Annotated in this window: 56 protein-coding genes and 2 pseudogenes (2 of these 58 cut by a window edge); 27 read left to right on the top strand and 31 right to left on the bottom strand. The window is 61.4% G+C overall.

Going from position 1 to position 55,294, the window contains the following annotated elements:
• From HJC04_RS28400 to HJC04_RS28385, 4 genes are all read left to right on the top strand, one after another.
• On the top strand, nucleotides 1-948 hold the 3' portion of the coding sequence (locus HJC04_RS28400; protein ID WP_210631159.1) for a PLP-dependent aminotransferase family protein. The gene continues 471 nt to the left of window position 1, outside the view; only the last 948 of its 1,419 coding nucleotides appear in the window; its start codon lies beyond the left edge, outside the window; the stop codon is at nucleotides 946-948.
• 122 nt (nucleotides 949-1,070) lie between these two features.
• Nucleotides 1,071-1,649 carry an acyloxyacyl hydrolase gene (locus HJC04_RS28395; protein WP_221124332.1) on the top strand — a complete coding sequence of 193 codons (579 nt, stop codon included), beginning with the start codon at nucleotides 1,071-1,073 and terminating at the stop codon, nucleotides 1,647-1,649.
• Between the two features lie 121 nt (nucleotides 1,650-1,770).
• The gene (gene purL, locus HJC04_RS28390; RefSeq protein ID WP_210631157.1) at nucleotides 1,771-4,002 is read left to right on the top strand and encodes a phosphoribosylformylglycinamidine synthase subunit PurL; all 2,232 of its coding nucleotides are present in this window, start codon (nucleotides 1,771-1,773) and stop codon (nucleotides 4,000-4,002) included.
• An 18-nt stretch (nucleotides 4,003-4,020) separates the two neighbouring features.
• Complete coding sequence (locus HJC04_RS28385; RefSeq protein WP_210631156.1) at nucleotides 4,021-4,254, top strand: BolA/IbaG family iron-sulfur metabolism protein; 234 nt, start codon at nucleotides 4,021-4,023, stop codon at nucleotides 4,252-4,254.
• A gap of 237 nt (nucleotides 4,255-4,491) precedes the next feature.
• On the opposite strand, the gene HJC04_RS28380 is transcribed toward HJC04_RS28385, so the two are convergent.
• The 10 genes from HJC04_RS28380 to HJC04_RS28335 are packed head-to-tail and all read right to left on the bottom strand — an operon-like array spanning nucleotide 4,492 to nucleotide 11,858.
• Nucleotides 4,492-5,529 (bottom strand): Gfo/Idh/MocA family protein, encoded by a 1,038-nt coding sequence (locus tag HJC04_RS28380; protein WP_210631155.1) that lies wholly within the window; start codon nucleotides 5,527-5,529, stop codon nucleotides 4,492-4,494.
• A 3-nt stretch (nucleotides 5,530-5,532) separates the two neighbouring features.
• Complete coding sequence (aroQ, locus tag HJC04_RS28375) at nucleotides 5,533-5,982, bottom strand: type II 3-dehydroquinate dehydratase (RefSeq protein ID WP_210631154.1); 450 nt, start codon at nucleotides 5,980-5,982, stop codon at nucleotides 5,533-5,535.
• A gap of 32 nt (nucleotides 5,983-6,014) precedes the next feature.
• Entirely contained in the window at nucleotides 6,015-6,383 is a 369-nt protein-coding gene (locus HJC04_RS28370) for a 5-carboxymethyl-2-hydroxymuconate Delta-isomerase (protein ID WP_210631153.1), read from the bottom strand.
• Between the two features lie 15 nt (nucleotides 6,384-6,398).
• The gene (locus HJC04_RS28365; protein WP_210631152.1) at nucleotides 6,399-7,259 is read right to left on the bottom strand and encodes a shikimate dehydrogenase; all 861 of its coding nucleotides are present in this window, start codon (nucleotides 7,257-7,259) and stop codon (nucleotides 6,399-6,401) included.
• An 18-nt stretch (nucleotides 7,260-7,277) separates the two neighbouring features.
• On the bottom strand, nucleotides 7,278-8,051 hold the full coding sequence (locus HJC04_RS28360; RefSeq protein WP_282615049.1) for an amino acid ABC transporter ATP-binding protein: 774 nt from the start codon (nucleotides 8,049-8,051) through the stop codon (nucleotides 7,278-7,280).
• Nucleotides 8,052-8,058: 7 nt separating this feature from the next.
• The gene (locus HJC04_RS28355; protein WP_210631151.1) at nucleotides 8,059-8,883 is read right to left on the bottom strand and encodes a transporter substrate-binding domain-containing protein; all 825 of its coding nucleotides are present in this window, start codon (nucleotides 8,881-8,883) and stop codon (nucleotides 8,059-8,061) included.
• 42 nt (nucleotides 8,884-8,925) lie between these two features.
• Nucleotides 8,926-9,576 (bottom strand): amino acid ABC transporter permease, encoded by a 651-nt coding sequence (locus tag HJC04_RS28350; protein WP_210631150.1) that lies wholly within the window; start codon nucleotides 9,574-9,576, stop codon nucleotides 8,926-8,928.
• 9 nt (nucleotides 9,577-9,585) lie between these two features.
• Entirely contained in the window at nucleotides 9,586-10,254 is a 669-nt protein-coding gene (locus HJC04_RS28345) for an amino acid ABC transporter permease (protein ID WP_210631149.1), read from the bottom strand.
• Between the two features lie 48 nt (nucleotides 10,255-10,302).
• Nucleotides 10,303-11,124, bottom strand: a complete 822-nt coding sequence (locus tag HJC04_RS28340; protein ID WP_221147630.1) for a sugar phosphate isomerase/epimerase — start codon at nucleotides 11,122-11,124, stop codon at nucleotides 10,303-10,305.
• Nucleotides 11,124-11,858 carry a GntR family transcriptional regulator gene (locus HJC04_RS28335; RefSeq protein ID WP_210631147.1) on the bottom strand — a complete coding sequence of 245 codons (735 nt, stop codon included), beginning with the start codon at nucleotides 11,856-11,858 and terminating at the stop codon, nucleotides 11,124-11,126. Before HJC04_RS28335 ends, HJC04_RS28340 begins: the two co-directional genes overlap by 1 nt.
• A gap of 252 nt (nucleotides 11,859-12,110) precedes the next feature.
• On the opposite strand from HJC04_RS28335, the gene HJC04_RS28330 reads away from it, so the two are divergent.
• From HJC04_RS28330 to HJC04_RS28315, 4 genes are read left to right on the top strand one after another with little or no spacing between them, the layout of a single operon-like run.
• Complete coding sequence (locus HJC04_RS28330) at nucleotides 12,111-13,004, top strand: dioxygenase (protein WP_210631146.1); 894 nt, start codon at nucleotides 12,111-12,113, stop codon at nucleotides 13,002-13,004.
• A 20-nt stretch (nucleotides 13,005-13,024) separates the two neighbouring features.
• A complete protein-coding gene (hpaH, locus tag HJC04_RS28325) occupies nucleotides 13,025-13,807 on the top strand; it encodes a 2-oxo-hept-4-ene-1,7-dioate hydratase (RefSeq protein ID WP_210631145.1) in 783 nt (260 codons plus the stop codon).
• A gap of 7 nt (nucleotides 13,808-13,814) precedes the next feature.
• The gene (gene hpaI / locus HJC04_RS28320; RefSeq protein WP_210631144.1) at nucleotides 13,815-14,579 is read left to right on the top strand and encodes a 4-hydroxy-2-oxoheptanedioate aldolase; all 765 of its coding nucleotides are present in this window, start codon (nucleotides 13,815-13,817) and stop codon (nucleotides 14,577-14,579) included.
• A gap of 13 nt (nucleotides 14,580-14,592) precedes the next feature.
• Complete coding sequence (locus HJC04_RS28315; RefSeq protein WP_221147629.1) at nucleotides 14,593-15,309, top strand: transporter substrate-binding domain-containing protein; 717 nt, start codon at nucleotides 14,593-14,595, stop codon at nucleotides 15,307-15,309.
• Nucleotides 15,310-15,401: 92 nt separating this feature from the next.
• Here the strand turns inward: HJC04_RS28315 and HJC04_RS28310 are convergent, their stop codons facing one another.
• Nucleotides 15,402-16,592 carry a hypothetical protein gene (locus HJC04_RS28310; RefSeq protein WP_210631142.1) on the bottom strand — a complete coding sequence of 397 codons (1,191 nt, stop codon included), beginning with the start codon at nucleotides 16,590-16,592 and terminating at the stop codon, nucleotides 15,402-15,404.
• A gap of 164 nt (nucleotides 16,593-16,756) precedes the next feature.
• On the opposite strand from HJC04_RS28310, the gene HJC04_RS28305 reads away from it, so the two are divergent.
• From HJC04_RS28305 to HJC04_RS28285, 5 genes are all read left to right on the top strand, one after another.
• Nucleotides 16,757-16,987, top strand: a complete 231-nt coding sequence (locus HJC04_RS28305; RefSeq protein ID WP_221147628.1) for a hypothetical protein — start codon at nucleotides 16,757-16,759, stop codon at nucleotides 16,985-16,987.
• A gap of 169 nt (nucleotides 16,988-17,156) precedes the next feature.
• Nucleotides 17,157-17,492 (top strand): Grx4 family monothiol glutaredoxin, encoded by a 336-nt coding sequence (grxD, locus tag HJC04_RS28300; protein ID WP_210631140.1) that lies wholly within the window; start codon nucleotides 17,157-17,159, stop codon nucleotides 17,490-17,492.
• A 142-nt stretch (nucleotides 17,493-17,634) separates the two neighbouring features.
• On the top strand, nucleotides 17,635-18,840 hold the full coding sequence (locus HJC04_RS28295) for a multidrug effflux MFS transporter (protein WP_210631619.1): 1,206 nt from the start codon (nucleotides 17,635-17,637) through the stop codon (nucleotides 18,838-18,840).
• Between the two features lie 35 nt (nucleotides 18,841-18,875).
• Nucleotides 18,876-20,156: a multidrug effflux MFS transporter gene (locus HJC04_RS28290; RefSeq protein WP_221147627.1), complete on the top strand. Its 1,281-nt coding sequence runs from the start codon at nucleotides 18,876-18,878 to the stop codon at nucleotides 20,154-20,156.
• A 34-nt stretch (nucleotides 20,157-20,190) separates the two neighbouring features.
• A complete protein-coding gene (locus HJC04_RS28285) occupies nucleotides 20,191-20,664 on the top strand; it encodes a GNAT family N-acetyltransferase (protein ID WP_221147626.1) in 474 nt (157 codons plus the stop codon).
• 43 nt (nucleotides 20,665-20,707) lie between these two features.
• Here HJC04_RS28285 and HJC04_RS28280 read toward each other — a convergent pair whose 3' ends face one another.
• From HJC04_RS28280 to HJC04_RS28235, 10 genes are all read right to left on the bottom strand, one after another.
• Nucleotides 20,708-21,532 (bottom strand): inositol monophosphatase family protein, encoded by an 825-nt coding sequence (locus HJC04_RS28280; RefSeq protein WP_221123377.1) that lies wholly within the window; start codon nucleotides 21,530-21,532, stop codon nucleotides 20,708-20,710.
• Between the two features lie 33 nt (nucleotides 21,533-21,565).
• Nucleotides 21,566-22,393 (bottom strand): inositol monophosphatase family protein, encoded by an 828-nt coding sequence (locus tag HJC04_RS28275; protein ID WP_210631136.1) that lies wholly within the window; start codon nucleotides 22,391-22,393, stop codon nucleotides 21,566-21,568.
• A gap of 36 nt (nucleotides 22,394-22,429) precedes the next feature.
• A complete protein-coding gene (ttcA, locus tag HJC04_RS28270) occupies nucleotides 22,430-23,314 on the bottom strand; it encodes a tRNA 2-thiocytidine(32) synthetase TtcA (protein WP_221147625.1) in 885 nt (294 codons plus the stop codon).
• A gap of 58 nt (nucleotides 23,315-23,372) precedes the next feature.
• Entirely contained in the window at nucleotides 23,373-24,302 is a 930-nt protein-coding gene (locus tag HJC04_RS28265; protein WP_210631134.1) for a glutaminase, read from the bottom strand.
• 72 nt (nucleotides 24,303-24,374) lie between these two features.
• The gene (rpsD, locus tag HJC04_RS28260) at nucleotides 24,375-24,992 is read right to left on the bottom strand and encodes a 30S ribosomal protein S4 (RefSeq protein WP_064685423.1); all 618 of its coding nucleotides are present in this window, start codon (nucleotides 24,990-24,992) and stop codon (nucleotides 24,375-24,377) included.
• 225 nt (nucleotides 24,993-25,217) lie between these two features.
• Nucleotides 25,218-26,729 (bottom strand): ATP-binding protein, encoded by a 1,512-nt coding sequence (locus tag HJC04_RS28255; protein ID WP_221123378.1) that lies wholly within the window; start codon nucleotides 26,727-26,729, stop codon nucleotides 25,218-25,220.
• A 128-nt stretch (nucleotides 26,730-26,857) separates the two neighbouring features.
• Complete coding sequence (gene murI, locus HJC04_RS28250) at nucleotides 26,858-27,658, bottom strand: glutamate racemase (RefSeq protein ID WP_210631132.1); 801 nt, start codon at nucleotides 27,656-27,658, stop codon at nucleotides 26,858-26,860.
• On the bottom strand, nucleotides 27,639-28,469 hold the full coding sequence (locus HJC04_RS28245; protein WP_210631131.1) for an RNA methyltransferase: 831 nt from the start codon (nucleotides 28,467-28,469) through the stop codon (nucleotides 27,639-27,641). Before HJC04_RS28245 ends, murI begins: the two co-directional genes overlap by 20 nt.
• Before the next feature lie 4 nt (nucleotides 28,470-28,473).
• Entirely contained in the window at nucleotides 28,474-30,513 is a 2,040-nt protein-coding gene (locus tag HJC04_RS28240) for an FUSC family protein (protein WP_221123379.1), read from the bottom strand.
• Between the two features lie 88 nt (nucleotides 30,514-30,601).
• Nucleotides 30,602-31,144 carry a hypothetical protein gene (locus HJC04_RS28235; protein WP_221123380.1) on the bottom strand — a complete coding sequence of 181 codons (543 nt, stop codon included), beginning with the start codon at nucleotides 31,142-31,144 and terminating at the stop codon, nucleotides 30,602-30,604.
• A gap of 193 nt (nucleotides 31,145-31,337) precedes the next feature.
• Between HJC04_RS28235 and HJC04_RS28230 the strand changes: the two genes are divergently transcribed.
• The 3 genes from HJC04_RS28230 (at nucleotide 31,338) to HJC04_RS28220 (ending at nucleotide 33,780) form a co-directional block, all read left to right on the top strand.
• Nucleotides 31,338-32,549 (top strand): NADP-dependent isocitrate dehydrogenase, encoded by a 1,212-nt coding sequence (locus HJC04_RS28230; protein ID WP_088674229.1) that lies wholly within the window; start codon nucleotides 31,338-31,340, stop codon nucleotides 32,547-32,549.
• Nucleotides 32,550-32,618: 69 nt separating this feature from the next.
• Nucleotides 32,619-33,065: a GNAT family N-acetyltransferase gene (locus tag HJC04_RS28225; protein WP_210631127.1), complete on the top strand. Its 447-nt coding sequence runs from the start codon at nucleotides 32,619-32,621 to the stop codon at nucleotides 33,063-33,065.
• Between the two features lie 88 nt (nucleotides 33,066-33,153).
• Nucleotides 33,154-33,780 (top strand): glutathione S-transferase family protein, encoded by a 627-nt coding sequence (locus HJC04_RS28220; protein WP_210631126.1) that lies wholly within the window; start codon nucleotides 33,154-33,156, stop codon nucleotides 33,778-33,780.
• A 49-nt stretch (nucleotides 33,781-33,829) separates the two neighbouring features.
• Here the strand turns inward: HJC04_RS28220 and HJC04_RS28215 are convergent.
• Nucleotides 33,830-34,228 (bottom strand): annotated as a pseudogene (locus tag HJC04_RS28215) (GyrI-like domain-containing protein); the annotation flags it as partial.
• Between the two features lies 1 nt (nucleotide 34,229).
• On the opposite strand from HJC04_RS28215, the pseudogene HJC04_RS31995 reads away from it, so the two are divergent.
• A pseudogene (locus tag HJC04_RS31995) lies at nucleotides 34,230-34,340 on the top strand (LysE family translocator); the annotation flags it as partial.
• A 91-nt stretch (nucleotides 34,341-34,431) separates the two neighbouring features.
• On the opposite strand, the gene alaS reads toward HJC04_RS31995, so the two are convergent.
• Together alaS and recA are read right to left on the bottom strand one after the other, a co-directional pair.
• Entirely contained in the window at nucleotides 34,432-37,086 is a 2,655-nt protein-coding gene (alaS, locus tag HJC04_RS28210) for an alanine--tRNA ligase (protein WP_221123381.1), read from the bottom strand.
• Nucleotides 37,087-37,241: 155 nt separating this feature from the next.
• On the bottom strand, nucleotides 37,242-38,330 hold the full coding sequence (gene recA / locus HJC04_RS28205; RefSeq protein WP_011425583.1) for a recombinase RecA: 1,089 nt from the start codon (nucleotides 38,328-38,330) through the stop codon (nucleotides 37,242-37,244).
• Between the two features lie 230 nt (nucleotides 38,331-38,560).
• Here recA and HJC04_RS28200 point away from each other — a divergent pair, with 230 nt between their 5' ends.
• Together HJC04_RS28200 and HJC04_RS28195 are read left to right on the top strand one after the other, a co-directional pair.
• Nucleotides 38,561-39,505: a carbohydrate kinase family protein gene (locus HJC04_RS28200; protein WP_221147624.1), complete on the top strand. Its 945-nt coding sequence runs from the start codon at nucleotides 38,561-38,563 to the stop codon at nucleotides 39,503-39,505.
• Between the two features lie 89 nt (nucleotides 39,506-39,594).
• Nucleotides 39,595-40,521: a pseudouridine-5'-phosphate glycosidase gene (locus HJC04_RS28195; protein WP_064806159.1), complete on the top strand. Its 927-nt coding sequence runs from the start codon at nucleotides 39,595-39,597 to the stop codon at nucleotides 40,519-40,521.
• A 262-nt stretch (nucleotides 40,522-40,783) separates the two neighbouring features.
• Here HJC04_RS28195 and cckA read toward each other — a convergent pair whose 3' ends face one another.
• Nucleotides 40,784-43,384, bottom strand: coding sequence for a cell cycle histidine kinase CckA (cckA, locus tag HJC04_RS28190; RefSeq protein ID WP_221147623.1), 2,601 nt, complete (start codon nucleotides 43,382-43,384; stop codon nucleotides 40,784-40,786).
• 305 nt (nucleotides 43,385-43,689) lie between these two features.
• On the opposite strand from cckA, the gene HJC04_RS28185 reads away from it, so the two are divergent.
• Together HJC04_RS28185 and HJC04_RS28180 are read left to right on the top strand one after the other, a co-directional pair.
• On the top strand, nucleotides 43,690-44,718 hold the full coding sequence (locus tag HJC04_RS28185; protein WP_221123382.1) for a flagellar biosynthetic protein FliO: 1,029 nt from the start codon (nucleotides 43,690-43,692) through the stop codon (nucleotides 44,716-44,718).
• 396 nt (nucleotides 44,719-45,114) lie between these two features.
• Entirely contained in the window at nucleotides 45,115-45,750 is a 636-nt protein-coding gene (locus HJC04_RS28180; RefSeq protein WP_221147622.1) for a DUF1062 domain-containing protein, read from the top strand.
• Nucleotides 45,751-45,841: 91 nt separating this feature from the next.
• Here HJC04_RS28180 and dksA read toward each other — a convergent pair whose 3' ends face one another.
• A complete protein-coding gene (dksA, locus tag HJC04_RS28175; RefSeq protein ID WP_008525884.1) occupies nucleotides 45,842-46,261 on the bottom strand; it encodes an RNA polymerase-binding protein DksA in 420 nt (139 codons plus the stop codon).
• Between the two features lie 275 nt (nucleotides 46,262-46,536).
• On the opposite strand from dksA, the gene HJC04_RS28170 reads away from it, so the two are divergent.
• The 4 genes from HJC04_RS28170 (at nucleotide 46,537) to HJC04_RS28155 (ending at nucleotide 50,418) form a co-directional block, all read left to right on the top strand.
• Nucleotides 46,537-47,031 carry a histidine phosphatase family protein gene (locus HJC04_RS28170; protein ID WP_210631120.1) on the top strand — a complete coding sequence of 165 codons (495 nt, stop codon included), beginning with the start codon at nucleotides 46,537-46,539 and terminating at the stop codon, nucleotides 47,029-47,031.
• A 75-nt stretch (nucleotides 47,032-47,106) separates the two neighbouring features.
• A complete protein-coding gene (locus tag HJC04_RS28165) occupies nucleotides 47,107-48,582 on the top strand; it encodes a YcjX family protein (protein ID WP_210631119.1) in 1,476 nt (491 codons plus the stop codon).
• Entirely contained in the window at nucleotides 48,579-49,658 is a 1,080-nt protein-coding gene (locus HJC04_RS28160) for a YcjF family protein (RefSeq protein ID WP_210631118.1), read from the top strand. The genes HJC04_RS28165 and HJC04_RS28160 overlap by 4 nt, the downstream gene beginning before the upstream one ends.
• 208 nt (nucleotides 49,659-49,866) lie before the next feature.
• A complete protein-coding gene (locus tag HJC04_RS28155) occupies nucleotides 49,867-50,418 on the top strand; it encodes a hypothetical protein (protein ID WP_011425593.1) in 552 nt (183 codons plus the stop codon).
• 61 nt (nucleotides 50,419-50,479) lie between these two features.
• Here HJC04_RS28155 and folK read toward each other — a convergent pair whose 3' ends face one another.
• The 3 genes from folK to folP are packed head-to-tail and all read right to left on the bottom strand — an operon-like array spanning nucleotide 50,480 to nucleotide 52,222.
• Nucleotides 50,480-50,998: a 2-amino-4-hydroxy-6-hydroxymethyldihydropteridine diphosphokinase gene (gene folK, locus HJC04_RS28150; protein ID WP_221123393.1), complete on the bottom strand. Its 519-nt coding sequence runs from the start codon at nucleotides 50,996-50,998 to the stop codon at nucleotides 50,480-50,482.
• The gene (folB, locus tag HJC04_RS28145) at nucleotides 50,991-51,356 is read right to left on the bottom strand and encodes a dihydroneopterin aldolase (RefSeq protein WP_008525873.1); all 366 of its coding nucleotides are present in this window, start codon (nucleotides 51,354-51,356) and stop codon (nucleotides 50,991-50,993) included. The genes folK and folB overlap by 8 nt, the downstream gene beginning before the upstream one ends.
• Nucleotides 51,353-52,222 carry a dihydropteroate synthase gene (gene folP, locus HJC04_RS28140; protein WP_221147621.1) on the bottom strand — a complete coding sequence of 290 codons (870 nt, stop codon included), beginning with the start codon at nucleotides 52,220-52,222 and terminating at the stop codon, nucleotides 51,353-51,355. The genes folB and folP overlap by 4 nt, the downstream gene beginning before the upstream one ends.
• Nucleotides 52,223-52,324: 102 nt before the next feature.
• On the opposite strand from folP, the gene HJC04_RS28135 reads away from it, so the two are divergent.
• On the top strand, nucleotides 52,325-52,951 hold the full coding sequence (locus HJC04_RS28135) for a DUF922 domain-containing Zn-dependent protease (protein ID WP_210631116.1): 627 nt from the start codon (nucleotides 52,325-52,327) through the stop codon (nucleotides 52,949-52,951).
• A gap of 357 nt (nucleotides 52,952-53,308) precedes the next feature.
• On the opposite strand, the gene HJC04_RS28130 is transcribed toward HJC04_RS28135, so the two are convergent.
• Both HJC04_RS28130 and HJC04_RS28125 read right to left on the bottom strand, forming a co-directional pair.
• On the bottom strand, nucleotides 53,309-53,629 hold the full coding sequence (locus tag HJC04_RS28130) for a 2Fe-2S iron-sulfur cluster-binding protein (RefSeq protein WP_011425597.1): 321 nt from the start codon (nucleotides 53,627-53,629) through the stop codon (nucleotides 53,309-53,311).
• A 206-nt stretch (nucleotides 53,630-53,835) separates the two neighbouring features.
• Nucleotides 53,836-54,219 carry an Hpt domain-containing protein gene (locus tag HJC04_RS28125; protein ID WP_221147620.1) on the bottom strand — a complete coding sequence of 128 codons (384 nt, stop codon included), beginning with the start codon at nucleotides 54,217-54,219 and terminating at the stop codon, nucleotides 53,836-53,838.
• A gap of 463 nt (nucleotides 54,220-54,682) precedes the next feature.
• On the opposite strand from HJC04_RS28125, the gene HJC04_RS28120 reads away from it, so the two are divergent.
• Nucleotides 54,683-55,294, top strand: the start of a protein-coding gene (locus HJC04_RS28120; RefSeq protein WP_221147619.1) for a hypothetical protein. 6,495 nt of this gene lie beyond the right edge of the window; only the first 612 of its 7,107 coding nucleotides appear in the window; the start codon lies at nucleotides 54,683-54,685; the stop codon falls past the right edge of the window.

Here is a 55,294-nt window from a genome sequence, read left to right as displayed (position 1 = left end):
CGCTGGCTTGCCCGCAGCGGCTGGACGCCGGAAGTCGAAAACATCGTGCCGACGCTCGGCGCCCATGCCGCGGCGGTCGCCGTTATTGCCGCTGTCTCGGCGCCGGGCGACAAGATCGTTTTCGAAAATCTGACCTACACCCAGGTCAGCCGCAGCGCCCGCCTTCTCGGCCGCCGCACGGTAACGGTCGCATCCGACGAATTCGGCGTCATTCCCGATGATTTCGAACGGCTCTGCCAGCAGCAGCATCCGAAGATCGCCTTCCTGATGCCGACTGTCCACAATCCGACAGTGACGATCATGCCCCATGAGCGGCGCGCGGCAATTGCCGCAATCGCCCGAAAGCACAGCGTCTGGCTGATCGAGGACGACCTCTACGGCGGCATGGCCGACGATGAGACGCCGCTCATCGCCTCCCTTGCGCCCGACCGCACCTTTCTGGTCAACGGCCTGTCGAAATCAGTCGCCGCCGGTGTGCGCGGCGGCTGGGTCGCCTGCCCGCCGCATTTTGCCCAGCGCATCAAGGTGACGCACAGGATGGTCACTGGCGGCTTGCCTTTCATCCTGGCAGAGACCTGTGCCCGCCTGGTCGAAAGCGGCCGGGCGCACGACATCCGCAAGGAGGTTATCGGGGAACTCTCCCGGCGCGCCCATCTCGCCCGCGAACATCTGCAGGGTTTCGACTTCGCGTCGCATCCGCATGCGCCTTTCCTCTGGCTGAAATTGCCGGAGCCCTGGATGTCCGGCACCTTCAAGAATGCCGCCTTTCGCGACGGCGTGCTGGTCGATGACGAAGACGAGTTCAAGGCGGCCCGCGGCGAGAAAACCTACTACCGCATTCGCATCGGTTTCTCCTCACCCAAAACAGGCCAGGAATTGACCGCAGGCCTGATGATCCTGCGCCGGCTGCTGGAAAATGGCGGTTCCGCCTATGACGGCGAAATATGATCTGTTGCAAATGCACGCCATAATTTCGAAAAAGCGCACACGCCTGACGAGAGCGCTTTACCGCCTCGCCCCCCGTGCTACCTCTTTGTTATTCCCGCTTGGTGCGAATCAAAGGACGGCAGATGAGGGTCGAGTTCGGAAGGATCGCGTTACGCTTCTTGGGGCTGGCATCCGTGGCAGTCGTAGCCGCCGCCTCGATGGTGGATTCGGCCAATGCCAGCGAGCAGATATTCGATGAATTGCGTTTCGGGGCTTCCGCCTCGGTGCAATCGGGTCGGGCCGGGGAAGATGGCGTCTTTCCGGAGATTACCGCTCTCTTCGATCCTTTCGGATATGAGGGGGCTGTCGGCTGGCAACAACAGCTGCTGCATCCCCGCGTCCATCTTGGGACCTCCATCGGCACCTCGGGTGAAGCAACGCAATTCTTCACAGGCTTCACCTGGACGGTCGATCTCAACGAAAAGCTCTTTGCCGAAACCGGATTCGGCGGCGTCATCCACACCGGCGAGCTGGACGACAATGATGACGGCCCGGAACTCGGCTGTCGCGTTCTGTTCCACGAATATGTCGGCGCCGGTTACCGTTTCACCCGCAATTGGAACGTGATGGCCCAGATCGCCCACTCCTCTCATGCCAATCTCTGCGACGGCCCGAACGACGGCATGACGCGCGCCGGCATCCAGATCGGCTACAAGTTCTGAGCGATTGCCGCCTTTACGAGAAAAGCCTGCCCGCCCTCTGTTGACGGTGGGCTTTTTTCTGTCGCGCGTCGCCGCTACATAAGCTAAAGACAGCGCAAAACGCGCCAGGGACTTTCCGCTCATGACCATTCCAAACACCATCCCGATCACGCCGGACCTCATTGCAAACCACGGCCTGAAGCCGGATGAGTATCAGCGCATTCTGGATCTGATCGGCCGCGAGCCGACCTTCACCGAACTCGGCATCTTCTCGGCCATGTGGAACGAGCACTGCTCCTACAAATCCTCGAAGAAATGGCTGCGGACACTGCCGACCAAGGGGCCGCGCGTCATCCAGGGGCCCGGCGAGAATGCCGGCGTCGTCGATATCGATGACGGCGATTGCGTGGTTTTCAAGATGGAGAGCCACAATCACCCCTCCTACATCGAACCGTATCAGGGTGCTGCGACCGGCGTCGGCGGCATCCTTCGCGACGTCTTCACCATGGGCGCGCGGCCGATCGCCGCGATGAACGCGCTGCGCTTCGGTGAGCCGGATCATCCCAAGACCCGCCATCTCGTCTCCGGTGTCGTCTCCGGCGTCGGCGGCTACGGTAATTCCTTCGGCGTTCCCACCGTCGGCGGCGAAGTCGAGTTCGATGCGCGTTATAACGGCAACATCTTGGTCAACGCCTTTGCCGCCGGCATCGCGAAATCGAATGCCATCTTCCTGTCTGAAGCCAAGGGCGTCGGCCTTCCGGTCGTCTATCTCGGCGCCAAGACCGGCCGCGACGGCGTCGGCGGCGCGACGATGGCCTCGGCTGAATTTGACGAATCGATCGAGGAGAAGCGCCCGACGGTTCAGGTCGGCGATCCCTTCACCGAAAAATGCCTGCTCGAAGCCTGCCTCGAACTGATGAAGACCGGCGCCGTCATCGCTATCCAGGATATGGGTGCGGCCGGCCTCACCTGCTCGGCCGTCGAAATGGGCGCCAAGGGCGATCTGGGTATTCTTCTGGAACTCGACAAGGTGCCGGTCCGTGAAGAGCGGATGACCGCCTACGAGATGATGCTGTCGGAAAGCCAGGAGCGCATGCTCATGGTGCTGCAGCCGGAGAAGGAAGAGCAAGCCAAGGCGATCTTCGTCAAATGGGGCCTCGATTTCGCCATCGTCGGCAGGACCACCGACGACCTGCGCTTCCGCGTCATGCACCAGGGCGAAGAAGTCGCCAACCTGCCGATCAAGGATCTCGGCGACCAGGCGCCGGAATATGATCGCCCCTGGCGCGAATCCGGCAAGCCTGCGCCCCTGCCCGCCAATCTCGTCGCCGCCCCCAAGGATTACGGCCAGGCGCTGCTCCAGCTCGTCGGCTCCGCCAATCAGTCGAGCCGCCGCTGGGTTTACGAACAGTATGACACGCTGATCCAGGGCAATTCGCTGCAGCTCCCCGGCGGCGACGCCGGCGTCGTGCGCGTCGATGGCCACAAGAGCAAGGCGCTCGCCTTCTCCTCCGACGTGACGCCGCGTTATGTCGAGGCCGATCCGTTCGAGGGAGGCAAGCAGGCGGTCGCCGAATGCTGGCGCAACATCACCGCGACGGGCGCCGAGCCGCTTGCCGCCACCGACAATCTCAACTTCGGCAACCCCGAAAAGCCTGAGATCATGGGCCAGTTCGTTCAGGCGGTGAAGGGCATCGGCGAAGCATGCCGGGCGCTCGATTTCCCGATCGTCTCCGGCAACGTCTCGCTCTACAACGAGACCAATGGCGTCGCCATCCTGCCGACCCCGACGATTGCAGGCGTCGGCCTGCTGCCGGACTGGCGCAAGATGGTCCGCATCGGCAGCGCCAATGACGGCGACAAGGTGATCATGATCGGCGTGGACGGCAGCCATCTCGGTCAGTCCGTCTATCTCAGGGACCTGCTCTCCAGCCGTGAAGGGCCGGCGCCGGAAGTCGATCTCTTCGCCGAGCGCCGCAACGGCGATTTCGTCCGCTCCGTCATCCGCAACGGCCAGGCGACCGCCTGCCACGACATTTCCTCGGGCGGCCTGGCCGTCGCGCTCGCCGAAATGGCCATGGCCTCGAACAAGGGCATGAAGATCGATCTGGGCGAAGGCAAGGGTGCTGCGCATGCGCTGCTCTTCGGCGAAGACCAGGCCCGTTACGTGCTGGCTGTGCCGGCCGATGTTGCCGATTTCGTCTGCGTCAATGCGGAAGGTGCCGGCGTTCCCTTTCGTCGCCTCGGCACGGTCGGTGGAGATGCACTTGATGTCGGCGATCTTATTTCACTGCCGATTCAGCAATTGCGCGATGCCCATGAATCGTGGTTCCCTGATTTCATGGAAGGCCGCGGCGAACTTGCCGCGGAATGATGCGCAAGGAGTAACATCATGGCCATGAAACCCGGCGATATCGAAGACATGATCAAGGCTGGGATTCCCGGTGCCAGGGTGACGATCCGCGATCTCGCGGGCGACGGCGATCACTACGCCGCCGAAGTCGTCGCCGAAGCCTTCCGCGGCAAGAGCCGCGTGCAGCAGCACCAGATGGTCTACGAGGCGCTGAAGGGCAACATGGGCGGCCTATTGCACGCTCTCGCTCTGCAGACATCCGCGCCGGATTGACATACCGGCTTCGGCCGGTTGAAGCTTTGAAATAAAGAGACCCGGATGGAAGGATTCCTTCCTGCCGGGTCTTTAGTTCTCTGCAAAGCGGTTCTGGATGACAAAGGTGTCCGACCTCGTTGTGCGCCGTACTTCAACCTCCCTCATTCCTGTCCTCGGGCCTGACTCGAGGGATGTCCCAGGGATGCCGCCACCGCGCGTAACGCTCCCGACCGCCGTGAGCTGGCACGCAACCATTTAGGTCAGGCTGATTCGCTTGCCCGCTGCGGCGGATCGCTTCACGGCGTCGATAACCTTTAAGGTTTCTAGTCCCTCACGTCCGCTGACCAGCGGCGCTTCTTCCCCTCTAATGACCCTGCAAAGCTGGCGTATCTGCAGGACCAGCGGATCCTGGTTTTCGATTTTGGCGCGATGACATTCGAACGGTTCCGTCCAGCCCCTGCTGCCGGGATTGCTCCACATGTTTAGTGACGGCACCGACAGCGACCCGTGCGTGCCGCCGATCATGTAGCAGGCCTCCTCAGTTTTAGGATAGGCGGGGTTTTCGCCGGTCGTCATCTCCCAACTCCATGGCGCGACGACGGAATCCGAAACGGAAGCAGTGCCGAGAATTCCGTTTTTGAACTCGATCAGGATCACTGCGGTCTCCTCAACGGCGTTTCCGCGAACTGCGTTGGATTCGAGCGCCTGGACCGCCGTGATATCCCCGAATAAATAGCGGAGGTTGTCGATGTCGTGGATCAGATTGAGAAAGACTGGTCCCGCGCCGCGTTCGCGCCGCCAGGAAGTGTCGAAGTATTCCTCCGGTTTGAATAGCCAGAACATGGCATTCACGATCAGTATTCGCCCGAGCTTTCCGCTTTCGATAACCTGTTTAGCTTTTTGCATCATCGGATTATGTCGGCGATGATGCCCGGTCAGCAGCGGAACCCCTTTGGCCTCGGCCATCTCAACGAGCCTCTCGCCAGCGGCAATATCGTCGACGATTGGCTTCTCGATCAATGCCGGGATGCCGGCTTCTACGGCTTCAAAACCGTTTCTGACGTGGATCTGGTTGGGTGTCGCAATGATGACGCCGTCAGGGCGCGCTGCGGCGACCATCTCAGCGAAGGTCGAAAACCATTTGGCGCCGACCTCGCTGGCGATCGCCTCTCCAACCGGGCTCGGGTCGACGATAGCGACAAGCTCCGCCATCGGTTCGTCCAGCACGTGTTTGATGTGGCGCTTCCCGATAAGCCCCGCGCCGAGGACCGCCAGTTTGACCGGAGGAGTCATTTGTCAGTCCTTCGTCGTTGCCGTGAGCATCGTCGCGACGCGCCGGATTCCGAGCTGATAGCCCTCCGTACCAAGACCGGTGATGATGCCGTCGGCGCGGTGGGAAACGAAGGAATGATGACGGAAGCTTTCGCGCTTATACATGTTGGAGATATGGATCTCGATGACTGGACCTTCGAACGTGTTCAAGGCATCGAGTATCGCAAGCGACGTGTGGGTGAATGCGGCCGGATTGATGACGATACCGGCTCCGTCTTCGCGCGCTTCGTGGATCCAGTCGATGATTTCGTATTCACGGTTGCTCTGGTGGAAACGGATCTCGTGGCCGAGTTCCGAGGCCAGTTTCCGGCAGTCTGCCTCGACACCGGCCAGCGTCTCGTGACCATAGATGTGAGGCTGACGTTTGCCGAGCAAATTGAGGTTTGGGCCATTAAGAACGTAGATCAGGCTCATTGCGATTTTCCTTGTGTAAGGCGTTGCCAAGCTCAGGCGAACGCTATTTCCTGGAATGCGAAATTCGGATCGGATTCGTAAAGATCGGCCCGCAGCCCCAGCCGGCCTGCTTGCAGCGCGGGAGCTGCGACAGCGCGCGCAGCTTCGAGGACCGACTTCAACAATTCCCGCTTGGTTTCTGCCGGCCGGCCAGGCGCCATGCGCACGATTATCTGGATGAAGTGATTTTCCGGATGCTCGTCGCCGACGCAGGAGAAGGTCGCCTCCCTGGCGAAGGTCCGCACGGCAGTGGGCTTCACCAGGCCTCCGTCTCGCACCCGGTGGTGGACCGCTCTGGTCAATTCATCGATCGCCACCCGTTCGGCAGCACCCTGGCTATAGTCGATAATGATGTGCGGCAAGGCGTGTCCTCCCGGTCAGGCTGTAGCTCTACACAATTCTTCGAAGTGGCGCGACATGCGCTCCGCATCCGGTTTTACACCCGTGAACAGTTCAAAGGCCGCCGCCGCCTGGAACACCGTCATGCCGCCTCCCGGCAAGGTCCTGCACCCCTTCTTCTCTGCCAGAGCCAGAAGTTCGGTCACAAGTGGCATGTAGACGATATCGGCGACCCAGTGACGTGGGTGAAGCCATTCCGGTTCGATCGGGAGACCCGGATGACTTCGCATGCCCGTCGGCGTAGCGTGAATCAGCCCGTCGGCCGAAGCGAGCACCGCACCGACGTCTCTGATCGGTTGGGCGCAGGTTCTTGAAAAGCGTCGGTTGAGCTGATCGGCAAGTGTGGCGGCGCGATGTGCGTCCTGGTCGAAGATCGAGAGCATCCCGATGCCGAGCTTGATTGCCGCATGCGCGACGGCGACCCCTGCGCCGCCTGCCCCGAGCAGGATGGCGTGAGTTTTGGCGACACCAGCCATACCGCGCTCGAAATTCTTGTAGAATCCATACCAGTCCGTATTGTGCCCGATCCGCTCTCCGTCCCGAAGCACGACCGTGTTGACTGCTCCGAGCATCTCGGCGTCCTCGGATAGGCTTGTGAGATGAGCGATGACCGTCTGCTTGCACGGGTGCGTGATGTTGCTTCCAGCGAAGCCGCGGTCCTCAAGTTCGGCGAGCAATTCAGGCAGCGCAGAAGCGGTTAGACCGCGTTCGGCGAAATCGAAGAGTTCGTAATGGTAATCCAGCCCCAGGTGCCGCGCCTCGGTTTCGTGCAGTGCGGGAGACTTCGACATTTGGATGTCGGCCCCGATGAGACCGACGAGAAATTTTTTGTTATTCATTTCAATAACCCAATCACCTCAGTGATGTGCGAGGATCTCGCCAAGGAAAGCCTTGGTGCGCTCATGCTTCGGAGACTTGAAGAAGACCTCGGGCTCGGCCTCCTCTACGATCTCGCCGGAAGCCATGAAGATGACCCTGTCTGCAACCTGGCGGGCGAAGCCCATTTCATGGGTGACGCAGATCATGGTCATGCCGTCGCGTGCCAGTCCGATCATCGTGTCCAGCACTTCCTTGACCATTTCCGGATCGAGCGCAGATGTCGGTTCGTCGAACAGCATCGCCTTGGGTTCCATGCAAAGGGCCCTGGCAATAGCGACACGCTGCTGCTGCCCTCCGCTGAGCTGCGCGGGATACTTCTCCGCCTGATCAAGGATTCGAACCCGTTCGAGGTATTTTCTCGCCAGTCGCTCGGCGTCAGCGCGGCTCGTTCCGCGGACCCTCATGGGCGCGAGCGCGCAGTTCTGCAGAACGGTCATGTGCGGGAACAAATTGAAGTTCTGGAACACCATCCCGACTTCGCGCCGAATGGCATCAACCGCCTTGCTGGTGCCGTCGAGCAACTGCCCCTCGACGACGATCCTGCCCTCCTGAATTAGCTCGAGGGCGTTGATGCAGCGGATCAACGTCGACTTGCCGGAACCCGAAGGCCCGCAGAGGACGATCTTCTCGCCTTTGCGAACCGACAGGCTGATGTTTTTCAGCGCATGGAAGGAGCCGTACCACTTCTCCACTTTTTCAAGCGATATCAATGTCGGCTGGTCGTTAGCGGAACTGAGCACGGCGCCCTCCATTTATGCTTTACTTGACGGTGAACGGGATGTTGGGAATGGATTCCGGGAACGTCGGCAGATCGATCTTCATCCACTTCTTGGTGATGGCTGCAAGTTCGCCATTAGCCTTGATCTTGTCGAGGAAGGCATTGACGGCCTCGTTCCAGTCCTTCTCGCCCAGTCGCGTTCCGACGCCATTGTAAGTCGTCAGGAAGTCGATCTTCCGCTCGTAGGTGCCTGGGCTGGCGGCATCCAGCCGCTGTCCGTAGAACATGTTGCCTCCGACGGCCTTGACCTGTCCGGAGACCAGCGCCTGAATGGTTGAAGCGTCGTCGTCGAAGCGGCGGACGGTCGCCGTCGATCCCACAGCGTCGGTAATGGCCTTGTCCTGCGAGCTGGACTTCGGCACGCCGATTTCCCACCCAGCAACATCGGCAGGCGTTTTCGCGGTGTCGGCCTTTGCCGCATAAAGCGAGATCGTGTTCGCCGCGTATGGCTTGCTGTACTGGATCGATTTTGCGCGCTCTTCCGTCATTGCCATCGTGGCGAACAGGATGTCGACCTTGCCGGTGGTCAGGGCCGGAATGCGGTTGGCGACGGCAAGCGGTTGGAACTGGACTTTAACTCCGAGTTCCCTGGCGAAAAGTGTCGCGACATCGGCATCGAACCCGTCCTGCTTGCCGCTCGTGTTGACGAAGCCCCATGGCGCGTTGTCGCCCTGAATGCCGACGACGATCGTGCCCTTGGCCTTTATCTCCTCGACGGTCGCCGCGGAAGCCGCAGCTGCGCCCACCGTGACGAAGGCGGCCGTAGCCAGGGCCATTCCAAGAAATTGTCTGCGATTGCTATGCATTACGTTCTCCTCCTCTGTGGTCTTGCTTCGGGCGAAGCAAGGTTACCGGGCAGCTTTCGCCATCCGTTTTTCGAGGCCGCTCCCGATGTGGGAAAGAGGCCAACAAATAATGAAGTAGACCATTCCGACGATCCCAAAGACGAGCAGTGGACGGTAGGTCTGGTTTGAAATGATCTGTCCGGCACGGGTAAGCTCGATAAAGCCGACGATTGCTGCGAGCGATGTGCCCTTGATCAGCTGAACGAGAAATCCGATGGTTGCAGGCATCGAAATCTTCAGCGCCTGCGGCAGGACAACGTCCTTCATCCGGGAGACGTAATGCAGCCCCAGTGCGTTCGCGGCTTCGGTCTGGCCCTTCGGAACGGCCTCGATCGAGCCGCGCCAGATCTCGCCAAGGAAGGCGCTTGCATGGAGGGTGAACGCGATGGCCACAGCGATCCATGCATTGACGTCGACGCCCAATAGCGCGACGCCGTAGTAGACGACGAAGAGCTGCATCAGGAGCGGCGTGCCCTGGAAGAGCGCTATGTAGCCCGACGATGCGTAGCGTGCGACAGGGTTCTGCGACGTGCGCACCAGAGCGATCAGGATTCCAAATACACCTCCTCCGACAAACCCGATGATGGCCAGCAGCACAGTCCACTTCAGACCCTGCAAGAGAAAGAACAGCTCGTTTTCACCGATGGGACCCATGAACGCCTCCTATCGGGTCGGGTAGTTGAAGTAGGAACGGGAGATAAGGGCGAAGATGCCCATCATCAGGCTCGAGATGAGCAGATAGATTGCGGTCACGCTGAAATAGACCTCGAAACTCCGGAAAGTGTCGGATTCGATTCGCTGCGCCGCCGAGGTCAGCTCGTAGGCGGCGATCGAAGTGCAGACCGAAGTCGTCAAGGTCAGCATCACGAACTGGCTGGTCAGGGACGGATAGATCGCCCGGAGAGCCGGCTTCAGAACGATCAGCCGGAACACATCGGTTTTATGCAGGCCTAACGCAAAGCCCGCCTCGACCTGCCCCTTGCTCACGCTTTCCACGCCGCCTCGTATGATCTCAATCGCATAGGCGCCCCCGTTGATCCCCAGCGCGATGATGGCGGTAGCGGTGGGGTTGAGACGGATACCCATGAGCGGAAGCGCGAAGTAGATGAAGAATATCTGCACCAGAAACGGTGTGTTTCGGACAATCTCGACAAAGGCAATCACCGGAGCCCGAACGAGTTTGTTCTTGGACGTTCTCGCAGCGACGCCGACAATACCGATCGCGAGCGCAAGGATCATTCCGACAACCGCCAGACCGAGCGTTCCAAGCGAACCCCACAGCAATTCCGGGGCGCGGTCGAAGACCGCACCAAAATCGAACGTATAACCCATATGTTGACTTCCTCCCTCCGACGCGGCTCACGCCTCGCCGGCGCCGGATCAGCGATCCGGCCCGAATAATCCTTCGGCGTTGTCGTACAGATGTTTCAAATGCGTCTCAGGCGGGACAGACCCTGCGAGTGGGACTTCCACCGAGATCGCCGCGGAGCTATCGACCGTTGCGACGAGTTCCTTCAACGGCAATTCGCCCTCCCCCGGTGCGAGCCGCCCACCTCTAGCTTCAGCGACCATCTCCTCTGCTGTCACCGGCGCCGGTCCAGCGACATCGCACAACTGAACGTGCTTTACCCAGCCGATCTCGGTTCGGAGCGAGGCGAGTGTGCCGCCATTCCTGAAGAAATGGACTCCGTCGACGAGGACACCGGCATTGCGGGCACCGCTCGCCTTCGCAAGATTGACGCTGTCCTGAAAGGTTTTAATCACCCGCCAACCCATGTTCTCGATGTCGACAGCTAAGCCGTACTGACCCGCGAGGCCGCAGAAATCCGAGAAGTTCGATACCAATCTGGCTTGGTCAGCATCGTCGCCGCAGACACTGAGACGGCGCGCTCCAATGTTTGCAGCCGCAGCGATGGTGGCCTCAACCGACGAGGCCTTGAATGAGGGGTCGATTACGAAGAATTCGATATCGAAAACCTCGACGCCTTCGCCGGCAAGCACGGATTTCAGATCGCCTGCAGCCGAACCACCGACAGGCAGCTCGTAGTAAGGCGCACCAGGGAACGCCGGATTCAGCCTGAGCCCGATCCTGGAGAACCCTGCGCGGGCGGCGACCTTCGCAAATTGCACGGGAGGCAGCAATATCGATGAGAAATGCGCAACGCCAATCAGGGGCGCCGATTTCGATGTCGCGGCGGCCATCATGCGATCCCTTTCGTCGCGAGATGGTTGCGGAGATTGGTGCCGGTGCGATGGATGTGCTGGCGGAGCTTCTCACAGGCATAGTCGACATCACGCGCGACCGCTCCCTGGGCAATCTCGCTGTGCTCCTGCCCTACATTGCGGTCTCCCGATGTACGGATCAGGAAAACGCGGCGATATCGGTCATTGAGATTCAGCAGAAGACTGCAGAAGTGAAATAGCAGAGGTTTGCCACAGCCAGAGATCAAGGTGAGGTGGAATTCGCGATGAAGCGCTTCCCAGTGCTCTAGCGTTTCGGGACGCGCGGCGTCGCGCTCCGTGCGGTTAAGACGATGAAGCGCACGCATGATGTTGCCCTCCCATTCGACGTCGCCAAGACGCATGGATTCACGCAGCGCGAAAACCTCGAGCTCCTCGCGCAGGCTCGTGACCTCTTCGAGATTAGCCAGCGAGATTGGCGCGACGCGATAGCCTCTGTTGTCCTGAAACTCGACCAGGCCGTCTGAAATGAGCCGGGCTAAGCCCTCCCGCAACGGGCTTAGGCTGACGTTGAAAGTCTTCCGCGCCTTGTCGAGATTGATCTTGCTTCCCGCTTCCAGCTCACCGGAGATAATCGCCTCCCGAAGGCGCGATGCGAGTTGGCTGCCGATGGTGTTCTTGCCATCGTCGAGAAAGCCGATTGACGGCACATCTTCTGTCAACGGCCCAAGAGAGCTGTCGTCGGCCGTGTCCATTCTTCCTCCCAGCAATCCAGCGCAAGTTTCGATTATCGGTACAATAAACGATTATTCGTGTCAACCCGGACGCACCGAAAAGCATTGAGCTTCCGTGGCCGCGCCTTTAGAACGCCATTTTAATCATGATATTTCAGAGGTTTATTGCCATATTCAGGCGTATTTACATTAGCCGTCAGGATGGAATGTACAGTTACAGCTTGACAGATAATCGATTATTTTGATAGTCGAACCTCATTGGGAGGTAGCCTTATGACAATCAGAACGGAAAGCGAGTTGACGCCGGCCGTCCTCGCCGTGATGAACCGCACCGAAGATCCACGGTTGCGGGACATACTCGTCGCAATGGTGAAGCATCTCCACGCATTCGTGCGGGAAGTCAGGCTGTCGGAAGTCGAGTTTCGCGAAGCGACCGCCATCCTCAACGAAATCGGCCGGCTGCAGACCGACAGCCACAACGAATTCGTGCTCATGGCCGGATCGCTTGGCGTCTCCTCGCTTGTGTGCCTGCTCAACAACGGCGACAACGGGCAAACCGAGACTTCACAGTCGCTACTCGGGCCGTTCTGGCGGCTCAACTCTCCGCGGGTCGAAAACGGCGGAACCATCATCCGGTCGGAAACGCCGGGAACACCCTTGTTCGTCCACGCGAAGGTGGTTGATCGGGGTGGCAAGCCCATCCCGGGCGCCGAAATCGACGTATGGCACGCCTCTCCTGTCGGCCTTTACGAGAACCAGGATCCTGATCAGGCGGAAATGAACCTGCGCGGCAAGTTCACCACGGACGACGAGGGTCGGTTCTGGTTTAGAACGGTCAAGATGGTGGGCTATCCCATCCCTGTCGACGGGGTCGTAGGTCGGCTTCTCCAAGTGCAAGGCCGCCACCCTTACCGACCTGCGCATCTGCACGCCCTGATCTTCAAAGAGGGATACAAAACTCTCATCTCCCAGGTCTTCGACCCGAGCGATCCGAACATTGATTCCGATGTGCAGTTCGGCGTCACCGCGGCTTTGACAGGCGACTTTGTCCGTCATGACGAGCCGCACCCGTCCAACGCGGACGTCACTGGCCCGTGGTTCTCGCTCGACTACACCTACGTCATGGAGCCGGGCGAGGCCATCCTGCCGCGTCCCCCGATCAAGTAAGCAACCAGCAGAGCTAAATAATGATCACCGAAAAGGAACGCCAGGCCGCAGCCGACGCGCTGCTGAGGGCAGAAACTGACCGCAGACCCATCGTCCAGCCAAGTAAGACATACCCGGATCTCGAACTTGAAGACGCATATAAGATCCAGGCGCTTTGGGCGCAGGCACGGATTGCAAAGGGCGCGCGGATCGCGGGTCATAAAATCGGGCTGACATCTCGGGCGATGCAGATGGCCTCGAAAATGACCGAGCCCGACTACGGCGTCATTCTCGACGACGCCCTCTATAACGACGGCGCGCAGATCAGGGCGGAGCTGTTTATCAAGCCTCGCTTGGAAGTCGAGCTCGCCTTCGTAATGGGAGAGGATCTCGAAGGACCGAGCGCTCGGATCTATGACGTCATGCGCGCGACTGAATTTGTCGTTCCCGCGCTTGAGATCATCGACTACCGAACCGAGGTGCCCAGAGCGATCACCGATACGATCGCCGACAACGCCGCGTTCGGAGCGATCGTCGTGGGCGGCCGCATCATCCGGCCGATGGATATCGACATCCGCTGGGTCGGCGCGACGCTTTCGAAAAACGGCATCATCGAGGAATCTGGTGTTTCCGCAGCTATAATGGGGCATCCGGCCGCGGGTGTCGCCTGGCTCGTGAACAAACTCCATGCCGTCGGAGGCGGCTTGAAGAAGGGCCAGATCGTGCTTGCCGGCTCGTTCACCCGCCCCGTGGACATCGTCAAGGGCGATGTCATCCAGGCCGACTACGGTCCGGTCGGCTCCATCGGCGTCTCGTTCGTGTGAGGCGCCGATGGAACTTCCCGTCAATCACTTCAAGCGGAAACTGAGAGCCGGTGAAAGCCAGATCGGTCTCTGGTGCGGCCTTCCCGGAAGCTACGCGGCAGAAATCGTCGCGCCGTCAGGCTTCGATTGGGTGCTGTTCGATACCGAGCACTCTCCAAGCGACGTCCTCACCGTCCTGCCGCAATTGCAGGCGGTCGCGCCTTACGACGTTTCCCCGGTCGTACGCCCGGCATTCAACGATCCGGTGCTGATCAAGCGCTTTCTGGATATCGGCGTCCAGACGCTCCTCGTTCCCTATGTGCAGAACGAAGAGGAAGCGAAGGCGGCGGTCGCCGCCATACGGTATCCGCCGCACGGGGTTCGCGGGGTCTCCGCCTTGACGCGCGCCACCCGCTTCGGGCGCGTGCCGAACTACGCGCGGATTGCCGAACAGGAGATCTGCCTGCTTCTGCAGATCGAGACCCGAGAGGCACTCGGTCGGCTGGAGGCCATCGCAGCGACCGAAGGCGTCGACGGCATCTTCATCGGCCCCGCCGACCTGGCGGCTAGCTTCGGCCATCCCGGCCAACCGGGGCATCCCGAGGTGATCGCGGCGATCGAGGACGCGATCGGACGTCTGAAAATTCTTGGAAAGCCGGCAGGCATCCTCACGCCGGACGAGTCGTTCGCAGCCCGTTGCATTTCGCTCGGGACGTTGTTCACCGCCGTTGGCGTAGACGTCGCCCTCCTTGCGAGAGGATCGGAAGCGCTCGCATCTCGGTTTGCATCTTAGGGAGTTCGCGCCGATGTCGACGCGGAAGAAGGTTCTGTCCGAGATAGCGCCCGCGGGCGTAATCCGGGCCGCCGTCAACATGTCGAATGCAGCATTGGTCCATTGGGACGATCAGGCCGGCGCCTTGGTCGGTCCAAGCGCTCGGATCGGCCACCAAATTGCCGAACAGCTGGATCGCAGAGTGTCGCTGATCCAGTACGGTTCGGCCGCCGACATCCTCGCGGCTGCGGATCGCGGCGAGTGGGACATTGCTTTCATTGCCTCGGATCCCTCGAGAGCCGACCGGTTTTCCTTTTCACCTCCCTACATCTCGGTCAGAGCGACCTATTTGGTGCCGGAGGACTCAGCGTTTCGAACGGTCGGAGACGTTGATGCTGAAGGAGTGCGGATAGCCTCCGCAAGAAGCGCCGCCTATACGAAGCAGCTCGAACGTATCCTTGAAGAAGCCACTGTCTCGCTTACTGACAGCCCGGCAGCTGCCATCGATCTCCTTGTCGGGTCGCAATGCGACGCGGCTGCGGGATTGACCGAATTCCTCGTTCGGACGTCGGAGCGGATTTCCGGCTTCCGACTGGTGGAGGGAGCGTTCTCCGAAATTCCCCAGACGATCGCCGTGCACCGAAGATCCATTTATGCCTCGGCCTTCTTTGCGGACTTCGTACGGCGTCTGGACGAAACTGCTGCGGGAGACGTTCACATGGCCGGCGACGGTGAAGAGAATCTCCCATGATGGCGGCATGCGGAAATGGGTCGAGCTCCTTCACGGAGCAATTCAACACAACCACGTCCCCCTCAGTCTACGCTGCCGACGGAACCCAGCCCTCAAGTCGGCAGCTTGTTCTGATCCGGAGATGCAAAGACCGACGCCGGCATCGGACCTGACGTCATCAGCGTGAAATCAAAGGGTGCCTTGAGATCTGGCCCCAGCACATATTGCCGGTGGACGCGCAGCTGGTCCTTGCGGATCTTCCGGTAGTGCTCGCCCGTCAGCATCTGCTTGACGCGGATAAGAAGGATCTTCGCCGGAGGCGCGTCCGCATGGCCTGCGACGGCAACGACCGGCACCTTGTAGAAATTGATCGAATCCGTCAGGCATTGAACGTCAAGCCAGGAGATCTCCGGGCAGCGGGCGATCAGGCCGACGCGGGCGCGAAGCAATGTTGCCGATGACAGCAGGGCGCATTGCAGAATGGCGCTGCCGAGCGTGGCAAACACGACGCGCCTGCCCTTGAAAATCTCCGGCTCCCTTTCAAGCAATATGCCGATGACATGGGCGGCGACGCTCGATCCCATGCTGTGCGAGGAGATCACGTACTCGTCCGCCTCCTCGGCGAGAGACTTGCGCACCGCAGTCGCCCGCTCTTCCAGCCAGTCGTTGAAGTCGGCCCGATCCATACGGCCGAGCGCCACTGCCATTTCCCAATCGGCAAAAAGGTGCAGCGTATGGAAGCGCTCGGAAAAAGGCAGGAAGGCGAAGATGAAGAAGCAGAGCGCCAGTGGCCCGCTCCAGAGCACGTGCCAGGCGGAGAAGCCGAGACAAAAGGGCAGGATAACCATCTCGGCGGTCAGCGCGATTGCCAGCGCCGTCAGCAGGAACGGAAAGAGGAAGAACAGGCCGAAACGCCACGCATGCCTGAAATATCCCCGCATGCCACCTTCAAGCATGATCTCGGCGCAGCTCCGAAAGCCTGCAATGATCCGGCTCAGCATGTTGCGCCCACGCAGCCTGCGCACGAGCATGTCGTGATCAACCATGTGGATCCGGCTCATCGTCCACCAGCCGGCGGAACCGGTCTCCGCGGCAGACGCCGTTTCGCGCGTTCCTGCGCTGCCCGTCGTGACCTCGAAGCTGAGAGGATCGCTTCCCGCCTCCGGCGCGCCGGTTTCGACGGAGTAGCCCCAGGCGGCCGCACTCTGTCTGGCGGAGCGTTCGTACCGCGCCCTATGGGCAAGACCGTCGAGCGGCTCGAAGCCCGGGAAATGCAGGACGACCCGCTTCTTTATCAATGTCATTCCGCTGTTCCGGCCGGGCAAATAGCCGGCATATTGCTGCAAACCACCTGCTGGCCGCCGATATAGCGAAAAAGCAGGTATGATTTCAAAGCCGTCTTGCTAACCGAACTCATCCGGAATTCAATAGCGAGCACGTCGTTTTTCAAAGCGAACGGAGGGGTTTTGTGGCCGATCTTGTAAAAGAACTGATATCGGGTGTCGTCGACAGCGTGCTGAAGGAAATCCTGAAGAAGACCACCGGTCGCGTCACGACGAAGCGCAGGAGGCGCAAGGCCCGCCCCCCCGCGACGACGACGGCTGGCCGGAAGACGGCCACGGCCAAGCGCAAGCGCGCCCGCAAACAGGTCAGCAAGCGCCGCACCGCCGCCGGCCGCAGCCGTCAGCGTGGCGTCTGAGGCGCGAAGCAGACTTCCGACCGTAACGCGACGGCAACAATCGCAAAGTGGTCTGACCGGATAGTCTTTTTTTGGCTGCGGCGGCTGGAATTCCTGCTGTCACATGCTATCTAAGGGAAACGATTGAAACGGCGGGCCTTTAACTCGCCTGTTGAAAGGATCAAGTCCCATGAGCGGCATTCACGAATTCATCGACAACGAAATCAAGAGCAACGACGTCGTCCTCTTCATGAAGGGCACGCCGCAGTTTCCGCAGTGCGGGTTCTCCGGCCAGGTCGTGCAGATTCTCGATTACATCGGAGTCGACTACAAGGGCATCAATGTGCTCGCCGATTCGGAAATCCGCCAGGGCATCAAGGATTATTCCAACTGGCCGACGATCCCGCAGCTCTACATAAAGGGCGAGTTCGTCGGTGGCTGCGACATCGTCCGGGAAATGTTCCAGGCTGGCGAGCTGCAGCAGCATCTCCAGGAAAATGGCATCACCGTGCGCGGCGCCGCCTGACCTGACCGGTCACCGGGCGTCCGCCCGGTTTCCAAATCTGTTTCTCGAGTCCGAGGCGCTGCGGTGAGCAGCGCCTTGGCCTGTTTATGGGAATTTCATTGTGACAGATTCATTACAAGCCGTGTCCGCGGGCCGCCTGCCCATGGGCAAGCGTGAGTTCATCGCGCTTGCCGCCTTCCTGATGGCCATCAACTCGCTTGCCATCGACATCATGCTCCCGGCCCTGCAGCAGATCGGCGCGAGCCTCGGCGTCGAAAGCGAGAATCACCGGCAGTTCGTCGTCTCGTCCTATCTGCTCGGTTTCGGCTGCGCCCAGCTGTTCTACGGTCCGCTCTCCGACCGTTTCGGCCGTCGCACACCGCTGCTGATCGGTCTCGTCGTCTATATCGTGTCCGCCATCGGAATCGTTTTCGTTCCCTCCTTCGCCGGGCTGCTGGTGCTGCGCTTCATCCAGGGCGTCGGCTCGGCCGCCACCCGCGTCATCACCATCTCCATCGTCCGCGACATCTATGGCGGCCGGCAGATGGCGGAAGTCATGTCGCTCATCATGATGGTCTTCATGATCGTGCCGGTCATTGCGCCGGGTACCGGCCAGGTCGTCATGTTCTTCGGCAACTGGCACCTGATCTTCCTCTTCATCGCAACAATGGCAACGGCGATCGGCGTCTGGGCCTATGTCCGCCTGCCGGAAACCCTGCATCCGCAGAATGTCCGCCCCTTCACCGCCCGCGCGATCTTCGGCGCCTTCAAGCTGGTGCTGACCAACCGCGTGGCGCTCTGCTACACCATCGCCAGCACCTTCATCTTCGGCGCGCTATTCGGCTTCATCAACTCCGCCCAGCAGATCTATGTCGGCATCTACGGCCTCGGCGTCTATTTCCCGTTCGCCTTTGCCGGCGTGGCGATCTTCATGTCGCTGTCGTCCTTCTTCAATTCCCGTTTTGTCGGCAAGCTCGGCATGCGCCGCCTGTCACACGGCTCACTCCTCGGCTTCATCGCCATCAACACCATCTGGCTGATCGTCCAGACGGCAAGCTCCGAGCCGATGCCGTTTGCGCTGTTTATCTCCTTCTTTGGCCTCGCCATGTTCCAGTTCGGCTGGATCGGCTCGAACTTCAATTCGCTTGCCATGGAGCCGCTCGGGCACGTCGCCGGCACCGCCTCCTCCGTTCTCGGCTTCATGAGCACGGTCGGCGGCTCCCTTATCGGCGCCGGCATCGGCCAGGCCTTCGACGGCACGGCGCTGCCGATGGTGGCCGGTTATTTTGCCGTATCGATCGTCGGGCTCGTCTTCGTGCTGATTGCTGAAAAGGGCCGCCTCTTCCATCAGCACAACCCGGCCGTTTGAATGGCCGGTCCCTTCCGCATCCAGGATTTCACCACATGACGCCGCCGCATAAACCGCACCAGGAAAACCAGGGTTCCCGCCGCATCGGCATGGGCTTCGGCGAATTCGTCGTCACCATCGCCATCATGACCGCCAGCATTGCCATGGCAATCGACAGCATGCTGCCGGCATTGCCCAGTATCGGCCATTCCCTCGGCGTTACCAACACCAACGATGCCCAGCTCATCATCGGCGTGTTCTTCCTCGGCTTCGGCGTCTCGCAGATATTCTTCGGCAGCCTTTCCGACACATTCGGCCGCCGCAATATCCTGCTCGGTGGCCTCGCCTGCTATGTGGTCGCGATGTTTGCCGCTGCCGCAACAGCGAGCTTCGAAATGCTGCTCCTCATGCGCTTCGTTCAGGGCGTGGGCGGCGCGGCCGTGCGCATCACCACCATGGCCATCGTCCGCGACTGCTTCGGCGGCCGCGAAATGGCCCGCGTCATGTCCTATGTCATGATCGTCTTCATGATCGTGCCGATCGTCGCCCCTTCGGTCGGCCAGCTCATCATTCTCTATGCCAACTGGCACTGGATCTTCATCCTGCTCGGCGCCGTCGCCAGCATCCTGTTCGTCTGGGCTCTTCTGCGGCTGAAGGAATCGCTTCCTCCGGCAGAACGCCTGCCGCTGTCGGTCGGCTCGGTCGCGGACGGCCTCAGGACCGTGCTGACCAACCGCATCACCTGCGGCTACATGATCGGTCTGACCATGTTCACCGGCGTCATCAGCGCCTATGTGATTTCCGTGCAGCAGGTGTTCGGCGAGGTCTATGGCCTCGGTGACTGGCTGCCGATCGCCTTTGCGGCGACCGCCGGCGGCATTGCCGTCGCCAATTTCGCCAACGGCTTCTTCGTCCGCAAATTCGGCATGCGCCGGATCTCGCATGCCGCCCTGCTGATCTTCACGGCACTGTCGGCTCTCGGCTTCGTCATCGCCTTGGCGGGCACGCCGGATTTCACCACCGCCTATAGCATCTTCACTATCGTTCTGATGATGTTTGCGGTGATCGCCACCAATTTCACCGCCATCAGCCTCGAACCGATGGGCAATCTCGCCGGCACGGCGACCGCCATCACCGGCTTCGTCTCGACGACCTTCGGCGCTATTCTCGGCGGTCTGGTCGGCCAGATGTTCAACGGCACGGTGCAGCCGCTCTTCGGCGGATTCGCGCTGTTCGGTCTGGTGACGATCGCAGCCACGCTGTGGGCTGAGAACGGCAAGCTCTTCACCCATCCCGGCGACAGTCCGCAGCTCGATCCGGGCGCCGCCCATTTCTGAGGCAGGTGAACCGGATCAATTCAAGGCGGTCTTGATGGACGAGCGAATTCTGATCAGGCCTTATGCGCCGGGTGACGTGGACGCCACAATCGAGATTTTTCTGCGCTCCATCCGGGAAGTCTCGTCGAAAGACTATTCCGCCGCCGAGATCGAAGCTTGGGCGAAGGTGGAAGATCGCAGCCTATGGGCAAAGCGAAGGATGAGCAGACCGGCCTGGATGGCAGAGATCGCCGGAAACCCTGTGGGTTTTTCAGATCTCACCAGCGATGGGTGCGTCGACATGATGTTCGTGCACCCTGGCTATCAAGGGGTCGGCGCAGCAACCCGCCTATTGGGCCGGGTCGAAGAAGAGGCTCTCAGGCTGGGGTTTCGCCGAATACATACGGAAGCAAGCAGAACTGCTCGCTCGTTCTTTGAACGCAAAGGATTTCGCGTGATAACCCGGCAAATCGTCGAGAAGCGCGGACAGGGCCTGGAAAACTTCCTGATGGAAAAATTCTACGCCTGAATTGTCATTTGCGACCGGCTTTGCGACGGCCGGTCGCATAGATTTAGATGGTAACGACCTCACGCCGTAGCGTATCCCACGATGCCTTGTCGGGCGCAATCAGCAGTCCACCGTCGAGATGCTGCGGCAGGTAGGGCGAGCCGTCGAAGCGGGCGGCATACGCGCCGGCCTCCTGCGAGATCAGCGTGCCGGCAAGATGATCCCAAGGCATCAGCTTGTTGTACATCAGGTAATGGACGTGCCCGCCGGCAAGGGTGCGGTATTCGTGGGCAGCACAGCGGTAGTTGGTGAGGAAACGCACCTTGGCGAGATTGCCAAGGACCTCGGCACGCTTCGCCACCGGCAGGTAGCCGGTCGAAGCCATGCCAACCATCTGGTCGAGCGCGACAGGGTCGGCGACCTGCAGCCGCTGCGCCTCGCCATCCGGCCTGCGCAGCCAGGCACCACCGCCCTTCTCCGCCATCACCCAGTCGTCGCCCATCGGATCGTAGATAATGCCGGCAATGGTCTCGCCGCCTGAAATGACCGAGGCCATGACGCCGAAGGCCGGGATGCCGGCGGCGAAGTTGAACGTTCCGTCGACCGGATCGACTACGATCGCGAGATCGGCATCGGCAAGCCTGCCAAGCAGGGTCGGATCGGCCGCGACCGACTCTTCCCCGAGGAACAGCGCGTCCGGCCAGCGCCGTTGCGCTTCCGCTTTGATCATCCGCTCGGCCTGCTCGTCGGCCTCGGTGACAAGATCGGTTGCCTCGCTCTTGGCGCGCACTTCATCCCGACCGAGCCGGCGGAAGCGCGGCAGGATCTCGGCCTTCGCCGCGCGGCGCAAGAGATCGGCAAGAGCGGTCACGTCAACGCTTGTTGTCATATCAAATCCTCTCACTTCGGCCGAGGCCTTATATCAGATGCCGACGATCTCGCGCCTGATCAGCTGCCAGCTTTCCTTGTCAGGCGCAGAGATGATGCCGCCGACCGTCTCGCCCGGACGATAGGGCGTGCCATCGAATTTCGCCGTGTGGCCGCCCGCCTCCTGATGCGCGAGCACGCCCGCCAGGTGATCCCAGGGCATCAGCTTCGCGTGCCCGATGAAATGCATCTTGCCAGACGCGACCATCCAATATTCATAGGCCGAGCAGTTGAAAGCGAAGGTCATACGCGCCTTTGCCATGTTGGCGCAGATGCGCGAGCGATCGGGCTCTTCCATATGGCCCCACGACATGCCGCCGACCATCTGGTTCAAGGCGGCAGGCTCAGCCACCGTCAACCTGCTCGATTGCCCGTCCTGGCGCGTCAGAAAGGCGCCCGCCCCCTTGATCGCCGTCACCGTGTCGCCGAGAGCGGGATCGTGAATGATGCCGGCGACGGTCTCGCCCCTGACGGTAACCGCAAGCATCGTTCCGAAAACGGGAAGTCCGGCGGCAAAATTGAACGTGCCGTCGACAGGATCGATGACAAAGGCAAGCTCGGCATCGGCAAGCGCCGGCACCACCGATTTATCGGCGTCATAGGCTTCTTCGCCGACGACGAGTGCAGAGGAAAAGCGCTCTTTCAGGGCCGCGGTGATCCGGTGTTCGGCAAGCAGATCCGCCTGCGTCACCAGATCGGTTGCCGAGGTTTTTTCCGAAACATCCGTGTCGCCGAGGTTGCGAAAACGCGGCATGATCTCCGCACGCGCCGCCTCCTTTACGCATTCGCCGAGAAAGAGAATATCCTGATCTGAAATAGTCATGCGAATTGCTGTCCTTCATGCAAAGAGCCAGCCTGCTTAGCCGCCCTTTGATGAAGGATCGGTGACGCCAAGGCTGGAAAAGTCGAAGAGCTTCGGATCGAGCAGATGCGACGGGTTCACATGCGAAAGCGCCCGCAGCATCGTGTCCTTGCGTCCAGGCATGCGCCGTTCGATATCGGCGAGCGTGTCCTTCATCGCATTGCGCTGCAACCCGTCCTGGGAGCCGCAGAGATCGCAGGGGATGATCGGGAACTGCATGGCGACGGCGAACCTGGCAAGATCGTCCTCGGCGGCATAGGCGAGCGGCCGAAGCACCATCAGGTCGCCCTCGTCGTTCAGAAGCTTTGCCGGCATGGAGGCAAGTCGCCCGCCATGAAAGAAATTCATGAAGAAGGTTTCCAGAATATCCTCACGGTGATGGCCGAGCACCAGTGCGTCGCAGCCCTCCTCCCGCGCGATCCGGTAGAGATTGCCGCGCCGCAGCCGCGAACAGAGCGAGCAATAGGTGGCGCCTTCGGGCACCTTTTCCTTCACGATCGAATAGGTGTCGCGATATTCGATCCGATGCCGGACGCCGATCTTCGTCAGATAATCCGGCAGCACATGCTTTGGAAAGTTCGGCTGTCCCTGGTCGAGATTGCAGGCGATAAGCTCGACGGGCAGCAGCCCGCGCCATTTGAGATCGAGCAGCAGCGCCATGAGACCGTAGGAATCCTTGCCGCCGGAAAGGCCGACCAGCCAGCGTTTCTGCCCCTTCAGCATGTCAAAGTCATCGAAAGCCTCACGTATTTGCCTGAGCAGGCGCTTGCGCAGCTTGTTGAAGGAGACCGAACGTGGCGCATCGGCAAAGAGTGCCGGGCCGGCGCCATCGTCGATTTCGCCAGTTTCCGGATCATCAGCGATGTTGGCTGCGATATTCATTGCTCCGTCCTATCGAAGGTCTGCCTGCCTTAGCAGAAAGTCATCCGGCAACACAGCCTCAATCGCCGAAAACCGACCAGCCGGTGCGGGCCGCAAGCATCTCAAGCGCCACGGCGCCAAGCTGCGAATTGCCAACCTTGTTCAGCCCCGGCGACCAGACCGCGATCGAGGCAATGCCGGGCGCTACCGCAAAAATGCCGCCGCCGACGCCGCTCTTGCCGGGCAGGCCGACATGATAGGCAAAGTCGCCCGAACCGTCATAATGGCCGCAGGTCAGCATCAATGCATTGATGCGCCGCGCCCGCTTCGGCGAGACCACGGAATGACCGGTCATCGGATTGCTGCCCCGCGCCGCCAGGAACAGCCCGGCGCGGGCCAACTGCTCGCAGCTCATCGCGAGCGCGCACTGATGGAAATAGACTCCGAGCACGTGATCGACGGGATGATCGAGATTGCGATAGGCGCGCATGAAATTGGCAAGCGCAACATTGCGGTAGCCGGTCTGCGTTTCCGACCGCGCCACCCTGTCGTCGATGGTGATCGACTCGTCATCGGCGAGATAACGCACGAAACGCAGCAGCTCGCCGATCGCCTCGCGCGGCGCATGGCCGGCCATGACAACGTCGGTGACGGCGATCGCGCCGGCATTGATGAAGGGATTGCGGGGAATGCCGCTCTCGTGTTCGAGTTGCACAATCGAATTGAAGGCCGATCCCGAAGGTTCGCGTCCGACGCGTTTCCACAGTCCCTCGCCGACCTTGCCGAGGGCCAAGGTCAGCGTAAAGACCTTGGATATGCTCTGGATCGAAAAGGCGATATCCGCATCGCCGACACGAAAGACCTGACCGTCGACGGTGACGATCGCCATGCCGAACTGCCGCGGGTCCACCTTGGCAAGCTCGGGAATATAGTCGGCGACCTTGCCCTCGCCGATACGCGGCAGGATATCGCTGTAAATGCTATCGAGGGTCGCCTGCAAATCCGCCATCGCTTCTCTCCGAATAACAAAAAAGCCGCCCGGAAGAGCGGCTTTTCCATATGCGAAAACGCCTGGTTTTTGTTAACGCGAATAGAATTCGACGACCAGATGCGGTTCCATGACGACCGGGAACGGAACGTCGCTGAGGGTCGGAACGCGGCCGTAGGTGGCGACCATCTTGTTGTGATCGACTTCGATATAGTCGGGAACGTCGCGCTCGGCGAGGCTGACGGCTTCCAGAACAGTCACGAGCTGCTTCGACTTTTCGCGAACTTCGATGACGTCGCCGGCCTTGCAACGGTAGGAACCGATGTTGACGCGGACGCCGTTGACGGTGACGTGGCCATGGTTGACGAACTGACGGGCAGCAAAGACCGTCGGAACGAACTTGGCGCGATAGACGATCGCGTCGAGGCGCGATTCCAGCAGACCGATCAGGTTTTCCGAGGTGTCGCCCTTGCGGCGGGCGGCTTCTGCGAAGATCGCGCGGAACTGCTTCTCGCGCAGGTCACCGTAGTAACCCTTGAGCTTCTGCTTGGCGCGCAGCTGCACACCGAAGTCCGACAGCTTACCCTTGCGGCGCTGGCCGTGCTGGCCCGGGCCGTATTCGCGGCGGTTCACCGGGGACTTCGGACGACCCCAGATGTTTTCGCCCATACGGCGGTCAATTTTGTATTTGGACGATTCGCGCTTGCTCATCGTATTTCCTTTCAAATGTTTATGGCGGCTTGTTGCCAAACCGTGCGAAGGAAACACGCCCTCCTCTGACCTCTGCCGAGGCCTGACAGGATGTTCCGGTTACGCGAACAGGAACGATCCACGGGACATGTCAAATGAAACACCGGACATTGCTGCCCGGTGCTTGGCGCGGTCTTTAGAGGCCTGCTATGAAAATGTCAACTGAGCCAAAGCCCGAAAACGCCACTATTCCGCAGCCAGAGGCTGATCGCCCGTATCCGGCGCGTTGGCGTCGCCTGGAGCCGTCTGACAATTCATGTCGGGAAACGCCACAATGCGCTTGCCGGAGAAATCCGTATGCACGACGACGATACCCTGCTCCTCGAAATAGCCGAGCAGGCGCCGCGCGCGCCGCGCCGAATGTGTGCCATAGGCGCGGGCAATGCGCGCATCCGACGGGCACGCCTCAGCGCGGACGGCGGCCTTGGCCAGCATCAGGAAGACACCCTGCAAATCGTCGGTGACGCCCGCCGACAGCGACAGCGCCGTCGCCCACTCATCGCTTGCCGCTGTTGCCGCATCGACGCCAGAGCGCGAGATCGCCACGCGCCGGCGGAAATCCGGCAGCGCGATCGGCGGCCCCGGCACGCGGCGCATGCGCAGCCGGACAAGAAAGTCCTGATAGAGCACGGAATCGGTGCGGAAGGCGGATGCGGGATCGTCGAGTATTTCGGCAAGCACACCGGCAAGGCGCTCCTCCCGTTCCTCGGCGGAGATCTCCGCCTGGCTCGCCCTCGTCTCCACCGGCGCTGGGGATGTGGCTGGCGCTGAGCGCGAGAGTTCGGCCAGGATATCGGTCGTCGGTCTCGGCGCCGGCGGTGCGCGGCGCACGAGCGGGCGCTGAAACTCTTCCGGGTCGGGCGTGAAGATCAGGTCCTCGACATCCTGCGGCGCATCCGGCAGCGGCATCAGCTTCGGGCTCGATGAGCGCGCCGAGGTCTCCACCGCGCCGATCTGGATCGGCAGCGGCCGGCGCGACAGGGCCGGCCCGAGAGCGACGAAATTGCCGCGCTTCAGATCGCGGAACATTTCCGCCTGGCGCCGATCCATGCCGAGCAGGTCGGCGGCGCGCGCCATGTCGATATCGAGGAAGGTGCGGCCCATCAGGAAGTTCGAGGCTTCGGCCGCGACGTTCTTGGCGAGCTTCGCGAGCCGCTGCGTTGCGATCACCCCGGCAAGCCCGCGCTTGCGGCCGCGGCACATCAGGTTGGTCATCGCGCCGAGCGACATCTTGCGCGCATCCTCCGAAACGTCTCCGCCGACCGACGGCGCAAACATCTGCGCCTCGTCGACGACCACGAGGACAGGATACCAATATTCGCGATCGGCATCGAACATGCCGTTGAGAAAGGCGGCAGCCGCGCGCATCTGCTGCTCGATATCGAGGCCCTCGAGCGTCAGAACGCAGGAAACTCGATGCTGGCGGATGCGGTTGGCGATGCCTGCCAGTTCCGCCTCGGTGCGCTCGCCGTCGACGACCACATGGCCGAACCTGTCGCTAAGGGTGACGAAATCACCTTCGGGATCGATGATGACCTGTTGCACCCATTGGGCGGACTGCTCGAGCAGGCGGCGCAGGAGATGCGATTTGCCGGAGCCGGAATTGCCTTGCACGAGCAGACGGGTCGCCAGCAACTCCTCGATATCAAGTGTCGCCGGAGCGCCGGACGCCAATCCCATATCGATGCCAACCTGCAATGCTGATCCTCGCGGCGAAGAGACTCACATGAATGAAGCGCCATTCTTCCGAAACGGCAACGCTCCGTCTATCAAAGAATGGACAGTTTTTCAGGGCCGGATTTCGCCAACCCACAGGACAATTCCGCTCATGCCCTCAAGCCGAATCCCTGCATCAGCCGCCGCGTCGCAAAATCGGGATTGCCTGACATGAAGACTGCAAAGTCGAAATTATCAGGATGCACTGCATCGGCAACCAGCGGCACCAGCGTGCGGGCGCGCCGCGCGATTGCCTCGGCTGGATCGAGCCAGTCGACCGGCCAGGGCGCAAGGCGGCGGAAAAGATTGGCCATGAAAGGATAGTGTGTGCAGGCAAGCACCACGATATCTGTCTTCTGGCCGCCCTTCTCGACGAAGCACTGGTCGATCTCGGCAAGCACCGCCTCGTCGGAGACGGCGTCACCACGAATATAGGCTTCGGCCATGCGCGCAAGGTTTTCCGAGCCGACAAGCCGCACGTGGCATTGCTGCGCGAAGGACTGGATGAGGTCGCGCGTATAGGCGCGCTTGACCGTCCCCGGCGTCGCCAGCACCGAAACCAAACCTGAGCGCGTCCGCTCCGCCGCCGGCTTGATCGCCGGCACTGTGCCGACGAAGGTCATCTGGGGAAAGGCGGCCCGCAGGTCGGCGCCAACGAGCGTGAAGGCGGTGTTGCAGGCGATGATACAGACTTCTGGATCGTGCTCCTGAAGCAGCTTGCCGAAGAGCCCGATGATGCGCTCTTTCAGCGCCTGCTCTTCCCACCCCCCATAGGGAAAGCCCGCATCATCAGCGACATAGATGAAGCCGCGTTCCGGCATTAGCACACGCACCTCGCGCAGCACGGTCAGCCCGCCTATGCCTGAATCAAAGATGAGGACGGGTTTCAGCTCATTGGTCGGCGCTGTCATCGGTTGGCGCTTCCTTGCCGGATCTGGTGAAACCGCCTTTGCGCGGACTGTTTCGCGAAAAGCGATCGAGGGAGGAGATGACGCCGCGCAGCACGCTGATTTCCTGTTCCGTGAAGGCCCGGCGGGAGAGAACAGCGCGAAGGTTGTCCACCATTTTCGGCTTTTTCGAGGGCGGATGGAAATAGTTGCGCGAATCGAGCGCTTCTTCCAGCTGGTCGAACAGGCCGAAGAGCTGCTCCTTTGTGGAAGGCCGCTGCCCGAGCGCCTGGAACGGCACGGCTTCCAGATCTTCCATGCCGGACTTCATCCATTCATAGGACATCAGAAGCACGGCCTGAGCAATATTCAGCGACGCGAAGGCGGGATTGACCGGGAAGGTCACGATCTCGTCAGCCAGCGCCACTTCCTCATTGGTCAGACCCCAGCGCTCACGACCGAAGAGAATGCCCGTTGCCTCGCCTGCCCGGAACTTTGTGCGCAGCGTTTGCGCGGCAAAGACCGGGGAGCGCACCGGCTTATAGTTGTCGCGGCTGCGCGCCGTCGTTGCATAGACGAAATTGAGATCGGCGATTGCCTGCTCCAGAGTGGCGTAGACCTTCGTCGCTTCGATCACGTGATCGGCCTTGGAGGCGGTCGCCTGCGCTTTCTCGTTCGGCCAGCCGTCGCGCGGATTGACGAGACGCAGTTCGGCCAGGCCGAAATTCGCCATGGCGCGTGCCACCATGCCGATATTCTCGCCCATCTGGGGCTCGACCAGAATGATGGCCGGCCCTTCGGCCACAAGTTGACGCTCGCTGTTCGTGCCTGCCATAGTCTTATCCCTGTTTCGAGCGCGCAATAGCCTCGCCCGACGCAAACGGCAAGGTGTCTGCCTGCGGATAGAGCCTTTCCAGCGCCGAACCGATCATCTCGAGCCCCACCCGGGCGCCTTCTCGCGACACTGGCAAATGCCGCCCTGTCGTTCGCGACGCCTTGCGCCTGACGAAGAAACAAGCAGAGCCGCGCGGCGCCGCGTCAGCGATCAACGCGAGATCCGCCGCGATCAGCCTCTTCTGATCATTGTCGGCAGGCGGTGCTTCGTAGCTCCTCGCCAGGATGCGCGCCCAATAGGTGCAGGAAAGAAAGATCGCCAATGTCTGGCGGATCTGGCCGGGCCGCGTCACCACCGACCAGGAGGAGCCAAGCGGGCGAGCCGCCACCGTCACGTCGCGATAGCAGGCGTCGATCTTCTGCGACAATTCGATCAACTCGAAACCGCTCTTGCCCGCGCCGATTGCGCCTAGCAGCTCGCGCAGCGCCTGGAACCAACGGGCGAGCGCCGTATCGAGCGCGCCACGCGTGCGCGCCGGGAAAACGACGAAAGCGACTGCCGTTCCGGCCGCCGCGCCGATCATCGTCTCCCCGATGCGCAGTTTGAGCAGATCGAGCGTCAATACGCCGGTCATGCCGTAGACCAGACAGAGCACGATCGAAACGAAGAAGGTCATCGTCGCGTAGGAAACCTGCAGGAAATAGAAGGCGAGAAAGATGCCTATGGCCATGACCGGAATAGCGACACCGGGCACGCCCGAAATCAACGTCGCCAGGAGGAGGCCCATGGCGATGCCGAACACCGTGCCGAGCGAACGCGATAACGCTTTCATGGCTGTATCGCCGCGCGAATTGGTGTTGGTAAAGACAAGGAAAGAGGCAAGCACCGCCCAAAACCAGCGCTCGCGCGACAAGAGCAAACCAAAGCCCATGGCGATCGCCGAGGCGAGCGTGATCTGCAGCGCTGAACGCAACAGCGGATTGGCCAGCGAAAAATCGATCGCCTGAACTTGCGCGATATCCTTGGCCGCATCAATGCCGGAGAAACCGGATGCCCGTCCCTTGTTGATCGCCTCGACCAGTTGCCGCCGCGCTTCGCCCAGCCAGAGCAGCGCCCGTACGGTTTCGCCCTGCGGCTGATCCTTGATGGCCTCGGCCATTCCCTCATATCTTTTGAGTTCCGCCGCCTCAGCCTCGATCACCGCGTGAACGAGTGCAAAGGGCGGTGGACTCTGGAAGCTCAGCACGATAGCGCTTTCGGCGGCAAGATGCGCGTCGAAGAGCCGGATCGCCAGCTCCGCAGCGGGATCGGAAGCGCCGTCGAAGACGCCCGCTGATGGGCGCGGGATGAAGGTCTCGGCCATCAGCACCACTTCCTTCAGCCGGTCTTCCAGCTGGCGCAGTTCCTGCCGATCGGCATCGCCGATGTCGCCACTGGCGGCAAGGGCAGCGAGCTTGAAGAGGATCTGATTGATCCGCCCGCTGACACTTTCGAGCGAGCGCAGCAGATCGCGCCGCCAGTCATCAGGTAGAAGCACCACCCTTACCACATGGCCGACAAGCACGGAGACGACCGGCCCGATCGTCACCTCGGGCAGTTCGGCAAGCGGCGGCTGGAAATAGGCCCCCATGAAATAGGAGGTGAAGGCGAACATGCCGATCGCAAATCCGCGCGGCCCGAACACGCGGCCCGCCGATGCGAGCAGGATGATGACGAGAAAAACGAGGTCGGAGAGAACGCGTTGATCCTCGAGCCCTGCGGCAATGGCGACGACAGCAAGGCTTGCGGCGCAGCCGAACAGCCGCGTCACCAGCTGGCGCGCGTTGCCCTTATCGCGCACCGCCACCCCACCTTCGATCGACAGCACGATGCCGAGGCCAAAGGCCGCCGTCGGCAGCGGCAAGATGAAAGCTTTTATCGCAAGCAGGGTCAGGAACACGAGGACGATGGTCAGCGTCACCCGCGAGGCCATGCGCAGGCGCGAAAGCGCCGGATCATTGGCATGCAGCCAGTCGCGGAACTGAAAACGGGAAAACAAATGCATGAGCCCCTCATGCCATGAAGCATCGATAGATACCGCCGCCGGAGCGGAAATCAAACCGCTGACACCCAATGCCGATCGAATGTCGCGCTTACTCGCCCTTGGCGATCAGCACCATAGTTTCCTTGAGCGAGGTCGGCCCCTGCCCCTCTTCACCCTGAATCATGATGTCGTCGATGACGGATTTGCCGTTCTCCTCAATGACCTCGAAACGCACAGTCGTGAAGTCATCCTTGTTAGGTGCGCCTTCCATGCAGGTCGCCGCCTTGAATTTCACCGTCACCTCTGTCGTGCCGTTTGCCGGCTGACCGCGTTCGATGGAAAGGTCCTGCAGCGGACAGGCATCTTGGCCGTTGACGATGACGTCATAGTCGAAGGGCGAAATGCCATCCTCGTCGGCCGCCGGGTTCTGGGCGGCTGCCTTGTATTTGTCGCCGAAGTCCTTGCTGTAGAGCCGGCCGAGCACGCTTTCCTCGAAAATATCGATCCAGTCGCTGACATCGCTCGCCCAGTTTGTCTGCGTGTCCTTCATGATTTCCTTGACCGGCTCAGTCGCATCGGCCGCAAGCAAAAGGCCAGGTGCAACAGACACGGCGACAACGAGGCCGGCGAACAGAACGGCGATCTTCTTCATGGCAAAATGTCCGGGACTCGGTCGGGCTTATGCCGCGGAGGTTAGCCATTTTCCGGCCCTTGGCAATGGCGGCAAAAACGTCATGTCCCTGCCCGTTGCAGCTTTGCGTTCCCGGCTCACAATGCTATAGCGCTCCGGATTACATCACCCAGCCGGGGCAACCGCCCCATTCCAAGCTTAACGAGGCAGATACATGAAGAAGATCAAGGTCGCCAATCCCGTCGCCGATCTCGACGGCGATGAAATGACGCGCATCATCTGGCAGCTCATCAAGGATAAGCTGATCCATCCGTATCTCGACCTCGACATCGACTACTACGACCTCTCGGTCGAAAACCGCGACGCCACCAACGACCAGGTCACCGTCGACGCCGCCAACGCCATTAAAAAGTACGGCGTCGGCATCAAGTGCGCGACCATCACGCCCGATGAAGCCCGCGTCAAGGAATTCAACCTCAAGGAAATGTGGAAGAGCCCGAACGGCACGATCCGCAACATCCTCGGCGGCGTCATCTTCCGCGAGCCGATCATCTGCCGCAACGTGCCGCGCCTGGTTCCCGGCTGGACCCAGCCGATCGTCGTCGGCCGTCACGCTTTCGGCGACCAGTATCGCGCCACCGACTTCAAATTCCCCGGCAAGGGCAAGCTGACGATCAAGTTCGTCGGCGAAGACGGCACGGTCATCGAGAAGGAAGTCTTTAACGCTCCGGGCGCCGGCGTTGCCATGGCCATGTACAACCTCGATGAATCGATCCGCGAATTCGCCCGCGCTTCGATGATGTACGGCCTGATGCGCAAGTGGCCGGTCTACCTGTCGACCAAGAACACCATCCTCAAGGCCTATGACGGCCGCTTCAAGGACATTTTCGAAGAAGTCTACGAGACCGAATTCAAGGACCAGTTCAAGGAAGTCGGCATCACCTATGAACACCGCCTGATCGACGACATGGTCGCTTCGGCCCTGAAGTGGTCTGGCGGCTACGTCTGGGCCTGCAAAAACTATGACGGCGACGTCCAGTCCGACACGGTTGCGCAGGGCTTCGGCTCGCTCGGCCTGATGACCTCGGTTCTGCTGACGCCCGACGGCAAGACGGTTGAAGCCGAAGCCGCTCACGGCACGGTGACCCGCCATTACCGCCAGCACCAGAAGGGCCAGGAAACCTCGACGAACTCGATCGCCTCGATCTTCGCCTGGACCCGCGGCCTCGCGCACCGCGCCAAGCTCGACGACAATGCCGAACTCGCCAAGTTCGCCTCGACGCTGGAAAAGGTCTGCGTCGATACCGTCGAATCCGGCTTCATGACCAAGGACCTGGCGCTGCTCATCGGCCCCGACCAGCCGTGGCTCTCGACCACCGCCTTCCTCGACAAGATCGACCAGAACCTGCAGAAGGCCATGGCGTAATCAGGTCTTTTCGGAATAGCATTGACGGCGGGGATTTCCCCGCCGTTTTTCGTTTTGGGAGAATTGAAAATGACGGCGACCGTGCGCCCGCTCCAACCCTCTGACCGCGCCGCCTGGGAGCCCTTATGGGCGGCTTACCAGCGTTTCTACGAAGTAGTCATCCCGCCTGAAACCACGGACCTCACCTGGGGCCGCTTCCACGATCCCGACGAACCGATGCACGCGCTCGGCGCCTTCGACGAAGACGGCCGCCTCGTCGGCATCGCCCACGCGATCTTCCATCGCTCCTGCTGGCTGCCGCAATGGACCTGCTATCTGCAGGACCTTTATGTCGAGGACAGCCAACGCGGGCTCGGCAGCGGAGCCGCGCTGATCGAGGCTGTCGCCGGGCTGGCACGGCAAAACGGTGCCGGCCGGCTCTACTGGATGACCCATGAAGGCAATGTCACCGCCCGGCGCCTCTACGACAGGATCGCCGAACGCTCGGGGTTCATCCAGTACCGCAAGGCGCTTTGAACGCCGGGGGTTGCACAAGGATCTTGCCGCTCTATTGATTCTGCCGAGCGGGAAACGCCTGAAATAATCGCTACACGATGAGGATGTCATGACCGAAGAACTGGTATTCTATACCAACCCGATGTCGCGCGGACGCATCGCGCGCTGGATGCTGGAGGAGATCGGGCAGCCCTATCGCACCGAACTCCTGACCTTCGGTGAAACCATGAAGGCGCCGGAATATCTCAAGGTCAATCCGATGGGCAAGGTGCCGGCGATCCGTCACGGCAACACCATCGTCACCGAATGCGCAGCGATCTGCGCCTATCTTGCCGAAACCTTTCCGGAAAAGGGTCTGGCGCCGAGGCCGGAGGAGCGCGCCGCCTATTACCGCTGGTTGTTCTTTGCCGCCGGCCCTCTTGAATCGGCGGTAACGATGAAAGCGCTCGGCTTCGAAATTCCCGCCGAACGCCTGCGCATGGCCGGCTGCGGCGGTTTCGGCGACGTCATGAACACGCTCGAAATGGCCGTCTCCGGCTCGACCTATGTCACCGGCGAACGCTTCACCGCCGCCGACGTCTATGTCGGCGCCCATATCGGCTGGGGCCTCGGTTTCGGCAGCATTGAAAAGCGCCAGGCCTTCATCGATTATTTCGGCCGCATCAGCGAGCGGGAAGCCTACAAACGCGCCAATGACCTGGACGACGAGGCCGGCAAGACGATGCAGGCCGCCTGACGTTCAATCCGGCGCGACGGCCAAGCCGCCGCGTCGGGGATGTCCGCCGTCAGGCGAGCGGCATGTGAATATCCGTCATCAGTTCGGTCGGCGGCACCTCGCGCGGGTTGTTCAGATACTCCTCGAACATGATGCTGTCCTTCAGCTGCCGTCCTGACTTTGGCAGCCACTCCGCGTAGAGCCACTGATAGGCCTTATACATGTCGGCATAGGGACCTTTGTGGCGTAGCACGGCATAGTCGCCACCGTCGAAACTGCGCCGCTCGAACGGCGCCTCGGCTGGAACGTCCGAACAACTCGTGACGCAGGCGATCGAGCGCAGCTTCTCAGCCGGCACGATGTCCGGGTCATCGACATAGACGCCGATCATCCGCATAGCGGGTCTGCCAAGGCCGCGGGCGGAAAGTGTGCCGAACAACGTCTCGAAGGCTTTGCCGATCTGCATGTAGATCCGTTCACGGCTTGGCTCGATGCGCCGTTTCCCGAAACTGCCGCAATATATGCTCGCAACAGTCTTTACCGGGCTCGCGTGCCGTTTCGCACTGCAGACGAGAAACTGACCGCCGCCGCCGCGCAGCGAAAACAAAACCGGCTGCGAAATCCAAGATCTCGCAGCCGGCTGCTCTTTCAAACAGTTCTCACGCTCGACGATCAGCCTGCAAGTGCCGCTGCAACAGCCTCGAGCGCCTCATCAGCCTTGGCGCCGTTCGGACCGCCGGCCTGCGCCATGTCGGGACGTCCGCCGCCGCCTTTGCCGCCGAGGGCGGCCGAGGCGACACGCACCAGATCGACAGCACTGAAACGCTCAACGAGATCCGGCGTCACCGCAACGACGGCGCTCGCCTTGCCATCTTCGGATACACCGATCAGCGTCACGATGCCGGAACCGATGCTGGCCTTGCCGTCATCGGCAAGACCCTTCAGGTCCTTCGGATCGACGCCGGCCACGGCCTTACCGAGGAATTTCACTCCAGCGACCTCGCGCACCGCATCGGCAGAGCCGCCCTGCCCGCCGCCCATGGCGAGCTTGCGCTTGGCGTCGGCCAGTTCCTTTTCGAGCTTGCGGCGCTCGTCCATCAGCGCTTCGACGCGCGACAGAACTTCCGAAGGCTGCACCTTCAGCGAGGCAGCGAGCGTCTTCACGCGATCATCCTGCTCGGCGAGATATTCGCGCGCCGATTCACCGGTCACCGCTTCGATACGGCGAACACCGGCGCCGACGGCGCTTTCGCCGAGGATGCGCACGAGGCCGATCTGACCGGTCGCCGACACATGCGTGCCACCACAAAGTTCGACCGAGTAAGGCCTGTTGCTTTTTGCGCCGTGCAGACCCGTGCCCATCGAAACGACGCGCACCTCATCGCCGTATTTCTCGCCGAAGAGCGCCATCGCGCCTTCGGCGATCGCGTCGTCGACGCTCATCAGGCGGGTCGTGACGGGCGCATTCTGCAGCACGATCTCGTTTGCCATGTCCTCGACCACCTTCAACTCCTCGGCCGACATCGGCTTGGGATGCGAAACGTCGAAACGCAGGCGCTCGGGCGCAACCAGCGAGCCCTTCTGGGCAACGTGGGTTCCGAGCACTTCGCGCAGCGCCTCGTGCAGCAGGTGGGTTGCCGAATGGTTGGCGCGCAGACGCGAACGGCGTGCATGGTCGACAGTCAGAACGACAGCATCGCCGGTCTTGAAGGCACCTTGGACGACGGTGCCGGTATGCACGAAGAGGCCCTCGCCCTTCTTCTGCGTGTCCGATATCTCGATCTTGCCGTGGTCCGAGGAGATGACGCCGGTATCGCCCATCTGACCGCCGGATTCTCCATAGAACGGCGTCTGGTTGACGACGATCTGCACCTTGTCGCCGGCCTTGGCTTCGTCGGCAACGGCGCTGTCTTTGACGATCGCCTGCACCACGCCTTCAGCGCTCTCTGTGTCGTAACCGAGGAACTCGGTTGCGCCATGCTTTTCCTTAAGCTCAAACCAGACGGTTTCGGTTGCCTTCTCGCCGGAGCCGGCCCAATGCGAGCGGGCTTCGGCCTTCTGGCGCTCCATGGCATCGGTGAAGCCCGCGATGTCGACGCCGATCTCGCGAGCGCGCAGGGCGTCTTGCGTCAGGTCGAGCGGGAAGCCGTAGGTGTCGTAAAGCTTGAAGGCGGTCTCGCCATCCAGCATGTCGCCCTTGCCGAGATCTGTGGTCGCATCCGACAGCAGCGACAGGCCACGCTCCAGCGTCTTGCGGAAGCGGCCTTCTTCAAGCTTCAGCGTCTCTGAGATCAGCGCCTCGGCGCGCACGAGTTCCGGATAAGCGCGGCCCATCTCCTGCACCAGCGTCGGCAGCAGCTTGTACATCAGCGGCTCCTTGGCGCCGAGAAGCTGGGCGTGCCGCATGGCGCGACGCATGATACGGCGCAGCACATAGCCTCGGCCCTCATTCGACGGCAGCACGCCGTCGGCGATCAGGAAGGCCGAGGAGCGCAGATGGTCGGCGATGACGCGGTGGCTGGCACTGCCTTCCGCCTTGACTCCTATCGTGTCCTCGATGGTGCCGGTCAGCATGCGGAAAAGATCGGTATCGAAGACGCTCTGAACGCCCTGGAGGATGCAGGCCATGCGCTCCAGACCCATGCCGGTGTCGATCGACGGACGCGGCAGCGGATTGCGAACCCCCGGCTCGGTCTGCTCGAACTGCATGAAAACCAGGTTCCAGAATTCCAGGAACCGGTCACCGTCTTCCTCGGGCGAACCGGGAGGGCCGCCCCAGACATTCTCGCCCTGGTCAATGAAGATTTCCGAGCACGGGCCGCAGGGGCCGGTATCGCCCATCTGCCAGAAGTTGTCGGAGGTCGGGATGCGGATGATCTTGTCGTCGGAGAAACCGGCGATCTTCTTCCACAAAGCCGCAGCTTCCTCGTCTTCGGAATAGACGGTCACCAGCAGACGATGCTTCGGCAGGCCGAACCCTTCGGTCACCAGCTTCCAGGCAAGCTCGATCGCATTCTCCTTGAAATAGTCGCCGAAGGAGAAATTGCCGAGCATTTCGAAGAAGGTCAGGTGACGCGCGGTATAGCCGACATTGTCGAGGTCATTATGCTTGCCGCCGGCGCGCACGCACTTCTGCGAGGTTGTCGCCGTCGCATAAGGACGTTTTTCCAGGCCGGTGAAGACGTTCTTGAATTGCACCATGCCGGCATTGGTGAACATCAGCGTCGGGTCGTTGCGCGGCACGAGCGGACTGGACGGAACGATCTCGTGGCCGTTCTTCTTGAAATAGTCGAGGAAGGTCGACCGGATATCGTTCACGCCGCTCATTCTATGCCCTTCAATGCTGCCCGAGGCCGGTAAATACAAATCCATCGGCTTTTAACGTTCGCCTCCGCCACTGTCCAGCCGACAAACAAAACCGGCCGCATTCTGATAAGGGAATGCAGCCGGCTGAGATATCAGATCAAGTTCAAGCGCGAAAATTACATTTCCGCGGCGGCATCGCCGTCATCGGCATCCGGACCGCCATTCTGCAGGAAACGATCGGCGATCAGGCCGGCATTCTGGCGCAGCGCCAGCTCGATCTCCCGAGCGAGATCCGGATTGTCGCGCAGGAAGGTTTTGGCGTTTTCGCGGCCCTGGCCGAGACGCTGGCTGTTATAGGAGAACCAGGCGCCCGACTTCTCGACGATACCGGCCTTGACGCCGAGATCGACGAGTTCGCCTGTCTTCGACACGCCTTCGCCATACATGATGTCGAACTCGACCTGCTTGAAGGGAGGCGCCATCTTGTTCTTGACGACTTTGACGCGGGTCTGGTTGCCGACCACCTCTTCGCGCTCCTTGACCGAGCCGATGCGGCGAATGTCGAGGCGCACGGACGCATAGAATTTCAGCGCATTGCCGCCCGTCGTTGTCTCCGGCGAACCGAACATGACGCCGATCTTCATGCGGATCTGGTTGATGAAGATCACCATGCAGTTCGACTTGGAGATCGAAGCGGTCAGCTTGCGCAGCGCCTGGCTCATCAGGCGGGCTTGCATGCCCGGCAGGCTGTCGCCCATCTCGCCTTCGATTTCGGCGCGCGGCGTCAGCGCGGCGACCGAGTCGACGACGAGAACGTCGACGGCGCCGGAGCGCACCAGCGTGTCGGTGATTTCGAGCGCCTGCTCGCCGGTGTCTGGCTGCGAGATCAGAAGGTTCTGCAGATCGACGCCAAGCTTGCGGGCATAGACCGGGTCGAGCGCGTGTTCAGCATCGACGAAAGCGCAGATGCCGCCCTTCTTCTGCGATTCCGCAATGGTTTGCAGCGCAAGCGTTGTTTTGCCCGAGCTTTCCGGCCCATAGATTTCAATGATACGGCCCTTCGGCAGACCGCCGATGCCGAGGGCGATATCAAGACCAAGCGAGCCCGTCGAAACCGTCTCGATCTCGACAACGTTCTCGTTGGAACCGAGTTTCATAATCGAGCCCTTGCCGAACGACCGCTCAATCTGTGAGAGTGCCGCTTCAAGCGCCTTGCTTTTGTCCACCGATTTGTCCTCTACCAGCCGCAATGAATTCTGAGACATCCGATCCACCTTTAGGTTATTGAAGCCGCTCAAGCAATGTCGAGTTTGTACCCTATTTGTTCCATTCCCGCAATAGGCGTACAAACATTTGAAAGAAAAAGGTAAAACGGCCCGTGTTCTACATTTGTTTTATCAATGCAAAGCAACGGCTTAGGCCTTATGAGCCGGCTTTGTCGCAGCCAGGCGGACCGCTTCGATTCGCCTTTCCCGGGTTATGAGAAGCGGGTGAGTTGATGAAAAAGATTCTCGTTCTCGGCGGCGCCCATATCGACAGGCGTGGCCGCATCTCCGGCGAAACGGCGCCAGGGGCCAGCAACCCCGGCACCTGGATCGAGGAGCCGGGCGGCGGCGGTTTCAATGCGGCGCGCAACCTTGCAAGACTGGGCTTTCACGTGACGATGATCTCGCCGCGCGGCGGCGATCCCTTCGGCGAAATGGTCGGCGAAGCCGCCGATTTCGCCGGCATCGACGACCGGCCCTTCGTCTTCCTCGACCGCAAGACGCCGAGCTACACAGCGATCATCGAGAAGAACGGCGACCTCGTGATCGCCCTTGCCGACATGGATCTCTACCGCTTCTTCGTGCCGCGGCGCCTGTCCATCCGCTGGGTGCGCGAGGCCTTCGCCGCGCATGATTTCATTCTCGTCGACGCCAATCTGCCGGAAGAGACGATCGCGGCGATCGTCGCCAAGGCGAACTCCCTGGCCAAACCCGTCGCGGCCATCGCAATCTCGCCGGCCAAGGTGGTCCGGCTGAAACCCTGCATCGCGGATATCGACTATCTGTTCCTGAACGAGGCCGAAGCCGCTGCCGTTACCGGCGTGCAGCCGGAGGATTCGGGCGGTTGGCCGCCGCTCCTGAACGAGATCGGCATCAGAAACGCCGTGGTCACCCGCGGCCGGCGCGAGCTTGTTGCGATTTGCAAAGACCGCGCCGTGGCGCTGCAGCCGCCAATCGCCGACACCGTCGCCGATGTCACGGGCGCCGGCGATTCCCTTGCCGCCGGCACGCTCGCCGCCTTGATATTTGGCCTGCCGCTTGAGGAGGCCATTCGCCACGGCGCGGCGGCGGCAGCGCTCACGGTGCAGTCACGGCACGCCGTCAACGAAAATCTGACGCCGGATCTCTTGAACGAGGCACTTGCCCTTGTTCCCGAGGTCAGAATTCTACATTGAAGCGACTGAATTAAAGAGTTGAGCATGATGCCGTTCGAAAACCGCCCACGCTTTTCGGTTTCATGCTCCGCCGATCACAGGACAAGATCATGACCAAGCCCATCTCCCCTCTTCTGCCGATCGCCTATTCGAAGGAGGTCGCCAGCGCCAAGCAGCGCGGCGCACCGCTGGTGGCGCTGGAATCGACCATCATCACGCACGGCATGCCCTATCCCGGCAATATCGAAATGGCGCGCAGCGTCGAGACGATCATTCGCGAACAGGGCGCCGTGCCGGCAACGATCGCGGTCATCCACGGCACGCTGCATATCGGCCTTGAAGCTGCGCAACTGGAGCAGCTTGCCAAGGCAACTGAGGTGATGAAGGTGTCGCGGGCCGATCTCGCCTTCGCGATCGCCGAGCGCCGCACCGGCGCCACCACGGTCGCGGCGACGATGATCGCGGCGGCCCGCGCCGGCATTCGTGTCTTCGCCACAGGCGGCATCGGCGGCGTGCATCGCGGCGCCGAGGAAAGCTTCGATATATCAGCCGATCTCGAAGAGCTCGCGCGCACCGGCGTTATCGTCGTCTGCGCCGGCGCCAAGGCAATCCTCGACATTCCAAAGACGCTTGAAGTGCTGGAGACGCGCGGCGTGCCCGTGGTCACCTATGAGAGCGAAGAATTCCCAGCCTTCTGGTCGCGTTCATCAGGTATCCGCAGCCCGCTCTCGCTGAACAGCCCGGCGGCCATCGCCAATTTCCAGACGGTGCGCGAACAGCTCGGCATCGACGGCGGCATGCTCGTCGCCAATCCGGTGCCGGAAGCCGACGAAATCGCGCGTGAAGAGATGGAAATCTATATCGAGCGGGCACTTGATAGCGCCGAGCGCGACGAAGTGACCGGCAAGGCGGTGACGCCTTATCTGCTCTCGACCATCTTCGACCTGACGGATGGTCAGAGCCTGAAGACGAACATCGCTCTGGTGGAGAACAATGCAAGGCTTGCGGCGGAGATTGCCGTGGCTTTGGGTGAGTAATTTTTGACGGCCGGGCCGGTCCCGCCATACAGATAGATAGTGCCGTTGAGCCGCCCCTCTGCCCTGCCGGGCATCTCCCCCACAGGTGGGGAGATTGGCTGGACCCAAGGTTTACCAAAACAATAGGCGTTGTAGCTCGGCAAAGCGGTGGCTGTGTGGGACGGCTAAGCCGCTCATCGATCTCCCCCTTGTGGGGGAGATGTCCGGCAGGGCAGAGGGGGTGCCACACAGTGTGCTCTCTCCGGAAACCATCAAGCCGTAATTAGCTATCCAACGTTTCCTTCACCACCACGGCAAGCTGCTTCAGCGAGAACGGCTTGGGCAAAAATCCGAATTTCGCATCCGGGGGCAGATTGCGGGCAAAGGCGTCCTCGGCATAGCCGGAGACGAAGATGAATTTCAGGTCGGGATAATTCTTTCGCAACTCGCGCAGCAGCGTCGGGCCGTCCATTTCGGGCATGACCACGTCGGAAACGACAATGTCGACCTTGCCCTCGAGCTCCTCCATGATGCTCAGCGCCTCGACGCCCGAGCCCGCCTCATGCACGGTGTAGCCGCGCGTTTCCAGCATGCGCTTGCCGCCGCGGCGCACCGCTTCCTCGTCTTCGACGAGAAGGACGACGGCCGAGCCGGTCAGGTCCTCCGGCTGCTGCGCGGTCACCGCGGGCGCGGCTGGGACTTCATTGATGGCACTGTCGATCGAACCCGCCTCCGCGGCAATCGCCGGCTCCGGGATGTGGCGCGGCAGGAAGACCCGGAAGGTCGTGCCTTTGCCGACTTCGGATTCTGGCTGGATGTAGCCGCCGGACTGCTTGACGATGCCGTAGACCATGGCGAGACCAAGCCCGGTGCCCTTGCCGACATCCTTGGTGGTGAAGAAGGGCTCGAAAATCTTGTCCATGATCTCGGGCGCGATGCCTGTACCGGTATCGGCGACTTCGACCAGCACCATGTCCTCGGCCGGCATGTAGGAATAGTTGAAGGCCGCGACGTCGGCTGCAGTCAGATTACGGGTGCGCAGCGTCAGCGTGCCGCCGTCGGGCATTGCGTCGCGCGCATTGACGCAGAGATTGATCAGCACCTGCTCGAATTGCGAAAGGTCCGTTTTGACGGGCCAGAGATCGCGGCCATATTGCACATCGAGCTTGACATTGGTGCCGGAGAGCAGCCGGTCGACCAGCATGCGCAGGTCGCCGACGACATCAGTGAGGTTCAGCACCGAGGGCCGCATCGTCTGCTTACGTGAGAAGGCGAGCAACTGGCGCACCAGCACCGCGGCGCGGTTGGCGTTGCGCTTGATTTCCATCAGATCGGCGAAGCTTGCATCGGAAGGACGCGCCTGCAGCAGCAGGTGATCGGAAGAAAGCAGGATCGCCGTCAGGACGTTGTTGAAGTCATGTGCAATACCACCGGCGAGCGTTCCGACAGCGTTCATCTTCTGCGTCTGCGCCATTTGCGCTTCCAGCGCCTTCTGCTCGGTCACCTCGACGGCATAGACGATCGCCGCTTCTTCCGGCGCCTCGTCGCTCTGGTCGATGACGGCGTTGACATAGAAGCGGAAATAGCGCGCCTCGTCGGTCGGCGTGCGGGTGTCGAGCGGCGGGATGTCACCCTGCCGGTCCTTGGCGGCCGTCAGCGCCGCGGCCAGTTGCGGCCGGTCGCTCTCCTGCACGATGGTTTCGAGATACGGCGCCTTTTCCAGGTCGTCGCGCGAGACGATGCCGGAGAACAGCTTCAGGAACGGAGCGTTGGTGCGCAGGATGCGTCCATCGCCGTCGACCGAGGCGATCGCCATCGGCGTATTGTTGAAGAAGCGGGTGAAGCGCATGGCGGCGGCCGAAGCGGACTGGCCGCTCTCGCTGCTCTTTCCGCGCGCCAGCACGATCGTCCGGCTTTCGCCTGGAGCGCCGTCGCGCATCGAGGTGACGCTGTGGATGATCTGCACCGGCAGGCTCTGGCCGTTGGTCTTGCGCAGATCGAGATCCAGCGTCACGGTTTTTTTCAGGCCGGGCTCGGCCTGCACCGACTGGATCAGCGCCAGCCCCTCGCCCGCCACCAGATCGCCAATCGACGTCGAGCCGGGCAGGAACTTGGTCAGGTCGAGGCCCAGCCACTCGGCAAGTGTCGCGTTTAGGTAGAAGATTTCGCCCTTCCTGCCGGCAGAGAAGAAACCGGCCGGAGCGTGATCGAGATAGTCGATCGCATTCTGCAGCTCCTTGAAGAAGCGCTCCTGATCGTCGCGTTCGGCGGTAATGTCGGTGATCTGCCAGATCTGAAGCGGCTTGCCGCCATCATCCTCCGGCTGCAGCAGCCGCACCTTCAGCCGGTACCAATGCGCGCCCGAGCTGTTGCTGCCGGGCCCGACGGCGCGCAGCAGGCGGAATTCCTCCCGGCCCTCCTTGCCCTCGCGCAGACCGTTGACCAGCCGGTAGAGCGCCTCGTTGGATTCGCGATGCCGCGACAGCAGCGTTTCCAGCGTCTGCACTTCTGTTGCCTTGCGCGCGCCGGTGAGCGCGCCATAGGCGGCGTTGGCATAGATGATACGGCCCTTTTCGTCGGTGATCAGCGTGCCATCCGGGTGGCTGTTGAGGAAGGCGCGCGCCAGACTGTCGGACTGGCGCTGCGGCATCACTTCGATGAAGCCGATGACGGAAGATACCAGGAAGAAGATGCCGACCATGGCGAGAACGCCTAGACCGCCGAGCACCATCTCGTTGTCGAGCGATCGCTTGAAGACGACAAAAGCCCCGGCGGCCGCGATCAGCACGAGCGCCAGGAGAAGAATGCGCAAAACCGTGCCAGAACGCCCCCCACGATCCACAAGCGGTGCGTTATAGTCGTCGACCTGACGCGGTTTCGTCATATATTCCTCGCATATGCCCCCCCACCTCGTAGCACGAATAAGAAGCGGGAATCAGGCGCTCTTTCCTTCTTAGCAATTTGCCAAGCCGGCAAAAACACCGGTCGCCGGCAAGACCGCTTGAATTCACAGGCAAGAGCGCCATCTGCGGCTGATGCCTGCGGCAGCTGCCTGCGCGCGACGCCGGCAGCTGCAATTCGGCATAACACGAAATCGCATTCGTGCATGGCTGGACAGGGCCGGCTGCCCTTGCCTAAGGGACGGAAAAGTCGTCAATATGTGCCGAATGTGAAATGGAGTGAGTGACTATGTTCGATGATCTTGTCGCAGCCTATGGCAGCCGTTTCCTGCTTGCGGCCGGTGGCGTTGGCCTGGCGCTCCTCCTGCTCATTCTGGCACTCTGGCTGATGCGAGGCCGCGCCCCGTCGCCCTTTGTACGCGGCGGTCGCAACCGTCAGCCCCGCCTGCAGGTGCTGGACGCGGCAGCCGTCGACGCCCGCCGCCGGCTGGTGCTGGTGCGCCGAGATGATGTCGAGCATCTTATCATGATCGGTGGCCCGACCGATATCGTCATTGAAAGCCGGATCCTGCCGCAGACGACCGAGCAGCCGGAAAGCCTCTCACGCCCGGAGCCTGCCGCCGAGCGGCCGATTGCAGTCCCGCGGCCGGAAACACCGCCTGTTTCCGCCGCCCGTGCGCCGGTCACACCCCGCGCCGAGCCGGCCGCCGGCCCCCCCTTCGCTGCGCCCACCGCATCGGAGCCGCGGCCGCGCCCCGAACCATCGGCCGCGCCCACCATGCCGCCGCCGGTGGCCACCGGCCCTCTTCCGCCAGAACCGGCGACGGCACCTCTATCGACCGAACACGACCAATCCCTACGCGCTGTCCCGCCCCAAGCGCGCACCCCGGAGCGCCCCTCTGCTGCCGCCGGCGCGCAGCCGGCATCGTTCCGCGATACCGCAAGCGCCGCCGAAATCCTGGATGCCGCCCGCCAGCGCGTGCTGCCTCAGCAGCGCATCGAGCCCGAGGTCTCCGCCCCGGATATGCCGGCGCCGCGCGCCGCTGCCGCTACGGCCGAGGACGATGCGGCTGTGCAATCGGCAGCGGCGATCCGCCGTGATTTCCAACGGGTGCTGGAAGAGGAAATGTCAAACAATTTGACGGCCGAGCGCATCGTGCCGGCCCCGGCAAATCAGGGCCCTCGTCAGGCCGCGCCGCAGCCGGCCAACCAGCCGCGCCGTGATCCCGAACTTGCCCCCATCACCGGTGCCGATACCGAACTGCAGAAAGAAGTTGCCCGCATCTTCGGCGAAATGAGCGTCAATCGCGACAAGTAAGACAAACGCTTACATCGGTTGCCGTCGCTCAGCCTTCGTCATGAAGTTGCATAAAAGCCGCAATGCTGCGGCTTTCACGTCACCGATGCCTCGGGGACTCCCTATCACGCTGATCATTTGCTATCGATCAGGCTGAAGAGCATTGGCGCATTCGAGGCTTTGCCTAAGTAAATACCGGTCTCACCCCAGTTTTACCCGTATTGTCGCAAGCGACGCGCTGGCGGCATGCGAACATGTTCATCGGGTGGTGGCGAGAGACCGGTTTGGCATTGTTACAATGTGCCATGTGCTCCGCTGTCTCAGCTCTTCAGCCGCCCACGACATCGCCATACCGCGCCCGCAAGGGTTTTCTCATGCACCATCTTGGTGGACTTCCGAACGGAAGACCAAGACGATATGTGCAAGACACTTCGGGTCCGATGGACCATCACTCCCAAGACGGCGCCGCAGCCATGGATTGCCTGCGGCGGATGCGGGGGCCTCAGAGCTTTCCGATCCAGCGGCAAGATCCGGCTTAATGCAAACGGTCGCAAGCTCGACGCCTGGCTGATCTACAAATGCCTGATCTGCGAAAGGACATGGAACCGCCCGATCTTCGAACGCCGAAATATTCGAGACGTCGATCCGATGATTCTCGACGCGCTGCAATCCAACGACCCGAGCTGGATTCGGGCGGAAACCTTCAATCTTGATGCGCTGCGGCGCAAGTCACAGCGTGTGGACGAGTTCGCCGAATTCGACATCACCAAGGAGATTCGGCACGAGACCACAGGCTGGACGAGCCTGGAAATCGAACTTACGGCCCCGTTTCCAGCAAGCATGCGCCTGGATCGGCTGCTGGCCAGCGAGTTGAAGATATCACGCTCCCGCCTGCAGGCTCTTCACGATCGGGGCCTCTGTCGAACAGAGCCCGAGCGGGCCGACATCATGCGGCGGCGGATCATGAATGGCACCCTCGTCACAATCGATCTCGCCACGGAGGCGGAGCGGGAACCATTCTGGAAAGCTCTGGCGACGGACGCTTTCCCGTAACCGCCTCTTCGACACATCGGGAGATGGCTCAACAAAAAGCGCCGCGATCGGATCGCGGCGCTGAATGTGTCTCATCTCTGCATGGGAATGGTCATTCGTCGCGGTAGACCTTTTCGCGACGTTCGTGGCGCTCCTGCGCCTCGATCGACAGCGTCGCGATCGGACGGGCGTCGAGACGCTTGAGACCGATCGGTTCGCCGGTTTCCTCGCAATAGCCGTAGGTGCCGTCTTCGATGCGCTGCAGCGCCGCGTCGATCTTGGAGATCAGTTTTCTCTGCCGATCGCGGGCGCGAAGTTCGATCGCCCTGTCGGTTTCCGACGACGCCCTGTCGGCGAGATCGGGATGGTTTGCGCTTTCCTCGGCCAGATGGTCGAGTGTTTCGCGCGCTTCTCTAAGGATATCGTTTTTCCAGGCGACCAGCTTTGCCCTGAAGTAGGCACGCTGGTTTACGTTCATGAATTCTTCCTCTTCCGAGGGAACGTAATTGCTAAGATCGATCTTCTCACTCAACGCGATTCTCCTGAAGAACATCTCATCTGGGCGGGTGTATATCCCAAGCGCTAGCCGCGATTCAAGCCAAATACGACAGCTAAACAGATTTTTAAATCTGTTACAATTTTTGGCTAAGGGACTATTTTCTCATGATTATTCGCGTTCGCAATTTTCGTCTCGTCTTCAAAACGCCTTGTGGTCGCCCACGTTTTGGGCCGTTGCGGCATGGCTGGCGGTTGACGGCGGATGATCGCAACCGCTACTGAAAAGACCCGCCGATCCCGGATTTACCCATGACCGTACCCCTGCCTCCGCCCAATCGCATCTATCTCCTGCGTCACGCCGAGGCCGCCTGGGCCGAACCCGGACAGCGCGATTTCGACCGCCCGCTCAACGAAAAAGGCTACGGCGATGCCGAGGTTATCGCCGACAAAGCCGCCGCCAAGGGCTACCGTCCCGATCTTCTGATCAGTTCGACGGCGCTTCGCTGCCGCGACACCGCCGACGCCGTGCATCGGGCAATGGGTTTGACACTCGACGTGAGTTACATCGACGCGCTCTACAACGCCACGGTCGATACCTATGTCGAAATCGTCGATGCGCAGGATAATGCCGCCGTCATGCTGGTCGGCCACAACCCGACGATCGAGCAGGCGCTCGAGGCGCTGATCGGCCGCGAGGCCATGGTAAACGCCCTTCCCGCCGGCTTTCCAACGGCAGGTCTTGCCGTTGTCGATTTCGATGCTTCCGCCAGCGGCTGGCGCCTGATCGATTTTCTCGTCGTCTGAAGTCTTTCGCTCCGCTTCTTTTTCGGGCGGTGCAGTCTTCCTATATTGCCGGCAGTCATCAACCGGAATTGCGCCTTGCCGCCACGCCTGACATCCCTCGCCGACGACGCCCGCATCGCGTTTGATAATCTCGCCGACAGGGCAAGCGGCCTCGTCAATCCGACCGTGCGGCTCGGCGTCACCGGCCTCTCCCGCTCCGGTAAGACGGTCTTCATCTCCTCGCTTGTCCACAATCTCCTGCATGGCGGCCGGCTGCCGCTGTTCGAGCCGGTGCAGTCGGGACGCGTTTCGGCCGTGCGGCTGGAGCCTCAGCCCGATGATGCCGTGCCCCGTTTCCAATATGAGGATCATATCCGGGCGCTGGTGAAGGACCGCGTCTGGCCGGATTCCACGCGCGCCATTTCCGAACTGCGCATTACGGTCGATTATCAGAGCGCCAGCGGGTGGAACCGCCTGTTCTCGCCTGGCAGGCTGTCAATCGATATCGTCGATTATCCAGGCGAATGGTTGCTCGACCTGCCGCTGCTCGGCAAGGATTACCGCACGTTCAGCGAGGAAACGATTGCGCTTGCGCAAAACGGCGTGCGCTCCGAACTGTCGCGGGAATGGTTGGCTCTGACACGTGCCGCCGATATAAATGCCGGCGCCGACGAGATGGCAGCCCGCGCGCTTGCCACCGCCTTTGCCGATTACCTCAAGGCCTGCAAGGCCGACGAACGCTCACTCTCCACTTTGCCGCCCGGGCGTCTGCTTCTGCCCGGCGATCTCGACGGCTCGCCGGCACTGACTTTCGCCCCGCTCGTCCTGCCGCCGGGCGCGCGTCCCCATCGCGGCTCGCTCTGGACGATGATGGAGCGGCGTTACGAGGCCTATAAATCCGTGGTCGTCAAACCGTTCTTCCGCGAGCATTTCGCCCGGCTCGACCGGCAGATCGTGCTGGTCGACGCGCTGCAGGCCATGAACCGCGGCCCCGAAGCCGTCCAGGATCTGGAGCGCGCGCTGACCGACGTGCTCGCCTGCTTCCGCCCCGGCACCAACTCGCTGCTCTCGTCGCTGCTGGGGCGCCGTATCGACCGTGTGCTGGTCGCCGCCACCAAGGCCGACCATCTCCATCATGAGAGCCATGATCGGCTCGATGCGCTGACCCGCCGCCTCGTCGATCGCGCCATCGCCCGCATCGGCATGGCCGGAGCCGGAATCGACGTGATGGCGCTCGCTTCCGTGCGCGCCACGCGCGAGGCATCGGTCAAACGCGACGGCCATGAACTGCCTGTCATCGTCGGCACGCCGATGGAGGGTGAAACCATTGCCGGCGAGCGATTCGACGGCCAGAAAAAGACCGCGATCTTCCCCGGAGACCTGCCGCTGGATCCGGAAAGCCTGTTCGACCGCATCGCTTCCGGCGAGACCGCCGATACCCTGCCCGACGTTAACGTCGTCCGATTCCGCCCGCCGCATCTCGAGGAGACCGGCGGCGGCATCAAGCTGTCGGTGCCGCATATCCGCCTTGACCGCGCCATGCAGTTCCTGTTCGGAGACCGTCTCGCATGAGTAAGCCCCCCTCCGATTTGCCGCAACGGCCACCCGCCGCCTTCGCCTATGAGGATGAGGCTGCCGTGCCGCGCGACAATGGTCGGCAACAGCAAGGCCGACGCAGACCGGAAAGCTTCTCGGAAGACATCGTCTTGACGCCTGACGAGGAGGATCCCTTCATCAATCCCGACAGGGATGCGAGCGCAGTGCCGGTGGCGACGCCACGCAAGCGGCGCACCTCCTTCGGCAAGATCGCACTAGGCGCCTTCGGGATCCTGCTATCGCTCGGCATCGGCCTCTGGACCGACCGGCTGATCCGCAATCTCTTCACCCGCGCCGACTGGCTAGGTTATGCAGCTCTTGGCGTGCTGGCGATCGGCATTCTCGCCGTTCTTGCCCTCGTCATCCGCGAGACCGCGGGCATGATGCGCCTTGCCGCTGTTCAAGCGATCAAGGCGGAAGCAGAGGCGGCGATCCTCGAAACACGGCCGGCGAAAGCGCGCGCCGTCGTTGCGCGCCTCACCACGCTTCTTGCGGCCAGCCCCGAGACATCGAAGGGCCGCGCGACGCTGAAGGCGACCGAGGGCGAGGTCATCGACCCCCCGCATCTGATCGCCTTGGCCGAACGCGAACTCCTGGCCCCACTCGACCGCAAAGCGCGGGCGCTCATCGTCAACGCCTCCAAGCGCGTCTCGATCGTTACCGCCGTCAGCCCGCGCGCGATCGTCGATCTGCTTTATGTGCTCTACGAGTCCGTGCGCCTCATCCGCGCCATGGCCGAGCTTTACGGAGGCCGCCCCGGCACGCTCGGCATGTGCCGCCTCCTGCGTGACGTGCTGGCCCATCTCGCCGTCACCGGCTCGATCGCTGTCGGCGACAGTCTCGTCCAGCAGGTGCTCGGCCATGGGCTGGCCTCGAAGCTATCGGCTCGACTCGGCGAAGGCGTGATCAACGGCCTGATGACCGCTCGCATCGGAATCGCGGCGATGGATCTCTGTCGCCCGCTTGCCTTTCGTGCGGTGAAGCGACCGGGAATCGGCGATTTTATCGGCGACCTCACACCTTCAATGTCGCCGCGCGGCAACAATCCTTAAGCGACGAGGCGATTCCGCAGCTCTCACCTTCCCGTAGGTGAAGTTGGCGAAGTTAAGCAGATTCAACACTGTAGCCGCCGGATCCTAAAATCCGCGCGGCACGACAGAAATCCAATCACTCGCATTCGGCACAATCGAAAGGAAGGATTAACCATTCTTCGGCAAAACTTGGCACCAGTTCGTGAGTGGTGTTTGCCAAGGAAAATCCATGTATTCGCGCCAGTTTCTCTTCTTATGCGGCCTCGCCGCCGCGGCATTGTCTCCTGTCGCAGACGTCGCTCCGGCAGCCACTGCCGCAACCCGCGACAAGGCCTTCTTCGAATCCGTCACCGGCTCCTGGAAGGGCCCGGGCGAGATCGTCGCCGGCAAGTACAAGGGCACGAAATTCACCTGCAACCTGACCGGTGAACCCACCGGCGACAGCACTGCCGGCATCAAGCTCGATGGAACCTGCCGCGTCGGCGTCTTCAAGCAGCCGATGAGCGCCGTCATCTCGCAGTCGGGCTCCACCTACAAGGGCAAGTTCCTCGACGGCGCCGCCGGCAAGGGTCTTGACGTCGTCTCCGGCGCCGTCACCGAGGATACGGTCGTGGTCGGCATTAACCGCGCCAAGCTGAATGGCGCGATGATCGCCCGCGTGCGTGACGACAAGACGATGAACGTTACCGTGTCGGTCAAGGTCGAAAGCCAGATGATCCCGGTTATCGGCCTGACATTGACTCGTCAGGTCGACGAAATGGCCGTCGGCTCCATCCAGTAGACCGACTGGATTACGGGTTTTCCTGAAGCGGCGGGTTTCCCGCCGTTCGCGTTTCAGAGCCTCAGGCGCTGCGCCACCAGTCGCCGCTATCATCGGCGACCTCGATGCCGGCCACATCGGCCTCCTGCAGCCACTCACTGACTGTCCTGCCCTTGACGAGAAGGCCTGGGGCGATATCGGCAAGCGGCATCAGGACGAAACCGCGGTCGGTCATACGGGGATGCGGCAGCTCCAGCCGCGGCGCCTGCTGGACGACATTGCCATAGGTCAGCACGTCGATATCGAGCGTGCGCGGTCCCCAGCGCTCGATACGCTCGCGTTTCATCTCACGCTCTATCGAAAGACAGACATCGAGCAACGCCTCCGGAGGGAGCCGGGTTTCGACGGCTGCGCAGGCGTTGAAGAAGAACGATTGGTCCGTTTTGCCCCAAGGCGGCGTGCGATAGAGCCGCGATATGGCGGTGACACGACAGTCGTCGCGCCCGTCCAGCCTCTGCAGCGCCGCGGCCATCGCCTTTACCGGATCGCCGATATTGCCGCCGAGGCCGAGTGTGGCCGATTGTGATTCAGCCTCAGGCAAAATGTTCAACACTCACCTGCACGAAATCGAGCACGCCTGGCACTGGCGCATTCGGCTTGCGCACCGTGATCTTCGCCCGGCGCACCTGCGGGAATGTCTGACAGAGGCCCTTGGCGATATCGAGCGCCAGTGCTTCGATGAGGTAGCGTCGCTTGCCAGTGACGATCTCCTCGATCACCGTGAAGGCAATGCCGTAATTGACGGTGTCGTTGATCGAATCGCTTTCCAGCGCTTCGCCGGCAACCACATCGAGCTCGGCGTCGACGAAGAAGCGCTGGCCGAGGAATTCCTCCTCGTCATGCACGCCGTGGCGCGCGAAGAAGGCGCAGTTCTGCAGCGTGATCGTGTAGGTGGTCATGACGGCCGCTTCCTCTCGAATTCCTGGCGCGCATTGAGCATAGCATCGGCGACAGCAAGCGCATCCCTGTTGATTGCGACATTGTGCACCCGGAAAACCGCAGCCCCCTGAAGCCTGAGCAGCGCGCTTGATGCGGCTGTCGCCACATCCCTCTCCAGCGCCTCGCGCCCCGTCACCGCGCCAAGGAAGCGCTTGCGTGACGTGCCGGCAAGCAGCGGCAGGCCGAAGCGCGACAGTTCGGAAAACCGCGCCATCAGCTCCAGGTTCTCCTCAGCCATCTCCTTGGCGAAGCCGAAACCCGGATCGAGCACGATCTGGTCGATGTTGACTCCGGCCGCGGCGGCGATCGCCAGCGACCTTTCGAGGAAATGCGCCTGGTCCGCGATCACATCGGCAAGTTTAACCCTGTCACGGCCGGTATGCATGATGCAGAGCCCCGCGCCGGTGGCCGCGGCCACATCCGCAATACCTGCATCTTTCTGCAGTCCGAAGACGTCGTTGACGATATGGGCGCCGGCGCCGACGGCAAGCCGCGCCGTCTCGGCACGATAGGTATCGATCGAGATCAGCGCCTCGGTGCGACCGCGCAGCGCCTCGATGACGGGCAACACCCGCGCCTGCTCTTCCGAAGGGCTGACCGACAACGCACCAGGCCGGGTCGATTCGCCACCGATGTCAATGATCGCAGCACCATCGCTGACCGCCTGCAATGCATGTTCGACGGCGGCATCGACGGTTTCAAAACGTCCGCCGTCGGAGAAGGAGTCCGGCGTAACATTGATGATCGCCATGATCGCCGAACGACCGCCGAGTTCGATTTCCCGGCCATGGCCGACACTCCAGAAACTGCCTTCGAGCCCTGTCACCAGACTTGTCCTATTGATGACGAAAAAAGCCGCCATCCGATATTGCGCTTACGGTGGCTATGCCCCAAGCTCCTGCCGATTTCAACATGGGTTGCGTTCAGAATGCCGCTTGCAATGCGTTATATGTGCCTTCCTGTCGCCTTTTCCATTGCTCTTTCCGTCAGCAGTCCAGCGGCAGCCGAAGTGATCGCATCGAAAAGTTATTCCTATTTCGACATCCGCGGCAAAACCGCCGATGAGCTCGACCGGGAGCTCAGCCGGCGCGGCCCGACGGCGAGCGGTTCGTCGGCACGCCATCCCGGCGCCACCAAGATACGCTTCGGCGGCGAGGCCACCTATATCCAGGATAATGGCCGATGCCGCGTCGGCAATGTCAAGGTCACCGTTCACACCCAGGTCATACTGCCGCGCTGGAACAGCCGCAGAGGCGCCAGCAAGGAGCTGTCGATGATATGGGACGCACTGTCGAGCGACATCAAGCGCCATGAGGAGCGTCATGCCGAAATCGCCAGAGACCAGGCCCGCGCCATGGAGCGCGCCATCCGCGCATTGCCGCAGCAGCGCAACTGCGAGGCCATGCAGGAGCTCGTCTCCAACGAATCAACTCGCGGCATAGAGGAGCACGATCGGCTGCAGGCGCGATTCGACCGGGTTGAGGCGGTCAACTTCCAGAAGCGCATGCTGAGATTGCTGAAAAATCGAATCAATGGTCGAGCCGGCGGAAATTAAGGCCTTTTCGAGCTGGTGACGAGCGGAAAAACTTAGCTGCGCAACGAAACTTGTGCGAAACTTACCCCTTCCCCAGCGTTTTAATGGTCATTTTTCATTCTGGCAGACTCAACCGGAACGCGTTAATATGAACACATTCGAAAGTTCAGGTACGGCATCTGGACTTTCCTCGTTGGGTTCTCCTGGCGCGTTCCGAAGCCGCGGATGTTCCTCCCTCATCCGTTGGTAATGCGCCCGCCTCGCCTCGCTCGCACCAGCGCGCGAGGCGTCTTTTTTGTGGTGATGATGTCGGATATTCGCCTCCGAAAATCGATTCCGATTTTCGGGCCGATGCGCTGGCGCGAAACGCAGAGCGCCTCAGGCCTGGCGTTCGGGCACGTGCACGACGAGCCCGTCATAAGCGGCCTTCATCCGGATCTGACAGGAGAGCCGCGAGGTCGGGCGCACGTCGAAGGCGAAGTCGAGCATATCCTCTTCCATCGCTTCCGGCTGGCCGACCTTTTCCGTCCATTCCTCGTCGACATAGACGTGACAGGTGGCGCAGGCGCAGGCGCCGCCGCATTCGGCCTCGATGCCGGGCACCGAATTGCGCACGGCATTCTCCATCACGGTGGAGCCTTGGTCGACGTCGAGGTCGAAGCGCGTGCCGTCGAAGGCGACGATGGTAAGTTTGGGCATCAGGACTATTTCCGGTCTTCAAATGGGTGGGCGGAGTTTCTTCCGACAATTCGACGCGTCAGTCAACATTCGGAAATCCGCCCTAACCTCGCAGATCCGGCCCTCGCCCGCCGTCTTCAAAGCGTCATCTGGGGCGTCGCAAAAAGACCCGTGGTTCCGCAATGAAACAACGGGCCTCGTTCGATCAACGAAAGAAAAGTTGGAGGTCAGCCGCGGCAGAGATTGAGAATGAAATTCTCGGCATCGAGAACGGCAGCGCCGAGCGCCGCCATCGCGCTGGCATCGCCGCCGGTCTCCTCGACGACTTCAGCCGTCTGCGACACGTGGAATGCGCCGACCGAACTCGCCGCACCTTTCAGCCGATGCGCGGCCGCGCCGACACGCACGGTCTCACCGCTCGCCATATCCTGGAGGCACGCCCGCGCCTGGCGCGCAAACATCTGAAGGACTTCGATTTCCAGAGACTTGTCGCCCATCGTCTGCTTTGCGAGATGGACGAGATCGATCGGCCGGACCTTCGAGGGGCACGGCCCCTTTGCATTATCAGGCGCCTCGAATACGATCTTCAATGCTGCCAGCTGGGCCGCCATTTGCCATTTCTCCCGTCTCAGGTCGTCCGCACTTGCTACAGTTCTGCGTCGGGAGGGTGGCCATCGCGTTAAATTCCGGCACATCGGGCGCGAAAATCTCACCATATGGTTAACATCCGTTAAATATCACTAAATTATTGGTTTTTAAGCAGGGCCTCGGATTCAAAGGTGTTAACAACGGGTTAACGAGCCATGAATCTCAAGCCTTCATTAATTGTGTGCAGAGCCCAGATGTGTCACTACGATACTGGTGGAGCGGGTTTATGGCACGCGCCTTTGCCGAGTGAGTGGATAATGGTAGTGTTTTGATACCTTCCGTTTGAAAAAGCGGCTATCTACTCTGAAATGACATGCTTATCCGTCCGCGGTTGGGATGGAGGGCCGCAACGGCAAAGTTGTTCCCGGGCAGGCGGAAGCCGGGGGTGCGCTGCCGGGCCGGCCGACAGTAACGAGGCGTAACCGAATGGCGAATAACAAATATAATGAGTCGATCGAGGACAAGGCGTTCAAGGCATTGGACGAGGCGCTCCAGATCGACTTTGGCAAGGACAATGTGCCGTCTCGCCACGGCGACGCGCCCCAGGCGCCGGAGGGTAATGTGTCTGATCCATCGAATGCGCGCAATCAGCAGGCCCAGGAAGAAGCGCGGCGCCGCAGCCGCCGCGGCGCCGGGGCCGAGCAGGCTTCCAGGGCTTCGGCCTTCGCGCCCGCCAATGATGCCAGCCGCAATACGCCCGCCTCGATCCTGAAATCCTTCGACGGCGCTTCCAGCCGCTCGGCCATGCGCACCGCTACCCTGTTTTCCGTGCTTTGGGTCATGGCGGGCCTCGGCCTGATGTCGCTGCTTTATGCGCCGCAGATCTGGCAGATCCGCTCGATCGCCGATCTCGTCGCCCTGCCCGGCGTCATTGCCGGCCTGGTCGGCATCATCATTCCGGTGATGTTGTTCTATGCTTTCGCCATCATGATCTCCCGCGCCCAGGACATGCGCAACGCCGCCCGCTCCATGGCAGAGGTGGCATTGCGCCTGGCGGAGCCGGAAACAATCGCCTCCGAACGCATCATGACCGTTGGC

This window comes from Rhizobium sp. NLR8a (assembly GCF_019685235.1).
GTDB lineage: Bacteria > Pseudomonadota > Alphaproteobacteria > Rhizobiales > Rhizobiaceae > Rhizobium.
The sequence above is the reverse complement of the archived record's forward strand: the minus strand, read 5'-3'. Positions and strand labels throughout refer to the sequence as shown.

Bases quoted from the DNA above. Each gene is read 5' to 3' on its own strand.
- HJC04_RS28395 (WP_221124332.1), top strand. From the start codon at position 1,071: ATGAGGGTCGAGTTCGGAAGGATCGCGTTACGCTTCTTGGGGCTGGCA.
- purL (WP_210631157.1), top strand. From the start codon at position 1,771: ATGACCATTCCAAACACCATCCCGATCACGCCGGACCTCATTGCAAAC.
- HJC04_RS28385 (WP_210631156.1), top strand. From the start codon at position 4,021: ATGGCCATGAAACCCGGCGATATCGAAGACATGATCAAGGCTGGGATT.
- HJC04_RS28380 (WP_210631155.1), bottom strand. From the start codon at position 5,529: ATGACTCCTCCGGTCAAACTGGCGGTCCTCGGCGCGGGGCTTATCGGG.
- aroQ (WP_210631154.1), bottom strand. From the start codon at position 5,982: ATGAGCCTGATCTACGTTCTTAATGGCCCAAACCTCAATTTGCTCGGC.
- HJC04_RS28365 (WP_210631152.1), bottom strand. From the start codon at position 7,259: ATGAATAACAAAAAATTTCTCGTCGGTCTCATCGGGGCCGACATCCAA.
- HJC04_RS28360 (WP_282615049.1), bottom strand. From the start codon at position 8,051: ATGGAGGGCGCCGTGCTCAGTTCCGCTAACGACCAGCCGACATTGATA.
- HJC04_RS28355 (WP_210631151.1), bottom strand. From the start codon at position 8,883: ATGCATAGCAATCGCAGACAATTTCTTGGAATGGCCCTGGCTACGGCC.
- HJC04_RS28350 (WP_210631150.1), bottom strand. From the start codon at position 9,576: ATGGGTCCCATCGGTGAAAACGAGCTGTTCTTTCTCTTGCAGGGTCTG.
- HJC04_RS28345 (WP_210631149.1), bottom strand. From the start codon at position 10,254: ATGGGTTATACGTTCGATTTTGGTGCGGTCTTCGACCGCGCCCCGGAA.
- HJC04_RS28340 (WP_221147630.1), bottom strand. From the start codon at position 11,124: ATGGCCGCCGCGACATCGAAATCGGCGCCCCTGATTGGCGTTGCGCAT.
- HJC04_RS28335 (WP_210631147.1), bottom strand. From the start codon at position 11,858: ATGGACACGGCCGACGACAGCTCTCTTGGGCCGTTGACAGAAGATGTG.
- HJC04_RS28330 (WP_210631146.1), top strand. From the start codon at position 12,111: ATGACAATCAGAACGGAAAGCGAGTTGACGCCGGCCGTCCTCGCCGTG.
- hpaH (WP_210631145.1), top strand. From the start codon at position 13,025: ATGATCACCGAAAAGGAACGCCAGGCCGCAGCCGACGCGCTGCTGAGG.
- hpaI (WP_210631144.1), top strand. From the start codon at position 13,815: ATGGAACTTCCCGTCAATCACTTCAAGCGGAAACTGAGAGCCGGTGAA.
- HJC04_RS28315 (WP_221147629.1), top strand. From the start codon at position 14,593: ATGTCGACGCGGAAGAAGGTTCTGTCCGAGATAGCGCCCGCGGGCGTA.
- HJC04_RS28310 (WP_210631142.1), bottom strand. From the start codon at position 16,592: ATGACATTGATAAAGAAGCGGGTCGTCCTGCATTTCCCGGGCTTCGAG.
- grxD (WP_210631140.1), top strand. From the start codon at position 17,157: ATGAGCGGCATTCACGAATTCATCGACAACGAAATCAAGAGCAACGAC.
- HJC04_RS28295 (WP_210631619.1), top strand. From the start codon at position 17,635: ATGGGCAAGCGTGAGTTCATCGCGCTTGCCGCCTTCCTGATGGCCATC.
- HJC04_RS28290 (WP_221147627.1), top strand. From the start codon at position 18,876: ATGACGCCGCCGCATAAACCGCACCAGGAAAACCAGGGTTCCCGCCGC.
- HJC04_RS28285 (WP_221147626.1), top strand. From the start codon at position 20,191: ATGGACGAGCGAATTCTGATCAGGCCTTATGCGCCGGGTGACGTGGAC.
- HJC04_RS28280 (WP_221123377.1), bottom strand. From the start codon at position 21,532: ATGACAACAAGCGTTGACGTGACCGCTCTTGCCGATCTCTTGCGCCGC.
- HJC04_RS28275 (WP_210631136.1), bottom strand. From the start codon at position 22,393: ATGACTATTTCAGATCAGGATATTCTCTTTCTCGGCGAATGCGTAAAG.
- ttcA (WP_221147625.1), bottom strand. From the start codon at position 23,314: ATGAATATCGCAGCCAACATCGCTGATGATCCGGAAACTGGCGAAATC.
- HJC04_RS28265 (WP_210631134.1), bottom strand. From the start codon at position 24,302: ATGGCGGATTTGCAGGCGACCCTCGATAGCATTTACAGCGATATCCTG.
- rpsD (WP_064685423.1), bottom strand. From the start codon at position 24,992: ATGAGCAAGCGCGAATCGTCCAAATACAAAATTGACCGCCGTATGGGC.
- murI (WP_210631132.1), bottom strand. From the start codon at position 27,658: ATGACAGCGCCGACCAATGAGCTGAAACCCGTCCTCATCTTTGATTCA.
- HJC04_RS28245 (WP_210631131.1), bottom strand. From the start codon at position 28,469: ATGGCAGGCACGAACAGCGAGCGTCAACTTGTGGCCGAAGGGCCGGCC.
- HJC04_RS28240 (WP_221123379.1), bottom strand. From the start codon at position 30,513: ATGCATTTGTTTTCCCGTTTTCAGTTCCGCGACTGGCTGCATGCCAAT.
- HJC04_RS28235 (WP_221123380.1), bottom strand. From the start codon at position 31,144: ATGAAGAAGATCGCCGTTCTGTTCGCCGGCCTCGTTGTCGCCGTGTCT.
- HJC04_RS28230 (WP_088674229.1), top strand. From the start codon at position 31,338: ATGAAGAAGATCAAGGTCGCCAATCCCGTCGCCGATCTCGACGGCGAT.
- HJC04_RS28225 (WP_210631127.1), top strand. From the start codon at position 32,619: ATGACGGCGACCGTGCGCCCGCTCCAACCCTCTGACCGCGCCGCCTGG.
- HJC04_RS28220 (WP_210631126.1), top strand. From the start codon at position 33,154: ATGACCGAAGAACTGGTATTCTATACCAACCCGATGTCGCGCGGACGC.
- alaS (WP_221123381.1), bottom strand. From the start codon at position 37,086: ATGAGCGGCGTGAACGATATCCGGTCGACCTTCCTCGACTATTTCAAG.
- recA (WP_011425583.1), bottom strand. From the start codon at position 38,330: ATGTCTCAGAATTCATTGCGGCTGGTAGAGGACAAATCGGTGGACAAA.
- HJC04_RS28195 (WP_064806159.1), top strand. From the start codon at position 39,595: ATGACCAAGCCCATCTCCCCTCTTCTGCCGATCGCCTATTCGAAGGAG.
- cckA (WP_221147623.1), bottom strand. From the start codon at position 43,384: ATGACGAAACCGCGTCAGGTCGACGACTATAACGCACCGCTTGTGGAT.
- HJC04_RS28185 (WP_221123382.1), top strand. From the start codon at position 43,690: ATGTTCGATGATCTTGTCGCAGCCTATGGCAGCCGTTTCCTGCTTGCG.
- HJC04_RS28180 (WP_221147622.1), top strand. From the start codon at position 45,115: ATGTGCAAGACACTTCGGGTCCGATGGACCATCACTCCCAAGACGGCG.
- HJC04_RS28170 (WP_210631120.1), top strand. From the start codon at position 46,537: ATGACCGTACCCCTGCCTCCGCCCAATCGCATCTATCTCCTGCGTCAC.
- HJC04_RS28160 (WP_210631118.1), top strand. From the start codon at position 48,579: ATGAGTAAGCCCCCCTCCGATTTGCCGCAACGGCCACCCGCCGCCTTC.
- HJC04_RS28155 (WP_011425593.1), top strand. From the start codon at position 49,867: ATGTATTCGCGCCAGTTTCTCTTCTTATGCGGCCTCGCCGCCGCGGCA.
- folB (WP_008525873.1), bottom strand. From the start codon at position 51,356: ATGACCACCTACACGATCACGCTGCAGAACTGCGCCTTCTTCGCGCGC.
- HJC04_RS28135 (WP_210631116.1), top strand. From the start codon at position 52,325: ATGCCGCTTGCAATGCGTTATATGTGCCTTCCTGTCGCCTTTTCCATT.
- HJC04_RS28130 (WP_011425597.1), bottom strand. From the start codon at position 53,629: ATGCCCAAACTTACCATCGTCGCCTTCGACGGCACGCGCTTCGACCTC.
- HJC04_RS28125 (WP_221147620.1), bottom strand. From the start codon at position 54,219: ATGGCGGCCCAGCTGGCAGCATTGAAGATCGTATTCGAGGCGCCTGAT.